At 71.7% G+C, this 57421-nt stretch carries 46 protein-coding genes and 2 pseudogenes (2 of these 48 running past the window's edge); 33 read left to right on the top strand and 15 right to left on the bottom strand.

Going from position 1 to position 57421, the window contains the following annotated elements; genetic code table 11:
* From AB5L52_RS13645 to AB5L52_RS13620, 6 genes are all read left to right on the top strand, one after another.
* Positions 1-682: the 3' end of an MMPL family transporter gene (locus AB5L52_RS13645; RefSeq protein WP_369364199.1), read on the top strand. It extends 1550 nt beyond the left edge of the window; the window shows 682 of its 2232 coding nt (coding positions 1551-2232); its start codon lies off the left edge, out of view; the stop codon is at positions 680-682.
* Complete coding sequence (locus AB5L52_RS13640) at positions 660-1235, top strand: GNAT family protein (RefSeq protein ID WP_351029907.1); 576 nt, start codon at positions 660-662, stop codon at positions 1233-1235. Before AB5L52_RS13645 ends, AB5L52_RS13640 begins: the two co-directional genes overlap by 23 nt.
* Before the next feature lie 35 nt (positions 1236-1270).
* Positions 1271-1855: a hypothetical protein gene (locus AB5L52_RS13635; protein WP_351565004.1), complete on the top strand. Its 585-nt coding sequence runs from the start codon at positions 1271-1273 to the stop codon at positions 1853-1855.
* Positions 1856-2051: 196 nt separating this feature from the next.
* Positions 2052-2243, top strand: a complete 192-nt coding sequence (locus AB5L52_RS13630) for a hypothetical protein (RefSeq protein WP_351029904.1) — start codon at positions 2052-2054, stop codon at positions 2241-2243.
* Positions 2244-2482: 239 nt separating this feature from the next.
* A complete protein-coding gene (locus tag AB5L52_RS13625; protein WP_369368867.1) occupies positions 2483-5530 on the top strand; it encodes an AAA family ATPase in 3048 nt (1015 codons plus the stop codon).
* A gap of 57 nt (positions 5531-5587) precedes the next feature.
* Positions 5588-5860, top strand: a complete 273-nt coding sequence (locus AB5L52_RS13620) for a DUF6191 domain-containing protein (RefSeq protein WP_369364196.1) — start codon at positions 5588-5590, stop codon at positions 5858-5860.
* 51 nt (positions 5861-5911) lie between these two features.
* Here AB5L52_RS13620 and AB5L52_RS13615 read toward each other — a convergent pair whose 3' ends face one another.
* Both AB5L52_RS13615 and AB5L52_RS13610 read right to left on the bottom strand, forming a co-directional pair.
* A complete protein-coding gene (locus AB5L52_RS13615; RefSeq protein WP_369364195.1) occupies positions 5912-7060 on the bottom strand; it encodes a sorbosone dehydrogenase family protein in 1149 nt (382 codons plus the stop codon).
* 234 nt (positions 7061-7294) lie between these two features.
* Positions 7295-8293: an aldo/keto reductase gene (locus tag AB5L52_RS13610; protein ID WP_369364194.1), complete on the bottom strand. Its 999-nt coding sequence runs from the start codon at positions 8291-8293 to the stop codon at positions 7295-7297.
* Between the two features lie 226 nt (positions 8294-8519).
* Between AB5L52_RS13610 and AB5L52_RS13605 the strand changes: the two genes are divergently transcribed.
* The 6 genes from AB5L52_RS13605 to serA all read left to right on the top strand — a co-directional run bounded on the left by AB5L52_RS13605 (position 8520) and on the right by serA (position 18607).
* Entirely contained in the window at positions 8520-9473 is a 954-nt protein-coding gene (locus AB5L52_RS13605) for a 2-hydroxyacid dehydrogenase (RefSeq protein WP_351029897.1), read from the top strand.
* A gap of 411 nt (positions 9474-9884) precedes the next feature.
* Entirely contained in the window at positions 9885-12977 is a 3093-nt protein-coding gene (locus AB5L52_RS13600) for an EAL domain-containing protein (protein WP_351564992.1), read from the top strand.
* A 273-nt stretch (positions 12978-13250) separates the two neighbouring features.
* Positions 13251-15098, top strand: coding sequence for an acetolactate synthase large subunit (locus tag AB5L52_RS13595; RefSeq protein ID WP_369364191.1), 1848 nt, complete (start codon positions 13251-13253; stop codon positions 15096-15098).
* A gap of 22 nt (positions 15099-15120) precedes the next feature.
* Entirely contained in the window at positions 15121-15645 is a 525-nt protein-coding gene (gene ilvN, locus AB5L52_RS13590; RefSeq protein ID WP_351024241.1) for an acetolactate synthase small subunit, read from the top strand.
* Positions 15646-15776: 131 nt separating this feature from the next.
* The gene (gene ilvC, locus AB5L52_RS13585; RefSeq protein WP_351024244.1) at positions 15777-16775 is read left to right on the top strand and encodes a ketol-acid reductoisomerase; all 999 of its coding nucleotides are present in this window, start codon (positions 15777-15779) and stop codon (positions 16773-16775) included.
* 242 nt (positions 16776-17017) lie between these two features.
* Positions 17018-18607 carry a phosphoglycerate dehydrogenase gene (serA, locus tag AB5L52_RS13580; protein WP_351024247.1) on the top strand — a complete coding sequence of 530 codons (1590 nt, stop codon included), beginning with the start codon at positions 17018-17020 and terminating at the stop codon, positions 18605-18607.
* Positions 18608-18668: 61 nt separating this feature from the next.
* Here the strand turns inward: serA and AB5L52_RS13575 are convergent, their stop codons facing one another.
* On the bottom strand, positions 18669-20210 hold the full coding sequence (locus AB5L52_RS13575) for an MFS transporter (RefSeq protein WP_351024250.1): 1542 nt from the start codon (positions 20208-20210) through the stop codon (positions 18669-18671).
* Positions 20211-20320: 110 nt separating this feature from the next.
* Between AB5L52_RS13575 and AB5L52_RS13570 the strand changes: the two genes are divergently transcribed.
* Positions 20321-20905 (top strand): TetR/AcrR family transcriptional regulator, encoded by a 585-nt coding sequence (locus tag AB5L52_RS13570; RefSeq protein WP_351024253.1) that lies wholly within the window; start codon positions 20321-20323, stop codon positions 20903-20905.
* Between the two features lie 63 nt (positions 20906-20968).
* Here the strand turns inward: AB5L52_RS13570 and AB5L52_RS13565 are convergent, their stop codons facing one another.
* Positions 20969-22171 (bottom strand): MFS transporter, encoded by a 1203-nt coding sequence (locus AB5L52_RS13565; protein ID WP_369364188.1) that lies wholly within the window; start codon positions 22169-22171, stop codon positions 20969-20971.
* 47 nt (positions 22172-22218) lie between these two features.
* Here AB5L52_RS13565 and AB5L52_RS13560 point away from each other — a divergent pair, with 47 nt between their 5' ends.
* Complete coding sequence (locus AB5L52_RS13560) at positions 22219-23631, top strand: PLP-dependent aminotransferase family protein (RefSeq protein WP_369364186.1); 1413 nt, start codon at positions 22219-22221, stop codon at positions 23629-23631.
* A gap of 244 nt (positions 23632-23875) precedes the next feature.
* Here the strand turns inward: AB5L52_RS13560 and AB5L52_RS13555 are convergent, their stop codons facing one another.
* The gene (locus AB5L52_RS13555) at positions 23876-25108 is read right to left on the bottom strand and encodes a helix-turn-helix domain-containing protein (protein WP_351024263.1); all 1233 of its coding nucleotides are present in this window, start codon (positions 25106-25108) and stop codon (positions 23876-23878) included.
* A gap of 165 nt (positions 25109-25273) precedes the next feature.
* Here AB5L52_RS13555 and AB5L52_RS13550 point away from each other — a divergent pair, with 165 nt between their 5' ends.
* The 3 genes from AB5L52_RS13550 to AB5L52_RS13540 all read left to right on the top strand — a co-directional run bounded on the left by AB5L52_RS13550 (position 25274) and on the right by AB5L52_RS13540 (position 28508).
* The gene (locus AB5L52_RS13550; RefSeq protein ID WP_351024265.1) at positions 25274-26200 is read left to right on the top strand and encodes a proline dehydrogenase family protein; all 927 of its coding nucleotides are present in this window, start codon (positions 25274-25276) and stop codon (positions 26198-26200) included.
* A gap of 39 nt (positions 26201-26239) precedes the next feature.
* Positions 26240-27871, top strand: a complete 1632-nt coding sequence (gene pruA / locus AB5L52_RS13545; protein WP_351024267.1) for an L-glutamate gamma-semialdehyde dehydrogenase — start codon at positions 26240-26242, stop codon at positions 27869-27871.
* A gap of 97 nt (positions 27872-27968) precedes the next feature.
* Positions 27969-28508, top strand: a complete 540-nt coding sequence (locus AB5L52_RS13540; RefSeq protein ID WP_351024270.1) for a GNAT family N-acetyltransferase — start codon at positions 27969-27971, stop codon at positions 28506-28508.
* 16 nt (positions 28509-28524) lie between these two features.
* Here the strand turns inward: AB5L52_RS13540 and AB5L52_RS13535 are convergent.
* Positions 28525-28846, bottom strand: a pseudogene (locus tag AB5L52_RS13535) (NADP-dependent oxidoreductase); the annotation flags it as partial.
* Between the two features lie 362 nt (positions 28847-29208).
* Between AB5L52_RS13535 and AB5L52_RS13530 the strand changes: the two are divergent.
* The 3 genes from AB5L52_RS13530 to AB5L52_RS13520 all read left to right on the top strand — a co-directional run bounded on the left by AB5L52_RS13530 (position 29209) and on the right by AB5L52_RS13520 (position 31803).
* Positions 29209-29340: a hypothetical protein gene (locus AB5L52_RS13530; RefSeq protein ID WP_351024273.1), complete on the top strand. Its 132-nt coding sequence runs from the start codon at positions 29209-29211 to the stop codon at positions 29338-29340.
* Positions 29341-29423: 83 nt separating this feature from the next.
* Entirely contained in the window at positions 29424-30467 is a 1044-nt protein-coding gene (locus AB5L52_RS13525) for a 3-isopropylmalate dehydrogenase (RefSeq protein ID WP_351024276.1), read from the top strand.
* A gap of 247 nt (positions 30468-30714) precedes the next feature.
* Entirely contained in the window at positions 30715-31803 is a 1089-nt protein-coding gene (locus AB5L52_RS13520) for a branched-chain amino acid aminotransferase (protein ID WP_351024279.1), read from the top strand.
* Here AB5L52_RS13520 and AB5L52_RS13515 read toward each other — a convergent pair.
* Positions 31800-33269: a cytosine permease gene (locus AB5L52_RS13515; RefSeq protein ID WP_351024281.1), complete on the bottom strand. Its 1470-nt coding sequence runs from the start codon at positions 33267-33269 to the stop codon at positions 31800-31802. The genes AB5L52_RS13520 and AB5L52_RS13515 overlap by 4 nt on opposite strands.
* A 144-nt stretch (positions 33270-33413) precedes the next feature.
* On the opposite strand from AB5L52_RS13515, the gene ureA reads away from it, so the two are divergent.
* From ureA to AB5L52_RS13480, 7 genes are all read left to right on the top strand, one after another.
* Positions 33414-34112 (top strand): urease subunit gamma, encoded by a 699-nt coding sequence (ureA, locus tag AB5L52_RS13510; RefSeq protein WP_369364182.1) that lies wholly within the window; start codon positions 33414-33416, stop codon positions 34110-34112.
* Positions 34109-35833 (top strand): urease subunit alpha, encoded by a 1725-nt coding sequence (locus AB5L52_RS13505; RefSeq protein WP_369364180.1) that lies wholly within the window; start codon positions 34109-34111, stop codon positions 35831-35833. The genes ureA and AB5L52_RS13505 overlap by 4 nt, the downstream gene beginning before the upstream one ends.
* A gap of 16 nt (positions 35834-35849) precedes the next feature.
* Positions 35850-36890 carry an agmatine/peptidylarginine deiminase gene (locus AB5L52_RS13500; protein ID WP_369364179.1) on the top strand — a complete coding sequence of 347 codons (1041 nt, stop codon included), beginning with the start codon at positions 35850-35852 and terminating at the stop codon, positions 36888-36890.
* 19 nt (positions 36891-36909) lie between these two features.
* Positions 36910-37518, top strand: coding sequence for a TetR/AcrR family transcriptional regulator (locus AB5L52_RS13495; protein ID WP_351024292.1), 609 nt, complete (start codon positions 36910-36912; stop codon positions 37516-37518).
* 54 nt (positions 37519-37572) lie between these two features.
* Complete coding sequence (locus AB5L52_RS13490; protein ID WP_369364177.1) at positions 37573-38895, top strand: MFS transporter; 1323 nt, start codon at positions 37573-37575, stop codon at positions 38893-38895.
* 286 nt (positions 38896-39181) lie between these two features.
* Entirely contained in the window at positions 39182-40792 is a 1611-nt protein-coding gene (cimA, locus tag AB5L52_RS13485; RefSeq protein ID WP_351024298.1) for a citramalate synthase, read from the top strand.
* 13 nt (positions 40793-40805) lie between these two features.
* Complete coding sequence (locus AB5L52_RS13480) at positions 40806-41258, top strand: VOC family protein (protein ID WP_351564947.1); 453 nt, start codon at positions 40806-40808, stop codon at positions 41256-41258.
* 27 nt (positions 41259-41285) lie between these two features.
* On the opposite strand, the gene AB5L52_RS13475 is transcribed toward AB5L52_RS13480, so the two are convergent.
* The gene (locus AB5L52_RS13475; protein WP_369364175.1) at positions 41286-41885 is read right to left on the bottom strand and encodes a GPP34 family phosphoprotein; all 600 of its coding nucleotides are present in this window, start codon (positions 41883-41885) and stop codon (positions 41286-41288) included.
* A 131-nt stretch (positions 41886-42016) separates the two neighbouring features.
* A pseudogene (locus tag AB5L52_RS13470) lies at positions 42017-43516 on the bottom strand (glycoside hydrolase family 30 beta sandwich domain-containing protein); the annotation flags it as partial.
* A gap of 149 nt (positions 43517-43665) precedes the next feature.
* On the opposite strand from AB5L52_RS13470, the gene AB5L52_RS13465 reads away from it, so the two are divergent.
* On the top strand, positions 43666-46698 hold the full coding sequence (locus AB5L52_RS13465; protein WP_369364173.1) for a glycoside hydrolase family 3 N-terminal domain-containing protein: 3033 nt from the start codon (positions 43666-43668) through the stop codon (positions 46696-46698).
* 49 nt (positions 46699-46747) lie between these two features.
* A complete protein-coding gene (locus tag AB5L52_RS13460) occupies positions 46748-48103 on the top strand; it encodes a hypothetical protein (protein ID WP_369364171.1) in 1356 nt (451 codons plus the stop codon).
* Between the two features lie 49 nt (positions 48104-48152).
* Here the strand turns inward: AB5L52_RS13460 and AB5L52_RS13455 are convergent, their stop codons facing one another.
* Positions 48153-48599, bottom strand: a complete 447-nt coding sequence (locus AB5L52_RS13455; RefSeq protein WP_369364169.1) for a MarR family winged helix-turn-helix transcriptional regulator — start codon at positions 48597-48599, stop codon at positions 48153-48155.
* A 71-nt stretch (positions 48600-48670) separates the two neighbouring features.
* Between AB5L52_RS13455 and AB5L52_RS13450 the strand changes: the two genes are divergently transcribed.
* Entirely contained in the window at positions 48671-49762 is a 1092-nt protein-coding gene (locus tag AB5L52_RS13450; protein ID WP_369364167.1) for an FUSC family protein, read from the top strand.
* Between the two features lie 12 nt (positions 49763-49774).
* Here the strand turns inward: AB5L52_RS13450 and AB5L52_RS13445 are convergent, their stop codons facing one another.
* Positions 49775-50377, bottom strand: a complete 603-nt coding sequence (locus AB5L52_RS13445) for a YceI family protein (RefSeq protein ID WP_351024317.1) — start codon at positions 50375-50377, stop codon at positions 49775-49777.
* A gap of 214 nt (positions 50378-50591) precedes the next feature.
* On the opposite strand from AB5L52_RS13445, the gene AB5L52_RS13440 reads away from it, so the two are divergent.
* The 3 genes from AB5L52_RS13440 (at position 50592) to AB5L52_RS13430 (ending at position 54906) form a co-directional block, all read left to right on the top strand.
* Positions 50592-52901 carry a polysaccharide lyase 8 family protein gene (locus AB5L52_RS13440; RefSeq protein ID WP_369368866.1) on the top strand — a complete coding sequence of 770 codons (2310 nt, stop codon included), beginning with the start codon at positions 50592-50594 and terminating at the stop codon, positions 52899-52901.
* A 154-nt stretch (positions 52902-53055) separates the two neighbouring features.
* On the top strand, positions 53056-54651 hold the full coding sequence (locus AB5L52_RS13435) for an acyl-CoA carboxylase subunit beta (protein WP_351024319.1): 1596 nt from the start codon (positions 53056-53058) through the stop codon (positions 54649-54651).
* Between the two features lie 57 nt (positions 54652-54708).
* The gene (locus AB5L52_RS13430; RefSeq protein ID WP_351024322.1) at positions 54709-54906 is read left to right on the top strand and encodes an acyl-CoA carboxylase subunit epsilon; all 198 of its coding nucleotides are present in this window, start codon (positions 54709-54711) and stop codon (positions 54904-54906) included.
* A gap of 180 nt (positions 54907-55086) precedes the next feature.
* Here the strand turns inward: AB5L52_RS13430 and AB5L52_RS13425 are convergent, their stop codons facing one another.
* The 4 genes from AB5L52_RS13425 to AB5L52_RS13410 form a co-directional block, all read right to left on the bottom strand.
* Complete coding sequence (locus AB5L52_RS13425) at positions 55087-55668, bottom strand: ATP/GTP-binding protein (RefSeq protein WP_270081481.1); 582 nt, start codon at positions 55666-55668, stop codon at positions 55087-55089.
* Positions 55649-56218 carry a DUF742 domain-containing protein gene (locus tag AB5L52_RS13420; RefSeq protein ID WP_369364164.1) on the bottom strand — a complete coding sequence of 190 codons (570 nt, stop codon included), beginning with the start codon at positions 56216-56218 and terminating at the stop codon, positions 55649-55651. The genes AB5L52_RS13425 and AB5L52_RS13420 overlap by 20 nt, the downstream gene beginning before the upstream one ends.
* Positions 56219-56312: 94 nt before the next feature.
* A complete protein-coding gene (locus tag AB5L52_RS13415; protein ID WP_004983065.1) occupies positions 56313-56726 on the bottom strand; it encodes a roadblock/LC7 domain-containing protein in 414 nt (137 codons plus the stop codon).
* 10 nt (positions 56727-56736) lie between these two features.
* Positions 56737-57421, bottom strand: the final stretch of a protein-coding gene (locus AB5L52_RS13410; protein ID WP_369364162.1) for a nitrate- and nitrite sensing domain-containing protein. 2546 nt of this gene lie beyond the right edge of the window; the window shows 685 of its 3231 coding nt (coding positions 2547-3231); its start codon lies off the right edge, out of view; its stop codon occupies positions 56737-56739.

Here is a 57421-nt window from a genome sequence, read left to right as displayed (position 1 = left end):
GATCGTCGGCAAACTGCCCCTGTTCGTCGGCGCGGTCATCTCGCTCGGCTGCCTTCTGCTGCTCGTCGCGTTCCGCTCGCTCGGCATCCCGCTGAAGGCCGCCGCGATGAACATCGCCGCCGTGGCCGCCGCGTTCGGCGTCGTCGTCGCCGTCTTCCAGTGGGGCTGGGGCAGCGAACTGCTGGGACTGGGCCGGGCCGGACCCATCGAGCCGTTCCTGCCGGTCATCATGGTCTCGGTGCTCTTCGGCCTCTCCATGGACTACCAGGTCTTCCTGGTCAGCCGGATGTACGAGGAGTGGCTGGAGACCGGCGACAACCGGCGCGCCGTCCGCGTGGGCCTCGCCGAGACCAGCCGGGTCATCAACTCCGCCGCGGTCATCATGATCTCGGTCTTCCTCGCCTTCGTGCTCAGCGGCGACCGGGTCATCGCCATGTTCGGCATCGCGCTGGCCGCCGCCGTCGCCCTGGACGCCTTCGTGCTGCGCACCCTGCTCGTGCCCGCGCTGATGCATCTCCTCGGCGCCGCCAACTGGTGGCTGCCCGCCTGGCTGGAGCGCCGGCTGCCCCGCGTCAGCATCGAGCCGCCCGAGTGCCGCGCCGCGCATGAGAGGCTCGGCAGCGTGTCGGTGGAGGAACTGCGGGAGGAAGGGCACCCCGATGTACGCGATATCCCTGGGTGACGACGGCGCCGAGCTGCGGCCCCTGGAGGTCTGGCACGCCGAGGAGGTGCTCGCCAACATCGACCGGGGACGGGAGTTCATCGGCCGGCACATCGGGCTGCCGGACGTGGTGTCCGACCTGGCGGGCGCCCGTTCCTGGGTGAAGTCGTACGCCGACAAGCGCGCCGTCGACGCGGGCAGCCTGCACGGCATCTGGCTCGACGGGAAGCTGGTCGGCGGTCTGCTGTTCCGGGTCTGGGACACCCAGAGCGGCGTGTGCGAGGCCGGCTGCTGGCTGGAGCCCGCGGCGGCCGGGCGCGGGCTGGTCACGCGGGGCATGCGGGTGCTGCTGGACTGGGCCTTCGAGGAGCGCGGCATGCACCGCGTGGAGTGGTATGCGTCCTCCGCCAACGACCCCAGCAACAACGTGGCTCGGCGGCTCGGCATGACCCGCGAGGGCGTCCTCCGCGAGAACTACCCGCACCGGGGCGTGCGGGCCAGCACCGAGATCTGGTCCGTGCTCGCCCCGGAGTGGCGGGCAGCACGCGCGCGTAGCGGGCAGAACGATCATTAAGAGACTTCTCAGACAGCGTCCGTACGGTGCCGGGCATGGGAACGAAGACAGAGGCAGGCGCTGAGGCGCGCAAGGACGACGAGACGGTGGTGGAGGCCGCCACCGAGGACGAGGCCGCGCGGGCGGAGGCTCTTGAGGACGCCGAGCAGGAGGAGCCCGGCGAGGAGAAGGCCGCCGAAGAGGACGCCGTCGAAGAGGACGCCGTCGAGCCGGAGGCCAAGGAGCCCTCCGGGGTGGGCCAGGGCGCCGGCGCCGTCGTCTCCGCCGCACTGGGACTCGTCTCGCTCAGCGGCGGCTGGATCGGCACCGTGGCGGGCGCCCGCGAGCAGCTCGTCGGCCAGCTGCGGACCTCCTCCACGGCGAGCGTCGCCACCCAGATCAAGGCGGTCTACGGCAACGCCTGGCACAGCACCGCCCTGTGGGCCGGCCTGTTCGCGCTGGCGGCGCTGCTGACCGGAGCGGTGGTGCTCGCCCGGCCCGCCTTCGGCGCGCCCGGCCGCCCGCAGGCCCCCTGGATCAAGTCGGTCGCCTGGGCGGGCGTCTCGCTCGGTGTCATCGGCCTGCTGCTGGCCGTCCTGAAGTACTCGGACGCCCTGCTCGGCCTGCCCTCGACCGGCTGAGAACCCCCAGGCCACCGGGGCCTTAGGGAATCCATGAGCACCTTATGGACTCCCTGAGGCCCCTTACGCGCGCGTGCGGCCCGTACGCCGCCCGAAGATGCGGAACTCTCCCGATGTGGCGCACCCCCCGGGGAGACGAAGGTGGAGGCATCGCAGAACGCGACGCACCACACCGACCCTCCCAGAAGGACCCGCCATGATCGAGATCGAGTACCACAAGATGCGCTCCGCCGAGCTGATCCGCGAGGCCGAGCAGCAGCGCCTGGTCCGCGAGTTGGCCCGGGCCCGGCGCGCCGCCCGCCACGAGGCCGCGGCCGGCCACGACAACGCGGCCGCCGAGTCCCATAGCGACCGCCCCCGCCGGCGCCGGATCCCGCGCACCGCGTGAACCCCGGACCGCCGGACCGGGGCGGCCCCGGCCCGGAAGAGAGCCGTTCGGAAGAGAGCCGTTCGGAAGGTGGCCGCACGGGGGTCGGCCGCCTTCCGGGCCTTCCCGGCCAGGGTCGTACGACCGCCCGGCGCGGCCGTACGACTGTCCCGTCTGTGGACACGACCCTCCCGGCCGCCGGTACGACGATCACACCAGAGCTGTGGAAAACGAGTCCCCCGCTGTCCGGACCTCGTGCGATGCTCGGGCCCGTGGAGACCAGGTCCGTCAGTCCCGTGTTCGTCGGCCGCACCGACGAGCTGGACACGTTGAACGACAAGCTCGCCCGCGCCCGCGCCGGCGAGCCGCAGGCGCTGCTGCTCGGCGGCGAGGCGGGGGTCGGCAAGACCCGCCTCGTCGAGGAGTTCGCCACGGCCGCGACCCGGCACGCGGTCGTCGCCGTCGGCGGCTGTGTGGAGATCGGCGCCGACGGGCTGCCGTTCGCCCCGTTCTCCACCGCGCTGCGCGCCCTGCGCGACGCCCTGCCCGAGGAGTTCGCCGCCGCCGCGCGGGGACAGGAGGAGGAACTGGCCCGCCTCCTGCCCGACCTGGGCGAGGCCGGCGCCGGCCGCCACGACGAGCAGGGCATGGCCCGCCTGTTCGAACTCACCGCCCGCCTGCTGGAACAGGTCGCCGCCGCACAGCCGGTCGTGCTGGTCCTGGAGGACCTGCACTGGGCCGACGCCTCCACCCGCCACCTCCTCGCCTACCTCTTCCGCACCCTGCGCACCGGCCGGCTTCTGGTCCTCGCCAGCTACCGCTCCGACGACATCCACCGCCGGCACCCGCTGCGCCCCCTGCTCGCCGAACTCGACCGGCTGCGCACCGTCCGCCGTATCGAACTCGCCCGGTTCACCCGCGAGGAGGTCGGCCGTCAGATCGCCGGCATCCTCGCCGCCGAACCCGACCCCGCGCGCGTGGACGAGATCTTCGAACGCTCCGACGGCAACGCCTTCTTCGTCGAGGAACTCGCCGTCGCCGCCTCGGAGGGCTGCCGCACCGGCCTGACCGACTCCCTGCGCGACCTGCTGCTGGTCCGGGTCGAGGCGCTGCCCGAGAGCGCCCAGCGGGTCGCCCGCATCGTCGCCGAGGGCGGCTCCACCGTGGAGTACCGGCTGATCGAGGCCGTCGCCGGGCTCACCGAGGACGACCTCATCGAGGCTTTGCGAGCCGCCGTCGGCGCCAACCTCCTCACCGCCACCCGGGCCGGCGACGGCTACCGCTTCCGGCACTCCCTGGTCCGTGAGGCCGTCGCCGACGACCTGCTGCCCGGCGAACGCTCCCGGCTCAACCGGCGCTACGCCGAGGCCCTGGAGGCCGACCCCACGCTCGTCCCGGCCGACGCGCGCGTGATGCGGCTGGCCAGCTACTGGTACCACGCCCACGACGCCGCCAAGGCCCTGCCCGCCGTCCTGGACGCCTCCGTCGTCGCCCGCCGCCGGCACGCCTACACCGAGCAACTCGGGCTCCTGGAGCGGGCGATGGAGCTGTGGGACAGCGTCCCGGAGGAGGTGCGCTCCGCCCTGCGCCCGGTCGACTACACCGAGGTCTATCCTCCGTGCGGCTGCGACCCGGCCACCACCCCACTGCGCTACCTGGACCTGATGGCCGAGGCCGCCGTCGCGGGCCGCTTCGGCGGCGAACGCGAACGCGCCCTGAAGATCACCAAGCGGGCACTGCGCCTCCTTGAGGACGACCCGGACCCCTTGCGCGCCGCCTGGTTCTGGGTACAGCGCTCCCGGCTCGTCCAGGCCCAGGCCCGCGGCGACGGCTGGCAGGAACTGGGCACCGCGCAGGACCTGGTGCGTGGCCTGCCCCCGTCCGAGGTGCACGCCGAGGTGCTGGCCCTCGCCGCCGGCTGGTCCATGCTGCACCGGCCCGGACCCGAGGCCTTCGCCGCCGCCGAGCGCGCCGTGGAGTACGCGCGCATGGTCGGCGCCCGCGACATCGAACTGCACGCCCGCCTCACTTTGGGCGGCCTCATGGTGGACGCCGGCGACTTCGACGGCGGGCTCGCGGAGATGCGGCAGGTCCTGACGGACACCCTCGCCGAGGGCGTGCACGATGTCGCGGGCCGCGCCTATGTGAACCTGCCGTCGGAGCTGCAGAGCGTCGGCCGGGACCGGGAGGCGGTGGCCCTGCTGCGCGAGGGCATCGCCTTCGCCGGCACGTACGGACAGCTGGACTCCGAGGCGTGGATGTGGAGCAACCTGTCCGACGGGCTGTACTCGCTCGGTCAGTGGCAGGAGGCCGTCGAGGCCGCGGCGCACGCCACCCGGGTCGGCCACAGCGCCAAGCCCCGGGGCGCGGGCGCCCTGAAGCTGGCCCACCTCGCGCTGGCCCGTGGCGACCTCGCCGAGGCCGGCCGGCACCTCGCCGCCGCCCGCGCCCACTACGGCACGCACGACCCCATGCCCCAGCAGTCCTTGCCGCTGGCCCGCATCACCATCGGCGTCGCCGCGGCGGAGGGCCGTATCGCCGACGCCCGCGCCGAACTGCTCCAGGTCCTGGAGGCCGGATTCCCGCCGGGCACCCACCGCTACGGCTGGCCCGTGCTGCTGGCCGCCGCCACCGCCGAGGCCGACGCCCGCGCCCTGCCCGACGCCGAGCCCGGCCGCGAAGAGATCCTCGACCGCCTCCTCGAAACGGCCCGGAGGCTCACCACCCGCGCCCCGCTGTGGCAGGCCTACGAACGGTGGACGCGCGCCGAGTTGCTCCGCGCGCAGGACCGGGACACCGCCGACACCTGGACGCCGGTGGTCACCGCCTTCGAGTGCCTGGACCGCCCCTACGACCTCGCCAGAGTCCGCCACCGCCTCGCCGGAGCCCTCCTCGCCGAAGCCGACGGCGGCGACGACGAGCGCGACCGCGCGCTGGAACTGCTCCGGCTGGCCGCGGCGGTCGCCGCCCACCTCGGCGCCCGCCCGCTCGCCGACGCCGTCGCCCGGCTCGCCCAGCGCGCCCGCCTCACCCTGACCCGCGCCTCCCGCGACAGCCTCGCCCCTGTCGACCCGGCCGCGGCCCTCGGCCTCACCAGCCGGGAGCGGGACGTGCTGCGCCTGGTCTCGGCCGGCCGCAGCAACCGCCGGATCGCCGAGGAGCTGTTCATCTCCCCGAAGACCGCGAGCGTCCACGTCTCCAACATCCTGAGCAAGCTCGGCGTCTCGGGTCGGGGCGAGGCGGCGGCGCTGGCACACCGGCTGGGCCTCTTCCCGGCCGAGACCCTCGGTGCCGGAACGACGGGCTGAGACCTACGCTGGGGACAAGCCGTAAGGCCGCAAAGGGGAGAAAGCGGGGGAGCAGCCGTGTTCAACGCCTTCGAGGAACTGTTCGCGCCCGGCCGCAAACACACCCGGGACGAGCAGAACCGTCTGGAACTGACCCGAGAGGACGTGGGCGACGCCGACCCAGGGCGCGGCCCCATCGACCTGACGTCCGGGAAGGCGGTCATACGTCTTCCCGACCCGTCGCCTGACGAGGAGGAGCAGGAGCAGGAGGAGGAGCAGGAGGAGGAGCAGGAGGAGGAGCAGGAGGAGGAGCAGGCGGAGAGCCGCCAAGAGGCCGCCGAAGGGGCGTGAGGCGTGAGGTGGGAGGCGTCTGGCAGGGAGACGTGAGGCGTCCGGTGGGCGTTACCTCACCTGCGCCTCCAGCACCCGGTCGTCCCCTTGCTTCGGATGTCCCCGGCCGTCCGTGTTGCTCGTCACCAGCCACACCCGGTCGCCGCCCGCCGCGACCACCGTGCGCAGCCGGCCGTACGTGCCGGTGAGGAAGGGCTGCGGTGCCGCCGAGGTCTCCGTGCCGCGCAGCGGGATGCGCCACAGGCGCTGCCCCTTCAGACCGGCCATCCAGATCACGCCCTTCACGTAGGCGATGCCGCTGGGGGAGGCGTCGTCGGTGTGCCACTGGGCCATCGGGTTCTGCAACGCGGCGTCGGAGGACCTGCCCTCGGCCTGCGGCCAGCCGTAGTTGCCGCCCGGCTTGATCGCGTTCAGCTCGTCCCAGGTGTCCTGGCCGAACTCCGAGGCGAACAGGCGCTGTCGGTCGTCCCAGGCGAGGCCCTGGACGTTGCGGTGGCCGTACGAGTACACCGGCGAGCCGGGGAAGGGGTTGCCCGGAGCCGGTTCGCCCTCCGGGGTCAGGCGCAGGATCTTGCCACCCAGGGACTTCTTGTCCTGGGCCAGGCCACGTGTGCCGCTCTCGCCGGTGCCCGCGTACAGCATCCCGTCCGGACCGAAGGCGATCCGGCCGCCGTTGTGGACGGTGCCCTTGGGGATGCCCTTGAACACCGTGTCCGGAGCGCCCAGTTGCTCACCGGCGGGCTTGCGCTCGTCGTACAGCATGCGGGCGATGCGGTTGTCCGAGGCGGAGGTGAAGTAGGCGTAGACCATGTGGTCCGCGGCGTAGTCGGGGGAGAGGGCGATGCCCAGCAGACCGCCCTCACCGGCCGGGGCGACCCCGGAGACCTTGCCCAGCACGGTCGTGCGGCCCGTCTTCTCGTCGATCCGGACGATCGTCCCGTCGTCACGCGAGGACACCAGCAGACCGCCGCCGGGCAGCGGGGCCAGTCCCCACGGCGTCCTCAGGCCCTCGGCGACGGTGCGCAGCACCTTCACCGAGCCCTTGGCCGGCGGGGCGGGATCGGCGACCCGGCCGGAGGGGGACGCGCCCGCCGCCGTACCCGGGGACGCCGTCCGCCCGGGGGCGAGGGGGAAGTGCCCTCCGCCGGAGGAGCACCCGGCCGCGAGCAGGAGGGCAGCCACGGCCAACACGGCAGGCACAGCTCGACGTTGCACGATCAGGGTCCCTTCGAGGCGGCGGTCCGGCGACGGATTTACGAGTACCACTTCTCATACACCGGCCGGGTGGGGTCCAGGGCCTGCCCGGTGGGGCCGGGGTCCCAATCCCCGGGCCCCGAATCCAGGAACCTGGCCCTCGATCCCAGCCCGCGGCCCCCGGACACCGGCCCCTGGCCCCTGGCCCCCGGCCCCCACACCCCCTCAGTCCCACGCCCCTCAGTCCCAAGACCCCCGTGCCGCAGGCAGCCCCGATATCTCCGTCAAGTCCTGCTCGGTCAGGTGTACCTCGGTCGCCGCCGCGTTCTCCGTCGCCCAGCGTTCCTGTTTCGTGCCCGGGAGGGCGATCACATGGCGGCCCTGGGACAGGACCCAGGCCAGGGCCACCTGGGCCGGGGTGACGTGGTCGCCGTGGCGGCGCGCGATGCGGCGCAGGCCCGCGACGATCGGCTGGTTGGCTGCCATCATCTCGGCGGTGAAGCGGGGATGGCGGGCCCGGACGTCGTCCGGTTCGAAGCCCTCGCCGGGCGTCAGCGTGCCGCTCAGGAAGCCGTTGCCCAGCGGCATCGCCGCGAGGAGGCCCACGCCCCGCGCCTCGCACCACGGCAGCAGCGCCTGCAGGGCCTCCGGCGACCACACCGACAGCTCCGCCTCCACCGCGGCCACCGGGAACACCTGCTGCACCCGCTGCAGTTGCCGCAAGGTGGCGTCGTGCAGCCCGCCCCCGGAGCGGCGGCCGCCGCGCGCGCCCACCGCGCACAGGCCCAGCGCCCGCACCTTGCCGGCCCGCACCAGCTCGGCCATCGCGCCCCAGGTCTCCTCGACGGGGACCTCGGGGTCGGCGCGGTGCAGCTGGTAGAGGTCGATCACGTCGGTCTGCAGCCGCCGCAGCGAGGCGTCGCAGGCCCGCTTCACATACCCGGGGCGGCCGTTGGCCACGATGTGCTGCTCGCCCACCAGCAGCCCCACCTTCGTGGAGACGAAGGCGTCCGCGCGCCGCTCCTTCAGCACCCGGCCGAGGAGCAGTTCGTTGGTGAACGGGCCGTACATGTCCGCCGTGTCGAGGAGGGTCGAGCCCAGGTCCAGCGCCCGGTGCACGGCCTTGACCGATGTGTCGCCCCGCTGCCGTGACCCGCTGTACGCCCAGCTCATCGGCATGCACCCGAGTCCGATGGCCCCCACCGCGAGCGCCCCCGCGCCGATCGTCCTGCGCTCCACCTGCTCGTGACCCTCCCTCTGCCCGGACCCCAACCTAACCTCTGCACGCGCGCGTACCCGACGTAGGGCCTGCTCGGACCCCCCGGCCGAAGACGCGCGCGGGGGGCACCGTGCCTGACGCGCGCGGCGGACCCCGTGGCCCTCGTTCACCCGTGCCGACCGGCTGCCGCGGATTTTCTCCGGCCGGTCCGACCGGACGCGCCGGGCAGGACATAGCCTCCATGCCATGACTGCAGACGTATGGCTGCCCATAGCGCCGGAGGAGATCGAGGGGCTTCCCGAGGGGCCCCGGTACCTGTTCTGGGACGGAGGCGAGGACGGGAACCAGCCCTTTCCCGGCGACCCTGCGGACTGCGTCGTGTACGTGGTGCCGTACATGAAGCGGCTGTCGGTCAGAGTGCGTCCGCTGGAGCGGCTGGCCAACGTCCGGGTCATCCAGACGCTGACGGCCGGCGTCGACGACGTCACCACGCAGCTGTCGGTCATCCGGCCGGGCGTCCAGCTGTGCAACGCGCGCGGGGTGCACGAGGCGAGCACCGCCGAACTCGCCCTCACCCTGACCCTCGCCTCCCTGCGCGGCATCCCCGGATTCGTCCGTGCCCAGCAACAGGAGCGCTGGGAGAGCGCGGTCCATCCCGCCCTCGCCGACAAGAGCGTCCTCATCGTCGGCTACGGCGCGATCGGCGCCGCCATCGAAGACCGGCTCGCGCCCTTTGAGCTCGCGCGGGTGGCGCGCGTCGCGCGCTCTGAGCGCACCACGGCGCGCGGTCCGGTGCACCCGCTCACCGATTTGCCCTCCCTGCTTCCACACGCCGACGTCGTGATCCTTTCCACGCCCTTGACGGAGGAGACGAGGGGGCTGGTGGACGCCGAATTCCTGGCGCGGATGAAGGACGGGGCGCTGCTGGTGAACGTGGCGCGCGGGCCCGTCGTCGACACCAAGGCGCTGCTCACGGAGCTGGAGAGCGGCCGGATCGGCGCGGCCCTCGACGTCACCGACCCCGAGCCGCTGCCGCCCGGACACCCGCTCTGGCAGGCCCCGGGCGTGCTCATCAGCCCGCATGTGGGCGGGCCCTCCTCGGCCTTCCTGCCGCGCGCCAAGCGGCTCCTCGCCGACCAGCTGACCCGGTTCGTGCGCCACGAGCCCCTGCGCAACGTGGTCTTGACGACAGGGCCGTAATCGCTTCGCTCGCGGCCTCGTTAGAGCGGAAGGACCCCTCGTCCAGCACCCTCCGCAACCCCTCGGACGCGGGCCGTACCCGCATCCCCGCTGGTCGTCACGGAGCGTAGAGAAGCTATGTCCCTGAGTGACGATCCTGGTGTATCGTCCCGACAGGGGCTGCGCCGTCGACGTACGGCGCCGGGGATGGACATTTCAGATTTTGTGAGGGGGGCGACGGGCGATGCACGGCCTATGGACGAACGATCCGACGCGGCGGAGCCGCCGACGGCGGCCCTGGCGCACGGCCACGCGCAGACGCGGCCACCACACCAGCCATCACCAGCGGAGGCACAGCGCCCGCAGGAGGCACACGCACCCAGCGCACCGGGACCGTCGGGACCCGGGAGCGGCGCTCACCGGGAGGCCCCGGTGAGCGCGCCGCCCTCGATGACGACCGCCCTCGACGGAGCGGTGCGCGCACCGCTTCCACAGCAGGCGCCGCCGCACCGCCGGCCGGGCGTCGGCGAGGGCCCCCGCACGCTGGAGCAACTCGTCCTCGCCCTGGTCTGCGCGGCCTACGCCGTCGGGGCCGCGTTCGACTGGGGTGCGGGCGAAATGGCGCTGATCATGGGCGACTTCGGGCTGAGCGCCGCCGCGGGCACCGCCGCCGTCTCCTGCTTCCTGTACGCCCGCAATCCGCGCATTCGTTTCCGCTCGGCCTGGCTGCTGTTCGCCCTCTCCTCGGCGATGGCGGCCCTCGGCAACGCCGTCTGGGGGTGGTACGAGGTGGTCCTAGGACGGCCCGTGCCCAGCCCCTCCTACGCCGATCTGTTCTTCCTGTGCTTCGCGCCGCCCGCCATCGTGGGCCTGCTGGTGCTCGCCAAACGGCCGGTGACCAAGGCCGGCTGGATCTGCCTGGGGCTCGACGCCTGGCTGATCGGCGGCTCGCTGCTCACGCTGTCGTGGAGCCTCGCGCTCGCCCAGGCGGCCCGCTTCGACGGACCGAGCGTGGCGCACACCGCGCTGTCGCTGGCGTACCCGCTGCTCGACATCGCGCTCGTCAGCATGGTGCTCGCGCTGCACTTCCGCCGTGCCCCGGGCAACCGCACCGCGGTGAACACCGCGATCGGCGCGCTCGCGCTGACCGTGATGTGCGACGCGCTGTTCACCTCGCCGCTGCTGCACAGCAGCTACCGCTCCGGACAGCTGCTGGACGCCGGCTGGTTCGCCGGTTCGCTGCTGCTCGCCTACGCCCCCTGGGCCGCACCGCGCGCCACGGGCGCGCAGGAGGCGCACGTACCGGACGGGCACACCCGCGTGGTCCACGAGCACCTGCCCGGACAGCGCGGCACGGGTCACCAGCACGTGTCCGTGCCCGCACCGGGAGGTGAGCACAGCCGGTATCCGGCCGGCCGGCCGCTCACCGGCTCCATCGCCGCACTCACCCCGTACCTCGCCGCCGCCGTGTGCACCCTGGGCATCCTGTACAACGTCCTCAACGGCCGCCGGCCCGACCACGTGGTCCTGATCACCGCGGGCGCCGTCGTGCTCGCACTCGTCATCCGCCAGGGCATCATGCTGCTGGACAACATCACCCTCACCCAGGAACTGGCGCAGAAGGAGAACCACTTCCGCTCCCTGGTGCAGGGCTCCAGCGACGTGATCATGATCGCCGCACCCAACGGCATCCTGCGCTACGTCTCCCCGGCCGCCGCCGGGGTCTACGGCCGGCCCGCCGAGGAACTGGTCGGCAGCGAGCTGGCCAGTCTGATCCACCCGGAGGACCTGGGCTGCGTGGTGCACGAGGTGCGCCGCTTCCTCGCCGCCAGCCCACTGGAGGAACCGACCACCCGCATCGAGTGCCGCTTCCGGTTCGGCGGTGGGGGCACCTCCCGCTCTGGGGGCACCTCCCGGCCGGAGGCTGGGGGAGAAGCCGAGAGCGGGGGAGGCTGGCTCAATGTGGAGTCGACCGTCAACCGCCACCACGGCGGCCTGATCTTCAACAGCCGGGACGTGACCGAACGCGTGCGCCTGCAGGCGCAGTTGCAGCACAACGCCGAGCACGACCCGCTGACCGACCTGCCCAACCGCGCGCTGTTCACCCGGCGCGTGCAGCAGGCCCTGTCCGGCCGCCGGGCCACCGACCGGGGCGCGGCGCTGCGCAACACGGCCGTGCTCTTCATCGACCTGGACGGCTTCAAGGCCGTCAACGACACGATCGGGCACCAGGCCGGGGACGAGCTGCTCGTCCAGGCCGCCCGCAGACTGCAGGACGCGGTCCGGCAGGGGGACACCGCCTCCCGGCTGGGCGGCGACGAGTTCGCGGCCCTGATCGTCGGAGACGGCACCCGGGACCGTGCCGCCCGGGAGCGGAACATCCTGGAGCTGGCCGAACGCCTGCGGGTGACCCTCTCCCAGCCGTACCCGATCGACGGCAACGATGTCCGGGTCAACGCTTCCATCGGCGTCGCCTTCGCCGAGCCGGGCCTCGGCGCGGGCGAGCTGCTGCGCAACGCCGACCTGGCGATGTACCGCGCGAAATCGGCCGGAAAGGGCCGGGTCGAGCTGTACAAGCCGCAGATGCAGCAGGACGTCGTACGCAAGGCGGAGTTGGCCACCCGGCTGCGCGCCGCGCTGCACGACGGCGAGTTCGCGCTGCTGCACCAGCCGGTGGTGTGCCTGACGGGTGGCCGGATCGCGGCGGTCTCGGCGCAGGCGCGCTGGCGCTCCTCGCAGGGGGTGCTGTTCACCCCGGCGGAGTTCCTGCGGGTGGCCGAGGACGGTGACAAGACCGCCGAACTGGACCGCTGGATCCTGCAGGAGGCCGTCGAGCAGGCCGCCGAGCGGGCGGCCATCGGGGTCGTCGCCCCGGTGACCGTACGGATGAGCGCCCGGCGGCTGCTGGACCGCTCCATGCCGCTGGGCTCGGTGGAGGCGCTGCTGACCCGGCACGGGCTGCCGCCCGGCGCGCTGGTCGTCGAACTGTCCGACACCGATCCGCGGATCTCCCTGGACGAGCTGGAGCGCCGGCTGACCGCGCTCAGCCGGCTCGGGGTGCGGATCGCGCTGGACGGCTTCGGCAGCGGCCACGCGGCCATCACGGCCCTCAGAAGGCTGCCCGTCGACATCCTGAAGCTCGACCGCAGTCTGGTCGAGGGTGTCGTGGAGTCCGCGCGGCTGCACAAGATCACCAGTGGTCTGCTGCGGATCGCCGGGGATCTCGGGCTGCAGTCCATGGCCGAGGGTGTGGATCTGCCGGAGCAGGTGGTCGCGCTGCGCGCGATGGGCTGCACGCACGGGCAGGGCATGGCGTTCGCCGGGCCGCTGGACGAGTACCGGCTGCGCCGGGCGCTGGGTACCGGCCACTATCCGGTGCCGCACGCACCGGCGGAACCGGCCTTCGCCGGCAGTCTCAGGGAGCCACAGGGGCGTGCGGGGGTGTACACAGGGGGTGTACCCGCTGTCCTGGGAGGCGGCAGTGCCCTGCGTTCACATTCTGAGACTCCTGTCCCACCCACTTGACACCTGGTGCGCGTCGGGGGGAGGGTCAGTGCCATGCGCACCCGAATTCTCGTACTTGGACAGCGCGTCGGCTGAGCTGGGAATCGACCGGACCACGATCCGGAATCCCCAGCGACCTCACCGGCGCGCTCCCCTCGCTTGCCCTAGGGCACGAGGGGTTTTTTGTTGCACGGGCACCAGCCGAACTCCGGCCGAGCCCGAGCCGCACGTCGTAGAAACCTCGCAAAAACCCTCAGCGTCGAAAAAACCCTCAGCATCGAGAAGAGAATGCCGATGACCGAGCAGGCCACCGGGGCCCATCCGCAGCCGCGGCCCCGATCCGGAGGACAGCAGTCCGCCCCCGTCGAGCACGTCACGGGCGCGCAGTCCCTCATCCGCTCCCTCGAGGAGGTCGGCGCTGAGACGGTATTCGGTATCCCCGGCGGCGCGATCCTGCCGGCGTACGACCCGCTGATGGACTCCACCCGGGTGCGCCACGTCCTGGTCCGCCACGAGCAGGGCGCCGGCCATGCGGCCACCGGCTACGCTCAGGCCACCGGCAAGGTCGGCGTGTGCATGGCGACGTCCGGTCCGGGTGCCACCAACCTGGTCACGCCGATCGCCGACGCGCACATGGACTCGGTGCCGCTGGTCGCGATCACCGGTCAGGTCGCCTCGAAGTCGATCGGCACGGACGCCTTCCAGGAGGCGGACATCGTCGGCATCACCATGCCGATCACCAAGCACAACTTCCTCGTCACCAAGGCCGAGGACATCCCCCGGGTCATCGCGCAGGCGTTCCACATCGCCTCCACCGGCCGCCCGGGCCCGGTCCTGGTCGACATCGCCAAGGACGCCCTCCAGGCGAAGACCACCTTCTTCTGGCCGCCCACCATGGACCTGCCCGGCTACCGCCCGGTGACCAAGCCGCACGCCAAGCAGATCCGCGAGGCGGCCAAGCTGATCACCTCCGCCAAGCGGCCCGTCCTCTACGTCGGCGGCGGTGTCCTCAAGGCACACGCCACCGCCGAGCTGAAGGTCCTCGCCGAACTCACCGGAGCGCCCGTCACCACCACGCTGATGGCGCTCGGCGCATTCCCCGACAGCCACCCGCTGCACGTGGGAATGCCGGGCATGCACGGTGCGGTCACCGCCGTCACCGCGCTGCAGAAGGCCGACCTGATCGTCGCCCTCGGCGCCCGCTTCGACGACCGCGTCACCGGCAAGCTGGACAGCTTCGCCCCGTACGCCAAGATCGTCCACGCCGACATCGACCCGGCCGAGATCGGCAAGAACCGCGCCGCCGACGTGCCGATCGTCGGTGACGCCCGTGAGGTCATCGCCGACCTGGTCCAGGCCGTGCAGAAGGAGCACAGCGAGGGCCACAAGGGTGACTACACCGCATGGTGGAGCGACCTCAGCCGCTGGCGCGAGACCTACCCGCTCGGCTACGACCAGCCCGAGGACGGCTCGCTCTCCCCGCAGCAGGTCATCGAGCGCATCGGGCAGCTCGCCCCCGAGGGCACGATCTTCGCGGCGGGCGTCGGCCAGCACCAGATGTGGTCCGCGCACTTCATCCAGTACGAGAAGCCCGCCACCTGGCTCAACTCCGGCGGCGCCGGCACGATGGGCTACGCGGTCCCGGCCGCCATGGGTGCCAAGGCCGGACAGCCGGACCGGACGGTCTGGGCGATCGACGGCGACGGCTGCTTCCAGATGACCAACCAGGAACTGACCACCTGCGCCCTGAACAACATCCCGATCAAGGTCGCCATCATCAACAACGGCGCCCTCGGGATGGTCCGCCAGTGGCAGACCCTGTTCTACAACCAGCGGTACTCCAACACCGTGCTGCACAGCGGTCCGGAGGACATCAACCCGGAGGCCAAGGGCACGCGCGTGCCGGACTTCGTGAAGCTGTCCGAGGCGATGGGCTGTGTGGGCCTGCGGTGCGAGCGCCCGGAGGACCTGGACAAGGTCATCGAAGAGGCGAACTCCATCAACGACCGCCCGGTGGTCATCGACTTCATCGTCCACGAGGACGCGATGGTGTGGCCGATGGTCGCCGCCGGCACCTCCAACGACGAGATCATGGCCGCCCGGGACGTCCGCCCCGACTTCGGCGACAACGAAGACGACTGAGCGAGAGAGACGTAAAACGACCATGTCCAAGCACACGCTCTCCGTCCTGGTGGAGAACACGCCGGGCATCCTCGCCCGGATCGCCGCCCTGTTCTCGCGGCGCGGCTTCAACATCGACTCGCTCGCGGTCGGCGTCACCGAGCACCCCGACATCTCCCGCATCACCATCGTGGTCGGCGTCGAGGACCTGCCGCTGGAGCAGGTGACCAAGCAGCTCAACAAGCTCGTCAACGTGCTGAAGATCGTCGAGCTGGAGCCCGGTCAGGCCGTGCAGCGCGAACTCGTCCTGGTGAAGGTCCGCGCCGACAACGAGACCCGCTCCCAGATCGTCGAGATCGTCCAGCTGTTCCGCGCCAAGACCGTCGACGTCTCCCCGGAGGCCGTCACGATCGAGGCCACCGGATCGGGCGACAAGCTGTCCGCCATGCTCAAGATGCTGGAGCCGTTCGGCATCAAGGAGCTCGTGCAGTCCGGCACGATCGCCATCGGCCGCGGCGCCCGCTCGATCACCGACCGCTCGCTGCGCGCGCTCGACCGGACCGCGTGACCCCGAGGCACGGCTGAATCCGGGGGGTCGGCGACACTCCGTCCGCCCGGATTCCGAGATCCCGAAGCTTCCCTTCCCCTCACCGGCATACGGTGGGACGCACAACCTGCACACCAAGGAGAGAACCCAAAGTGGCCGAGCTGTTCTACGACGCTGACGCCGACCTGTCCATCATCCAGGGCCGCAAGGTCGCGGTCATCGGCTACGGCAGCCAGGGCCACGCCCACGCGCTGTCGCTGCGTGACTCCGGTGTCGACGTCCGCGTCGGTCTGCACGAGGGCTCCAAGTCCAAGGCCAAGGCCGAGGAGCAGGGCCTGCGCGTGGTGACCCCGGCCGAGGCGGCCGCCGAGGCCGACGTCATCATGATCCTGGTCCCGGACCCGATCCAGGCCCAGGTCTACGAGAAGGACATCGCCCCGCACCTGAACGACGGCGACGCGCTGTTCTTCGGCCACGGCTTCAACATCCGCTTCGGCTTCATCAAGCCCCCGGCCGGCGTGGACGTCTGCATGGTCGCCCCGAAGGGCCCGGGCCACCTGGTCCGCCGTCAGTACGAGGAGGGCCGCGGCGTTCCGTGCATCGCCGCCGTCGAGCAGGACGCCTCCGGCGACGCCTTCAAGCTGGCCCTGTCGTACGCGAAGGGCATCGGCGGCACCCGCGCCGGCGTCATCAAGACGACCTTCACCGAGGAGACCGAGACCGACCTCTTCGGCGAGCAGGCCGTGCTGTGCGGTGGCACGGCCGCGCTGGTCAAGGCGGGCTTCGAGACCCTGACCGAGGCCGGCTACCAGCCGGAGATCGCCTACTTCGAGTGCCTGCACGAGCTGAAGCTGATCGTGGACCTCATGTACGAGGGCGGCCTGGAGAAGATGCGCTGGTCGGTCTCCGAGACCGCCGAGTGGGGCGACTACGTCACCGGCCCGCGGATCATCACCGACGCCACCAAGGCCGAGATGAAGAAGGTCCTCGCCGAGATCAAGGACGGCACCTTCGCCAAGAACTGGATGGACGAGTACCACGGCGGTCTGAAGAAGTACAACGAGTACAAGCAGCAGGACTCCGAGCACCTGCTGGAGACCACCGGCAAGCAGCTGCGCAAGCTGATGAGCTGGGTGAACGAAGAGGCGTAAGCCTCACGTCAGGGGGTCGGGGCAGACTGCTCCGGCCCCCGTCGTCCGTTTGTTGTCCACCCCGTCCAGCACCGGACGGGTGATCCTTCCGCAGAGGCGCAGGACGAGCACTGTCGCGCCACTACACTGCTGCACAACACGCGTCAGGCCCACAGCGTCGTGCGTCTTCCGCGGCTTGCCCCTCCTCCGCCTGCGGCCGTCGGGACGGCCGTCCGCATGCATTGGACTTGTGAGGACCTCACGTGAGCTCGAAACCTGTCGTACTCATCGCTGAAGAGCTGTCGCCCGCGACCGTGGACGCACTCGGCCCGGACTTCGAGATCCGGCACACCAACGGAGCGGATCGAGCCGAACTGCTCCCCGCCATCGCCGATGTCGACGCGATCCTGATCCGCTCCGCCACCAAGGTCGACGCCGAAGCCGTCGCCGCGGCGAAGAAGCTCAAGGTCGTCGCCCGCGCCGGCGTCGGCCTGGACAATGTCGACGTCTCCGCCGCCACCAAGGCCGGCGTGATGGTCGTCAACGCCCCGACCTCCAACATCGTGACCGCCGCCGAGCTGGCCTGCGGTCTGCTCCTCGCCACCGCCCGCAACATCCCGCAGGCCAACGCCGCGCTGAAGAACGGCGAGTGGAAGCGCAGCAAGTACACGGGCGTCGAGCTGGCCGAGAAGACCCTCGGTGTCGTCGGCCTCGGCCGCATCGGCGCCCTGGTCGCCCAGCGGATGTCCGCCTTCGGCATGAAGGTCGTCGCCTACGACCCCTATGTGCAGCCCGCGCGGGCCGCGCAGATGGGCGTCAAGGTGCTCTCCCTGGACGAGCTGCTCGAGGTCTCCGACTTCATCACCGTCCACCTGCCGAAGACCCCCGAGACCCTCGGCCTGATCGGCGACGAGGCGCTGCGCAAGGTCAAGCCGAGCGTGCGCATCGTCAACGCCGCGCGCGGCGGCATCGTCGACGAGGAGGCGCTGTACGCGGCGCTGAAGGAGGGCCGGGTCGCCGGCGCCGGCCTCGACGTGTACGCCAAGGAGCCCTGCACGGACTCCCCGCTCTTCGAGCTCGACCAGGTGGTCTGCACCCCGCACCTCGGCGCCTCCACCGACGAGGCCCAGGAGAAGGCGGGCATCGCGGTCGCCAAGTCCGTCCGTCTCGCCCTCGCCGGCGAGCTGGTGCCGGACGCGGTCAACGTCCAGGGCGGTGTCATCGCCGAGGACGTCAAGCCCGGTCTGCCGCTCGCCGAGCGCCTCGGCCGTATCTTCACCGCGCTCGCCGGCGAGGTCGCCCACCGCCTCGACGTCGAGGTCTACGGCGAGATCACCCAGCACGACGTGAAGGTGCTGGAGCTGTCCGCGCTCAAGGGTGTCTTCGAGGACGTCGTCGACGAGACGGTGTCGTACGTCAACGCGCCGCTGTTCGCGCAGGAGCGCGGCGTCGAGGTACGGCTGACCACCAGCTCCGAGGCGAACGAGCACCGCAACGTCGTCACCGTGCGCGGCACCCTCGCCAGCGGCGAGGAGGTGTCGGTCTCCGGCACGCTGGCCGGCCCGAAGCACCTCCAGAAGATCGTCGCGGTCGGCGACTACGACGTCGACCTCGCGCTCGCCGACCACATGGTCGTCCTGCGCTACGAGGACCGTCCCGGTGTCGTCGGCACCGTCGGCCGCATCCTCGGCGAGGCGGGCATCAACATCGCCGGCATGCAAGTTGCTCGCGCAGCGGTGGGCGGCGAAGCGTTGGCTGTGCTTACTGTCGATGACACGGTGGCCGCCGGTGTGCTGGCCGAAGTTGCCGCGGAGATCGGTGCTGCGTCGGCCCGGTCGGTGAACCTGGCCTGAAACATCCTCAAAACGCCGGACGGGCCGAGAGCGATCTCGGCCCGTCCGGCTTTCTCGTGCCCTACTTCTCGTCCCGCACCTCGATCCTGCGCAGCGTCACCGCCGCACCCACCGCCGCCAGCGTCACCACCACCGCCCCGGCGATCGCCGCGCCCTGGAAGCCGTCGGTGAACGCCTGCCGGGCCGTGGCGAGGAGGGACGCGCCGGCTCCGCCGGGGAGATGTGCGGCCGTGTAGAGGGCGTCGCCCAGGGATTCGCGGGCCCCGGCCGGAGCGGAGGTCGGCATCTCGTGGCGGTAGACCGCCGTACCGATGGAGCCGAGGACGGCCATGCCGAGCGCGCCGCCGAACTCGGTGCCGGTCTCCAGCAGTGAGGAGGCCGTGCCCGCCTGCTCCACCGGGGCGCTGCTCATGGCCAGATCGACCAGCTGGGACGTGATCGCGACCATCCCGCAGGCGAGGACGCCCGCCCCGGTCAGCACCAGCCACAGCGAGTCGGTGCCGAGGGAAGCCAGCATCGAGAAGCCGCCCGCCATGGCAGCGAAGCCGCCGGCGACGACGTACCCCCGGCTGACGCCCCGCTGGACGAGCTGGGCGGTGACCGGACCGGCCAAGCCGATGAACACCGAGGGCAGCAGGCTCCACAGGGCCGCGGCCAGCGGGCCCTTGCCGAGGACCGACTGCAGGTACTGCGTGGTGAAGATGGCCGAGCCCAGCATGGCGAGGGCGGCGACGAGGTTCAGGACCAGCGCCGGGGCGAAGCCGCGGCCCTTCAGCAGGGCCGGCGGGATCAGCGGGGAGGCGCTGGTGCGCTGCCGGCGGACGAACAGTGCGGTGAAGAGCAGGCCGACGGTGATCGAGACGATGTACAGCGGGTGCCAGCCCTCCGAGGGGATCTCCTTGAGGCCGTAGATCACGGGGAGCACGGCGGCCATCGACAGCGGCACGCTCAGCCAGTCGAAGCGGCCCGGGTCCGGGTTCTTCGACTCCGGCAGCAGCACCGGGCCGAGGAGCAGAAGCAGGACCATCGCGGGCAGGTTGACGAGGAAGACCGAGCCCCACCAGAAGTGCTCGACGAGCAGGCCGCTCATCACCGAGCCGAGCGCGATACCGCCGGTCATCACGCCGGACCACAGGCCGATCGCCTTCGCCCGCTGGCCGGGGTCGGTGAACATCGTGCGCAGCAGTGCCATCGTGGACGGCATCAGGGTCGCGCCGCCGATGCCGAGGACCGCGCGGGCCGCGATCAGGGTCTCGGCGCTGTTCGCGTAGGCCGCGAGGAGCGAGGCGGCGCCGAAGGCGGCGGCCCCCATGAGGAGGAGCTTGCGGCGGCCGATGCGGTCGCCGAGCGAGCCCATCGTCATCAGCAGGCCGGCCAGGACGAAGCCGTAGATGTCGTAGATCCACAGCTGCTGGGTGCCGCTCGGGTGCAGGTCCGCGCTGATCGCGGGGGTCGCGAAGTACAGGACCGAGACGTCCATGGAGACCAGCAGCAGCGGCAGCATCAGCACGCCGAGAGCGGTCCACTCGCGCCGTCCGGCGCGGGCGTGGGCGGCGCTGTCGGCGCCGACGGAGGGCGTGGTGCCCGTCGAGTTCGTCGTCATGCCAGCGACTGTACGGACGTCTTAAACGTTTGTCTAGAACGAATGTATAAGTCAGTCGTATAGGTCATCTGTCTAGGACGGCTGTATGGATCGGCGGTAGGGTGGTGCGCATGGGACACCGTGAGGATCTGCTCGAAGGCGCCAAGCGCTGCCTGCTGGAGAAGGGGTTTCTGCGTACGACCGCGCGGGACATCGTCAAGGAGTCGGGCACCAACCTGGCGTCGATCGGCTACCACTACGGGTCGAAGGCCGAGTTGCTGGTGCAGGCCTACATCTCGCTGATCGAGGGTGTGGGGGAGCGGTTCGACCCGGAGCCCGGCGGGAAGGTGACGCAGCCCCCGGGGACGCTGGAGCGCTTCCAGGAGGTGTGGGCGAGCATCATCCGCACGGTGCCCGAGTCGCGGGCGATCTGGCTGCTCAGCTTCGAGCTGATGTTCCAGGACGAGCGGCTGGAGGAAGTGCGCAAGCTCCTGGCCGAGGCGCAGAAGGAGGGCCGCTCGGGGCTCGCGGCCATGTTCAGCGGTGTCCCGGAGGCCGACCTCGACAAGGAGGCGGTCGAGACCGAGGGCCGCCTCTACCAGACGCTCCTCAACGGCCTCATGGTCCAGTGGCTCTTCGACCCGGACTCGGCGACCACGGCCGAGCAGCTCACGGAGGGGCTGCGGCGGGTGATCGACGGCGTCAGCGAGAGCTGACCAGCTGACCGCCCGTCATGCTGACGAGTATGGGTGCGTAGCTGTAGGCATGCAGCCCGCCGGTCACCCCAGGGCCCGTCCCGCCCGCCGGTCACGCAGCGCCGGGGCCAGTGCGCCCAGCATCAGCAGCCCGGTCAGCGTGAACGCCCACGCGTATCCCGTGTGTCCCGCGACGAAGCCGAAGCCCGCGGCGCCCACGCCCATGCCGCCGTCGTAGGCGAGGTTCCACAGCGCGGAGACCGTGCCGTACGAGGCGCGGGGGACGCGGCTGTACATGAGTGTGAGGGTCGCGTTCTGGGCGGCGCCGAAACCGGTTCCGAAGACCAGCGCACCCCCGAGTACGGCGACCGGACTGGAGACCGCCGCCATGACCGACATCCCGGTGGCCGACAGCAGCAGCCCCGGGATGACCAGCTGCCCGGAGCCGCGCCGGTCGCCGTACCGCCCCGCCGCCCAGCGGGCCGCGGTCGAGGCGACGCTCTGCACCAGCAGGGCCGCCGTCGCCGTACCGGCCGACGTGCGCGGGACGGCCAGCGGCAGGAACGTGACCAGGATCCCGGCGGCGAGCGCGGTGGCGGCGAAGACCACCGCGGGACGCCGCAGTCCGGCGAGACGCACGGCCCCCACCATGCCGAGCGGCTTCGGCATGCCGCCCGGTGGCCGCGTGTCCGGCGTCGGCTCGCCCTCCCGCAGCCCCGGCACCGAGGGGACGGCCGCCAGCGCCGCCACGCCCGCGGCCACGGTGACCGGCCCGTAGCCGACGTTCCCGGCCAGCCACACGCCCAGTGGCAGAGCGACGAGCGACGGGACGCCCCCGACCAGGCCGACGAGCGCGAGTCCCTCGCCCCTGCGCTGCGCCGGGATCAGCGCCGCGGTCAGGGCGCCGCCCGCGACCATGGTGAGGGCGAACCCCAGGCCTCGCACCAGGCAGACCGTCACGATCCCGGCCGGGCCGTCGGCGGCGGGCAGCGCCAGCGCGGGCGCGCCGAGCAGGACCAGCCCGGCCATCAGCGGTCCCCGGTTGCCGCACCGGGCGACGATCCAGGGCCCGGCCAGCTCGCCGAGCACCGTGGACAGCATCATCGAGCCGGTGGCGAGACCCGCCCCGCCGCGGCCGGCCTGCGCGGGCACCGCCGACAGCAGCAGAAAGAAGCTCACCAAGGCGCCGACCATGCTCACGAACCGCAGCAGCAGGGGACGGGTCAGCAACGGTGGCTGAGGGCAGGAAATCGCCTTGCTGGCAGGCGAGTTGGCGGGCGTTGTCATGCCGTCGACGCTAGGCGGCGACCGGACCCCCGGTAAGCTCCGATTCCATGCCTGTGCAGTGGGCCGGTCTGTCCCCCGAGTTGCTGCTGACCGTCGACCGGAGCAGCGGCGAACAGCTGCGCGTGCAATTGGAACGGCAGTTGCGCGACGCGATCCGCACGGGACGGCTGCGGGAGGACGAACGCCTGCCCTCCTCCCGCGGACTCGCCCGCACCCTGGGCCTGTCCCGCGGCCTCGTCCAGGACTGCTACGCCCAGCTGCAGGCCGAGGGTTACCTCGTCACCCGCGTCGGCTCGGCCACCCGCGTCGCTCCCTGTGCGCAACCCCCCGCACCGCCCGCCCCCACACCGGACCCCGAACCCCCGCGCCTCATCGCCGACTTCCGGCACGGCGTCCCCGACCTGGCCTCCTTCCCGCGCGCCGACTGGCTGTGGGCGATCAGGGAGGCGGCCCGCCGTATGCCCACGGCCGACCTCGACTACGGCGACCCGCGCGGCAGCCAGGCCCTGCGGACGGTCCTCGCCGCCTACCTCCGCCGGGTCCGCGCAGCCGCCGCCGATCCCGGCCACACTCTCGTCTGCTCCGGCTACGCCCAGGGCCTCGGCCTCACCCTCCAGGTTCTGGCCCGCACCGGTGTCCGCGCCGTCGCCTACGAGGACCCCGGCAGCCCCGCCACCGTGACGGCCTGCGCACGGGCGGCCGGCCTCACCCCGGTTCCGGTCCCGGTCGACGCGCACGGCATCGACGTACGGGCCCTGGACGCGACCGGAGCGCGCGCGGTGATCGTCACCCCCGCCCACCAGTGGCCGACCGGAGTCGTCCTCGCACCGGAACGCCGCCAAGCACTCCTTGCCTGGGCGCGGCGGCGCGACGCCTACGTCATCGAGGACGACTACGACGCCGAGTTCCGTTACGACAGGGAGCCGGTCGGCGCCCTCCAGGGCCTTGCGACCGACCGGGTGATCTCGATCGGCACGGTCAGCAAGTCCCTCGCGCCCGCCCTGCGCATCGGCTGGCTGCTGTGCCCGCCCGCGCTCAGCGCACCGCTCACCGAGCTGAAGCACATCGCCGACCGCGGTACCCCCACCCTCGACCAGCTGGCCCTCGCCCTGCTCATCGAGTCCGGCCGCTACGACCGCCATCTGCGCCGCATGCGCGCGACGTACACGGCCCGCCGCACCGCCCTGGTCGCGGCCCTCGCCACACACGCGCCGCGGGTACGGCTGACGGGGCTGGCCGCCGGTTTCCACGCGGTGGCCCACCTGCCGGACGGGACCGGGGAAGGACGGGTGCTCACCGAGTCCCTGTCCCGCCGTGTCGGCCTGTACGGCATGAGCGCCTGCCGGGCCTCACGGGCGCCCGATCCGCCCCAACTGGTCCTGGGCTTCGGCGATGTTCCGGAGCGGGCGATCACGGAGGGCATCGCGACGGTGGCCGACCTGCTCGACGGACGGAGGTGAGACCGGGCAAGCCGTACCCAGCCGGGCCCGAACCGTCTTGCCGACCTCGGCCCTCAGGAACCAGTCCAGCTCCTCCGCGAGTTGAGCGACGACCAGCAGTCCCCGACCACGTTCGCCTCCGGCGTGCGCGCGGCCCGGTTCGGGGAACGCCCGTACCGGGCCGGACACGTCCACGAGCAACCCGCCGCCCTCCAACTCTGCGAGCCGCAGCCACAGTTCATGTCGGCCAGTCGTGGGTGAGAAGTCAGAGCCGCGCCCGCTTCAGTGCCATGTGCAGCAGCAGTCGGTCCTCGCCGTCGTCCAGGTCGAGGCCGGTCAGCTGCTCCACGCGGGACAGGCGGTAGTACAGCGTCTGCCGGTGGATGCCCAGCGCAGCGGCCGCGCGGCCGGCCTGGCCCGCGCAGTCGAGGTAGACCTCGGCGGTGCGGGCCAGCTCCCGATGGGCGGGGGAGAGGAGCGCGCCGACGACGGGATCGTGCGCGGCCTGCGGCGGCAGCGCGGTCAGCAGCCGGTACGGCCCGATGCGCGCCCACTCCGCGACCGGCCCGAACCGCGGCTCGGCCAGCGCGGCGCGCGCCGCGGCGGTCGCCTCCTGCCACACCGTCCCCAGCTCGGCGAGACCGACGCGGGGATCTCCGATGCCGGCCGCGCATGCGGCACCCGCGGCCGTCCGGGCCCCGGCCCCGCGCGCCCCCTCGGCCTCCTTCAGCAACCGCGCGGCCGCCGTCTGCGCGGGAGTGCCCACCTCCGTGGTCCGCAGCCGCAGCAGTAGCGCGAGGCTCTGCTCCGAGGCTCCCCAAGGCAGTGTGCACAGCGCCGCGGCATGGGGGATCGTACGGGCGGCCGGGGCGTCGTCCGGGTCGGCCGACGGCCAGGGGGCGACGCAGACCAGGGTGAGGGGGCCGTCGGCGCGGGAGCCGAGCGCGGTGCGGAGTTCGGCCACCGCCATGTCCTGCTGCCAGCCGCGTTCCGCGGTGAGCACCGCCCGCAGCTCCCGGCTCAGCCCGGCCCCGGCCTGAGCCTCGTCCGCGAGCAGCGCGCCGATCCGGCCGGCCACCTCCATCGCGGCGGCCAGTTGGGCGTCCGTCGGCCCCGGGTCGCCCTCCAGCAGCCAGACGTAGCCGAGCACGACGCCCCGATGGCGTACCGGGAGACAGATCCGGCCGCGGTAGACACCGGCCTCCGTGCTCGGCGGGATCCGCACCGGGCCGGTCGCGCGGGTGATGCCGAAGCCCTCGAACCACGCCCGGACGGCCGCCGTGGAGCGCCGGGTCAGGATCGAGCGGGTACGCACCGGGTCCAGCGCGCTGGGATCCAGCTCGTCGTCACTGTCGTACGCGCCGAAGGCGATCAGCTCGAAGTCGCGGTTCTCCAGGGTCGCCGGGACGCCCAGCAGCTCCGAGATCTCGTCGACGAGCTCCTGGTAGTCACCCTTGAAAGCCTTGAAATCCGCCGCCACTCGGGCATTCTCCCTCATTTCTCGGCGGCCTTCATACAGCTGTCTGAGATCCAGGGCACGGATGCGTGACAGCTGTCGATGGCTCACGATCGGAGAGATCCTTAGGTTTCACGGTGGTTCTCCGTGCCGTACCCGAATCGTCGGGTGACGGCCGTATTTGGTGCTTGTCTGTGGAGGTGCCCCGTGCTGGGTCCCGTGATTCTCGCCGCGTCGCGCAGCGACCGGATGCGACGCCTGATCTCGGCGGCCCCGGTGACCAAGCAGGTCGTCGACCGCTTCATCCCCGGCGAGACCGTCGGCGACATCGTGCCGATCATCAAGGACCTCACGGCCAAGGGCCTGGAGCTGACGATGGACGTCGTCGGCGAGGACATCACCACCCCGGAGCAGGCCGGCGCCGCCCGCGACGCCTATCTGGCGCTGATCGACCACCTCAAGGAGCTGGAGCTCGGCGAGCGCGTCGAGATGTCCGTCAAACTGTCGATGTTCGGCCAGGCGCTCCCCGGCGGCCACGAGCTCGCCCTCGCCAACGTCCGCCCGGTCGTCGAGGCCGCCGCCGCCATCGGTACGACCGTGACGCTGGACGCCGAGGACCACACCACCCTCGACTCGATGTTCGCCATCCACGAGGAACTGCGGAAGGACTTCCCGCAGACCGGCTGCGTCATCCAGGCCTACCTCTTCCGCACCGAGGCCGACGCCCGCCGCCTCGCCGCCGCCGGCAGCCGCGTCCGCCTGGTGAAGGGTGCCTACAAGGAGCCCGCCGAGGTCGCCTACCAGCAGAAGCACGAGATAGACAAGGCGTACGTCCGGGTCCTGCGCATCCTCATGGAGGGCGAGGGGTACCCGATGATCGGGTCCCACGACCCGCGCCTGATCGCCATCGCCCAGGAGCTGGCCCACAAGGCCGGCCGCAAGCTCGACGAGTACGAGTTCCAGATGCTGTACGGCATCCGCAGCGACGAGCACCTCCGGCTGGCCGCCGAGGGCCACCGCATGCGCGTCTACACCGCCTACGGCACCGACTGGTACGGCTACTTCATGCGCCGTCTGGCGGAGAAGCCCGCGAACCTGCGGTTCTTCCTCCGCAGCATGGTCAGCAAGGGCTGAGCCCGAACACCCGCTCAAGATCAAGGAGTCAAGGATCTCATGGACGCTGTGACCCAGGTCCCCACCCCCGTCAACGAGCCGGTGCACGGCTACGCCCCCGGCTCGCCCGAGCGTGCCCGGCTGGAGGCCAGGCTCAAGGAGCTGGCCGAGAACCCGGTCGACCTGCCGATGACCATCGGCGGCGAGAAGCGGATGGGCGGCGGCGAGCCGTTCCAGGTGGTCCAGCCGCACAACCACAAGGCCGTCATCGGCACCCTGCGCAACGCCACCCAGCAGGACGCGCAGGACGCCATCGACGCGGCCCTGGCCGCCGCGCCGGCCTGGCGTGCGATGGCCTTCGACGACCGCGCCGCGATCATCCTGCGCGCCGCCGAGCTGCTCGCCGGCCCGTGGCGCGAGACGATCGCCGCCTCCACCATGCTCGGCCAGTCGAAGACCGCCCAGCAGGCGGAGATCGACACCCCCTGTGAGCTGGTCGACTTCTGGCGCTTCAACGTCCACTACGCCCGCCAGATCCTCGCCGAGCAGCCCCCGGCGAACTCCCCGGGCGTCTGGAACCGCCTCGACCACCGCCCGCTGGAGGGCTTCGTCTACGCGATCACGCCGTTCAACTTCAGCGCGATCGCGGGCAACCTGCCGACGGCTCCGGCTCTCATGGGCAACGTCGTCGTGTGGAAGCCGTCCCCGACCCAGACGCACGCCGCCGTGCTGCTGATGCAGCTGCTGGAGGAGGCGGGCCTGCCCAAGGGCGTCATCAACCTCGTCACCGGCGACGGCATCGAGGTCTCCAAGGTCGCCCTGGAGCACCGCGATCTCGCGGGCATCCACTTCACCGGTTCGACCAAGACCTTCCAGTACCTGTGGAAGACGGTCGGCAACAACATCGACAAGTACCGCTCGTACCCGCGGCTGGTCGGTGAGACCGGCGGCAAGGACTTCCTGGTCGCCCACCCGAGCGCCGACCGCGCCGTTCTGAAGACGGCCCTGACCCGCGGTGCCTTCGAGTACCAGGGCCAGAAGTGCTCCGCCACCTCGCGCGCCTACATCCCGGCCTCCATCTGGAACTCGGGTTTCAAGGAGGAGTTCGCCGCCGAGGTCGACTACCTCACCATGGGTGACGTCACCGACCTGTCGAACTTCATCGGCGCCGTGATCGACGACCGTGCCTTCGCCAAGAACAAGGCCGCGATCGACCGCGCCAAGGAGGACCCGACCTGCGAGATCGTCGCGGGCGGCAGCTACGACGACTCGGTCGGCTACTTCGTCCGTCCGACGGTCGTGGTCTCCACCGACCCGGAGAACGAGATCTTCCGCACGGAGTACTTCGGCCCGTTCCTCGGCGTCTACGTCTACGAGGACGACAAGTACGACGAGATGCTGGAGCAGATGGAGTCGGTCTCCGACTACGCCCTGACCGGGGCGGTCGTCTCCAACGACCGCGCCGCGGCGGCCCACACGATGGAGAAGCTGCGCTTCGCCGCGGGCAACTTCTACATCAACGACAAGTCGACCGGCGCCGTCGTCGGCCAGCAGCCCTTCGGCGGCGGCCGCTCCTCCGGCACCAACGACAAGGCCGGCGCCCCGCAGAACCTCCTGCGCTGGACCCTGACCCGGGCCATCAAGGAGACCCTGGTCCCGCCGACCGACTACACGTACCCGCACATGGGCTGACCCCGGCCTCCCGGACGACGGGCCGGGGAGCCTGCCACGAGCAGGCTCCCCGGCCCGTTTCCCGTCCCGCCGGTCGTCCGTCGGCCACACTGGAGCCATGAGCACCGGACTGCGTCTCGCCCACACCGCCGACCTCGACCGCGCCGAACTCCGCGCCGCCCGCGCCCTGTTGGAAGCGGCGTTCGACGGTGGCTTCTCCGCCGAGGACTGGGAGCACGGGCTCGGCGGGCTGCACGTCCTCGTCCATGACGGCACCGGGCTCGCCGCGCACGGGGCCGTCGTGATGCGGCGCATCCGGCACCGGGGGCGCTGGCTGCGGGCCGGATACGTGGAGGCCGTCGCGGTACGTCCCGATGCGCGGCGCAGGGGGCTCGGCGGGCGGGTGCTGGGGGAGCTGGAGCGGGTGATCGGGCGGGCGTACGACCTCGGCGCGCTCTCGGCGAGCCCGGAGGGGGCCCTGCTCTACACCGCCCGGGGCTGGCAGCAGTGGGGCGGTCGGGTGCACGGCCTGTCCCCGGACGGGATCGTACGGCTGCCGGAGGAGGAAGGGGGCATGTACGTGCGGCCCGCGCTCGCCGGGGCGCTCGACCCCGCCGAGGAGTTCGTCCTCGACTGGCGGGACGGGGACGTGGCCTGACGTCCCTCAGACCGCGCGGACCAGCGAAGTCGTACAGCTCGTCCTGCGCGTCCCGGTGGTCCTTCACCAGGAAGCCCTCGATGCGCAGGCTCTTCTCCACGACGTCCGCGTGGTGGAACAGCACGGGCGGGGCGGCCGGGCTGTTGTACCGGCTGATCGTGCCGACCCGCACCACCCGGCCCCGCTCGCGCAACGCGCCGATGGCCGCGCCGGTGCGGTAGTCGGAGGCCGCGTCGTAACCCACCTGTTCCGTCAGGTACTTGACCCTTCTCCGGGGAGCCCGCGCTGCCGAGCACGCGGCCCGCGCCGAGCAGCCGGGCGAAGCGGCCGGCCGCCGTGCAGAACTGGCCGCCACCACCGCCGTGCGCGCCCTGATCCGCACCCTCCGTTCCCTCGGACAGCCCTCCCTCGAACGCACGAAGGCGCAGCTCAGGGCGGTGTGACGGGAGCCGCCGTCTCAGATAGTAGGAAGTCCGAGTAGTTGTGCAGACAGAAGCAGGCCGCTCCCTTAGCTTTGTAGGAGCCGAACGTCTCGCTCGATCAAGCGAATGACGGTCGTGAGCCGGGCCCCGTGCAGGCAACCCCTGCGGCCGGCGCTCCCCGCCCCTTCTGGGGGCACCTCCCACGCCCATTAGGCAGTGGGGGAGTCTCGTATCCCGTCATTGCGCACTCCGGTGATTGCAAAAAGGAGTCGATCCCCATGGCCGAGACGACCATCCGCCGCCGCGTCCGTCATGTGTCCCGCGCGAGCGAGTCCGACCGCAAGAACGCCGCCGACGCGCTCCAGCGCGCCCTCGACCGCCGGGACAACGGCGGCGAGACCGGCCACTGAGACCGGCCGCCGGGAGTACCGACACGGTGTCCGCATCGCGGACACCGCATGTCATCACCTGGGACGAGGAGTAGGGTGCCCGCATGTCTCGCAGCATCAATCTCGCAGTGATCCCCGGTGACGGCATCGGCCAGGAGGTCGTGTCCGAGGGTCTGAAGGTCCTCTCCGCCGTGCTCCCGCAGGATGTGAAGCTGGAGACCAAGGAGTACGACTTCGGCGCCCAGCGCTACCACGCCACCGGTGAGACCCTCACCGACGCCGACATCGCCGCGCTGAAGCAGCACGACGCCATCCTGCTCGGCGCCATCGGGGACCCGAGCGTCCCGTCCGGCGTCCTGGAGCGCGGCTTCCTGCTCAAGCTCCGCTTCGCCCTCGACCACCACGTCAACCTGCGGCCGAGCAAGCTGCTCCCCGGTGTGGCGACCCCGCTCGCCGGCCAGCCGGAGATCGACTTCGTGGTCGTCCGTGAGGGCACCGAGGGCCCGTACACCGGCAACGGCGGCACCATCCGCAAGGGCACCGAGCACGAGGTCGCCACCGAGGTCTCCGTCAACACGGCCTACGGTGTCGAGCGCGTGGTCCGCGACGCCTTCGCCCGCGCCCAGGCCCGCCCGCGCAAGAAGCTCACGCTGGTCCACAAGAACAACGTGCTGACCTTCGCCGGGCATCTGTGGACGGACGTCTTCAACCGGGTGGCCAAGGAGTTCCCCGAGGTCACCACCGACTACATCCACGTCGACGCGGCGACGATCTACCTCGTCACCGACCCGGCCCGCTTCGACGTGATCGTCACCGACAACCTCTTCGGTGACATCATCACCGACCTCGCCGCGGCCATCTCCGGCGGCATCGGCGTGGCCGCGAGCGGGAACATCAACCCCTCCCGCGAGTTCCCCTCGATGTTCGAGCCGGTCCACGGTTCCGCGCCCGACATCGCCGGACAGGGCAAGGCCGACCCGACCGCCACCGTCCTGTCCGTCGCCCTGCTGCTGCGCCATCTCGGCTACGCCGGCCAGGCCGACCGCATCGACGCGGCCGTCGCCGCCGACCTCACCGAGCGCGCCGCGCTGGGGACCCGCAGCACCTCGCAGATCGGCGACGCGCTCGCCGCCCGAGTAGCCGGCTGACCCGGCGCTCCCGTACGAGAAGCCGCCGGGTCGGACGACCACCCGGCGGCTTTCGCATGTCCCCGCCGGGTGCCACCATCGACCCCTGGGCCGCTGTCACCCCCATTCCGTCCGCCGCAGCCCCCGCGCGATAATCGAACGCGGAGCCGCGGTATGAGGGAAAGCTCGGACGTCCTAACACTGGTGAGTCGCAGTGACGGGGCGTGAGCGCGGCCCGTCACAACGACCGGTGAAGGACACATCACTCATGACGACGCCCATGATCGAGCTCAAGCCCTCCGCCAGCCCCCTCGCCGCCGCCGAGCGCGAGGCGATCCTGGCCAACCCGGGGTTCGGCCGCCACTTCACCGACCACATGGTGACGATCAAGTGGACCGAGGGCCGCGGCTGGCACGACGGCCAGCTCGTCCCGTACGGCCCGATCTCCCTGGACCCCTCCACCCATGTCCTGCACTACGGCCAGGAGATCTTCGAGGGGCTGAAGGCCTACCGCCAGCCCGACGGCTCGATCGCGCTGTTCCGCCCCGAGGCGAACGCCCGTCGCTTCCGGGGCTCCGCCCACCGCATGGCGATGGCCGAGCTGCCCGAGGAACTGTTCATCGCCGCGCTGGACGCGCTGCTCACCCAGGACGCCGCCTGGGTCCCGCCGCACGGCGGCGAGGAGTCTCTGTACCTGCGCCCGTTCATGTTCGCCACCGAGGCAGCGCTCGGTGTCCACCCGGCGAACGAGTACCTGTTCATGCTCATCGCCTCGCCCTCCGGCGCGTACTTCGCCGGGGGCGTCAAGCCGGTCACCATCTGGGTCTCCGAGGACCACGTCCGCGCCGTCCCCGGCGGCACCGGCGACGCCAAGACCGGCGGCAACTACGCCGCGTCCCTGCTGCCGCAGGCCGAGGCCGCCGCGCACGGCTGCGACCAGGTCGTCTACCTCGACGCGGTCACCCGCACCAAGGTCGAGGAGAGCGGCAGCATGAACGTCGCCTTCGTCTACGGCGACCGGATCGTCACCCCGGAGCTGACCGGCTCGATCCTGGAGGGCATCACCCGCGACTCGCTGCTCCAGGTCGCCCGTGACCTCGGCTACACCGCCGAGGAAGGTGTGATCACCCTGGAGCAGTGGCGCGCGGACGCGGCCTCCGGCGCCCTCACCGAGGTCTTCGCCTGCGGCACGGCCGCCGTGGTCACCCCGATCGGTCACGTCAAGACCCGGACCGACGAGTGGACCCACGGCGACGGCGCCCCCGGCGAGGTCACCGTCCGCCTGCGCCAGGCCCTGTTGGACCTCCAGCGGGGGACCGCCGAGGACCGGCACGGCTGGATGCACAAGATCGGTTAAGCGCGCGGTTCGAGGTGCCGCGAAGGGGCGTCGGGCGTCTGCGGGTCGGTCGTGGCCGATCGCGCGGTTCCCCGCGCCCCTTCGGTGCGCTCGGCGAGCGTCAGCAGCACGTACACCGCCCCGCCGACCGCCCCCGACAGCAGGAAGCTGCAGTCCACCCCGCCCGTCAGCGGCAGCAGCGGGCCCTGGTACGTCGGCAGGGACACGGCCAGCAGGCCGACGCCGGCGCCCAGGGCCCAGGAGACGGTGGCCCGGACGTTCCAGCCCGCGCGGTACCAGTAGATCCCGCCCCGTGAGCGGCGGTTGAAGACCTGCAGGGCGTCGGCGTCGTACACCCCGCGGCAGCGGGCGAAGCCGATGAGGGTGATGACGGCCCACGGGGTGCCGATCGCTGTGAGCAGCAGGACGAAGGACGTCATCGCGGACTGCGCGTTCCAGGCGTAGTGGCCGACGAAGACACAAGCCGTGGCGACGACGGCGACCGTGTAAGTGGCCCGCGCCCGGGAGGCCTTGGGCAGGATCGCGTCCAGGTCCAGTCCCATGGAGTACAGCATCAGACCGGCGTTGCCGACCGAGCCCGCGGACGCGGACAGCAGCAGCGGGATCAGGTACCAGGTGGGGGACGCGCTGACCAGCGGGCCCGCGTAGTCGGTGGCCGCGCGGGCCGCGTACGCCGTGAAGGTGCCGAAGAGCTGCGGGACCAGCAGTCCGAGGATCAGGCCCAGCCAGGTGGCGTGCAGCACTCGGCGGTCGGCGTGGCGTGAGGGGGAGATGTAGCGGGTGTAGTCGCCCAGGAGCGTGATGAAGGCGATGGGGCCGGACAGGCCCGCCGCCACGGCCGCCAGGAACCAGGTCGGCCAGAAGGAGCCCAGCAGATAGCCGCCCGTGCCGGACAGCGCCGAGGTCGTGAAGTGCGGGGCGTAGGCGAGGATGCCGAGGACCAGCAGGGCCGTCATGCCGATCGCGAGGACGCGGGACATGGCGAGCAGCACCCGGTAGCCGTAGACCGCGCCCGCGACGGTCGCCGCCGCGAGCACCGCGTAGACCACGGCGTACGACACCCCGTCCGCGGGCAGCCCAGTCATCCGGCCGAGCACGCCGATCATCACGTCCCCGCCGATCCACACGGTCAGCGCCGTGTAGCCGAGGGCGAGGAGCAGGCCGACGACCGAGCCGACCAGCCGGCCCCGGACGCCGAACTGGGCCCCGGAGGACGTGGACAGGTTGGTCGCGGTGCGCAGCGAGACCAGCGCGAGCGGCGCCGTGAACAGGGTGCCGATCACCGTGCCCGCGACGATCGCGCTCACCGACGCCCACCAGCCGAGCCCGAAGGACGGCGGCAGCCAGCCGAAGATGATCACCCCGAGGCAGAGGTTGGAGCCGAGCAGGATCGAGACGAGGTCGCGCGGACCACTGGTCCGCTCCTCGTCCGGGATGGTGTCGACTCCGCGCTGTTCGATCGGCATGGGTGGGTCTCCTTCGACTACCGCCAGAGGGTTAGAGCGACGTTCAATGTCCGTGAAGCGTTGCCTGCAGTCAATGCTTCTGTTTCATGAATTCCGTGTTTAGAGTGATGCTCTAACCTGGGGATGGCAAGGAGGTGCCGCGACATGAGACTGACCCCCACGGAACGTGACCGGCTGCTGCTCTTCGGAGCTGCCGAGCTGGCCCGGGCCCGCCGGGCGCGCGGCCTCAGGCTGAACGTGCCGGAGGCGACCGCGCTGATCGCGGACACCGTGTGCGAGGGCGCCCGGGACGGCAGACGGCTCGCCGAGGCCATCGAGGCGGCCCGGTCCGTGCTCGGCCCCGAGGACGTGCTGCCGGGCGTCGCCGACGTCGTCACCGAGGTGATGGTCGAGGCCGTCTTCGACGACGGCTCCCGGCTCGCCGTGGTCTCCGACCCCATCGGCGGCGGCCTCGGCGAGCGGGCACCGGGCGCGCTGCTGCCCGGACCCCAGCACACCGACCCCGCGCCGGCGCTCCGGCTCACGGTCACCAACACCGCGACCGTGCCGGTCTCCGTCACCTCCCACTTCCACTTCTTCGAGGCCAACCCGCGCCTCGACTTCGACCGCGCCCGCGCCTACGGCATGCGGCTCGCCGTACCCGCCGGATCCTCGGTCCGCTTCGGGCCGGGCGAGAGCGAGGAGGTCGGCCTCGTGCCGATCGGCGGCGAGCGCATCGCGATCGGCTTCGCCGGACTGGTCGACGGGCCGCTGGACGCGCCCGGAGCGAAGGAAGAGGCCCTGCGCCGGGCCGCCGCATGCGGATACCTGGGAACGACGCCGGAAGGAGGCGAGGAGCGATGAGCCGCTCGAAGGGACGCGAGGTGAGCCGGGCGATCCAGGTCGACCCGCATGCCTACGCCGCCACCCACGGCCCCCGCGCCGGCGACCGCATCCGCCTCGGCGACTCCGGGCTCACCGTCCGCGTGGAGTCCGACTCCCAGCGCTGCGGCGACGAGTTCCTGGCCGGCTTCGGGAAGACCGCCCGGGACGGACTGCACCTGAAGGCCGCCGCCGTCCGCGAGACCTGTGACGTGGTCATCAGCAACGTGGTCGTGATCGACGCCGTGCAGGGCATCCGGAAGGTCTCCATCGGCATCCGGGAGGGGCGGATCCGCGCCATCGGGCGCGCCGGGAACCCCGACACCCTCGACGGCGTGGACGTCGTCGTCGGCACCGGCACCTCGATCGTCTCCGGTGAGGGGCTGATCGCCACCGCCGGGGCCGTCGACACCCACGTCCATCTGCTGTCGCCGCGCATCATGGAGGCCTCCCTCGCCTCCGGTGTCACCACGATCATCGGGCAGGAGTTCGGCCCGGTGTGGGGCGTCGGCGTCAACTCGCCCTGGGCGCTCAGGCACGCCTTCAACGCCTTCGACGCCTGGCCGGTCAACATCGGCTTCCTGGGCCGGGGTTCGTCCTCGTCCGACGCCCCGCTCGTCGAGGCGCTGGCCGAGGGCGGGGCGAGCGGCTTCAAGGTGCACGAGGACATGGGCGCCCATACCCGGGCCCTGGACACGGCCCTGCGGGTCGCCGAGGAGCACGACGTCCAAGTGGCCCTGCACAGCGACGGGTTGAACGAGTGCCTGTCGGTCGAGGACACCCTGCGCGTCCTCGAAGGCCGGACGATCCACGCCTTCCACATCGAGGGCTGCGGCGGCGGGCACGTGCCCAACGTGCTGAAGATGGCCGGCGTCCCGAACGTCATCGGCTCCTCCACCAACCCCACCCTGCCCTTCGGCCGGGACGCGGTCGCCGAGCACTACGGCATGATCGTCTCCGTCCACGACCTCAAGCCCGACCTGCCCGGCGACGCCGCCATGGCCCGCGACCGCATCCGCGCCGGCACCATGGGCGCCGAGGACGTGCTGCACGACCTGGGCGCGATCGGCATCACCTCCTCCGACGCCCAGGGCATGGGCCGCGCCGGTGAGACCGTCCGCCGTACGTTCGCCATGGCCGGCAAGATGAAGGCCGAGGCCGGGCCCCTGGAGGGCGACGGCGAGGGCGACGACAACGCCCGCGTCCTGCGCTACATGGCCAAGCTGACCATCAACCCGGCCATCGCGCACGGCCTCGCCCACGAGGTCGGCTCGATCGAGGCCGGCAAGCTCGCCGACATCGTGCTGTGGCGCCCGGAGTACTTCGGCGCCAAGCCGCAGCTCGTCCTCAAGTCCGGCTTCCCGGCGTACGGCGTCGTCGGTGACCCGAACGCGGCCACCGACACCTGCGAACCCCTCGTCCTGGGACCGCAGTTCGGCTCGTACGGCGCCACGGCCGCCGACATCTCCGTGGCGTTCGTCGCCCAGGCCGCCCTCGACCAGGGGGGCGACCAGATGCCCACCCGGCGCAGGAGGGTCGCCGTGCGCGGCACCCGGGGCATCGGCCCCGCCGATCTGCGGCTGAACGCCCGTGTCGGCGCGGTCGACGTCGACCAGCGCACCGGTCTGGTCACCCTCGACGGCGACCCGCTGCGCTCCGCGCCCGCCGACTCCGTCTCCCTCAACCGCCTCTACTTCCTCTAAGGATCCGGGAATTCACATGACCACCCCCGCCGCCGACGGCTTCCGTATGCCCGCCGAGTGGACCCCGCACGAGCGCACCTGGATGGCGTGGCCGGGCCCCAACCCCACCTTCGAGGACCCCGAGGACCTCGCCGCCTCCCGTGCCGCCTGGGCGTCGGTCGCCCGCGCGATCACGCGCTTCGAACCGGTGACGGTGGTGTGTGGCCCCGGCCAGTCGGCCGAGGCGCAGGCCCTCCTCGGCCCCGCCGTCGCCACCGTGGAGCGCGAGCTGGACGACGCCTGGATGCGCGACATCGGCCCCACCTTCCTTACCAACGGCCAGGGCGAACTGGCCGCCGTGGACTGGACGTTCAACGGCTGGGGCGCCCAGGACTGGGCTCGCTGGGAGCACGACTCGAAGATCGCCGCGTATGTCTCCGACCTCGCGGGCGCGAAGACGTACGCCTCGCAGCTGGTCAACGAGGGCGGCGCGATCCACGTCGACAGCGAGGGCACCGTGCTGCTGACGGAGACGGTCCAGCTGGGCCCGGAGCGCAACCCGCACTGGTCGCGCGCGGAGGTCGAGGCCGAGATCCACGCCCACCTCGGCACCCGGAAGGCGATCTGGCTGCCGCGCGGCCTCACCGGCGACTACCCTCCGCACGGCTTCGGCACCCTCGGCCACGTCGACATCGTCGCCGCGTTCGCCCGCCCCGGCGTGGTCGTCGCCCACCACCAGCCGGACCCCGCGCACCCCGACTTCGAGGTCACCCGGGAGGTCATCGGCCTGCTGAAGTCGGCGACCGACGCGCGCGGCCGCAGGCTGGAGGTCGTCGAGGTGCCCGCGCCGACCGTCCTGGAGGCCGACGGCCACTGGGCCGACTACTCCTACATCAACCACTACCTCTGCAACGGCGGCGTGGTGCTGTGCGGCTTCGACGACCCGCGCGACGAGATCGCCGCCGGCATCTTCCGCCGGCTGTTCCCCGAGCGGACGGTGACCCTGGTGGACGCGCGTACGATCTTTGCGGGTGGGGGCGGCATCCACTGCATCACCCAGCAGCAGCCGAAGGCATGAACATGTAGGAGAGTCACAGATGGCCGGTGCGGCACGGGCGCGGAAGAACGCGCCGCCGCGCGAGGAGGTACTCGCCGCCGCCATGGACATGATCGCCGAGCGCGGTCTGGAGAAGCTCACCATGGCGGCGCTCGGCCGTGAGGTGGGGATGAGCAGCGGCCATCTCCTCTACTACTTCCACTCCAAGGACGAGCTGCTGCTGCAGACCCTGGAGTGGAGCGAGGGCCGGCTGGGCATGGAGCGCGGCCGGCTGCTCGCCCGTCCCGGGACGGCCCGGGAGCGCCTGTCCGCGTACGTCGACCTGTACGTGCCCGACGGTCACCGCGATCCGCACTGGACGCTGTGGCTGGAGGTGTGGAACCGCTCGCAGAACGCGGACGACGAGGCGCGAGCCCGCCAGGCCGCGATCGAGGGGGCCTGGCATCGCGACCTGGTCGCGCTGATCGCCGAGGGGATTTCGCGGGGGGAGTTCCGCAGGGTGGACGCCGATCGCTTCGCGGCGCGGACGCGTGCGCTGCTGGACGGTTTCTCCATCCATGTCGCCATTGGGCTGCGCGGTACGGATCGTGGCCAAGTACTCGCGCATGTGCGGGAGTTCATCGCGGACGGACTCCTCGCCGGCACCTGAGACCCGGACCGGGCAAAGGAATCCTTTCCTCCGGCGCCGGGCAGGTTACGCGGCATGGGACGACAACAGTGGAAGAAGATCTGGGTCGGGTCCGCGGGGAACATGGTCGAGTGGTTCGACTGGTTCGTGTACGCGAGCTTCGCCACCTACTTCGCCGGGGCGTTCTTCCCGAGCGGGAACCCCACCGCCCAGCTGATGAACACCGCCGGCATCTTCGCCGTCGGCTTCTTCATGCGCCCGGTGGGCGGCTGGCTGCTGGGCCGGGTCGGTGACCGCAAGGGCCGCAAGGCGGCGCTGACACTGACCGTCTCGCTGATGTCGGCCTCGGCGATCCTCATCGCCGCCGCCCCGACCTACGCGGTCGCCGGCTACGGCGGCGCGCTCGTGCTGCTCGTCGCCCGGCTGCTGCAGGGCCTGTCGGTGGGCGGCGAGTACGCGGCCAGCGCCACCTATCTCACCGAGGCCTCGGACCCGAAGCGGCGCGGATTCGCCTCCAGCTTCCAGTACGTCTCCATGACCGCAGGCCAGATCGTCGGGCTCGGACTGCAGATCGTCCTCCAGCGCACCATGTCCGACAGCGCGCTGCACAGCTACGGCTGGCGCATCCCGTTCATCGTGGGCGCGCTCGGCGCGGCGATCATCTTCTATCTGCGCCGCGCCATGCTGGAGACGGAGGTGTACGAGGAGGACACCTCGCACGCCGAGGAGCGCGGCACCCTGCGCGCGCTGTGGCAGCACAGGCGGGAGGCGTTCCTGGTCATCGCCCTCACCATGGGCGGCACGGTGGCGTACTACACGTACACCACCTATCTGACGAAGTACCTGTCCAACTCGGCCGGCCTGTCCAAGCAGACCGCGACGCTCGTCTCCTTCACCGCGCTGATCGTCTTCGCCTGTCTGCAGCCGCTCGCCGGCGCGCTGTCGGACCGGATCGGCCGCCGTCCGCTGCTCATCACCTTCGCGGTCGGCTCCACCTTCCTCACCGTGCCGATCATGACCCTGCTCCAGCACGCGGGCGGCTTCTGGCCGGCGCTCGGGCTCGCCCTGCTCGCGCTGGTCGTCGTCACCGGCTACACCTCCATCAACGCCTGTGTGAAGGCCGAGCTGTTCCCGACCGGCGTGCGCGCGCTCGGCGTGGCCCTGCCGTACGCCCTCGGCAACGCCCTGTTCGGCGGCACCGCGGAGTACATCGCCCTGTGGTTCAAGAAGGCCGGGATCGAGTCCGGCTACTACTGGTACGTGGCGGGCTGCGCCGCGGTGTCCCTGGTGGTGTACGTCAGCATGCGGGAGACGAAGGACCTGGACCTGGCCCGGGTGAGGGCCGGTCAGGAAGCCGGGGCGGGGTCCGGGGAGTCCAGCCTGACGCCCGCATCCTGAGACGGCCGGTGAGCCGGGGGCCGGGCTGTGCCAGACTGCCCCCGTGCTCTCGTTCGCCATGATTATCGGCAGCAGGCGCGCCGGTCCGCAGTGACCACACGTACGACCAGGTACGGGTGGCCATCGTCGTCCTCGACCCGCGCGCAGACCTCTCGCACCCGCGAGGGGTTTTTTCGTTTTCCGGCCCACCATCAGCCGGGGAGCGCAGCGCGAGGGACCATTGGGGGGACGGTGGAGCCGGTCATTCCGGTAAGACCGAAGATCCACATTCAGGAGCCTTGAGACCATGACCGAGACGGCAACCAGCGAGCTCGACGACTCGTTCCACGTCTTCGACACCACGCTGCGCGACGGCGCGCAGCGCGAGGGCATCAACCTCACCGTCGCGGACAAGCTCGCCATCGCCCGGCACCTGGACGACTTCGGCGTCGGTTTCATCGAGGGCGGCTGGCCCGGCGCGAACCCCCGGGACACCGAGTTCTTCGCCCGCGCGCAGGCCGAGATCGACTTCCGGCACGCCCAGCTGGTCGCCTTCGGCGCGACCCGCCGCGCCGGCGCCAAGGCCGCCGAGGACCCCCAGGTCAAGGCCCTGCTCGACTCGGGCGCCCCGGTGATCACGCTGGTCGCCAAGTCGCACGACCGGCATGTGGAGCTGGCGCTGCGCACCACGCTGGACGAGAACCTGGAGATGGTCCGGGACACCGTCTCCTACCTGCGGGAGCAGGGCCGTCGCGTGTTCGTCGACTGCGAGCACTTCTTCGACGGCTACCGCGCCAACGCGGAGTACGCGAAGGCGGTCGTCCGTACGGCGTCGGAGGCCGGCGCGGACGTGGTGGTGCTCTGCGACACCAACGGCGGCATGCTCCCCGCCCAGATCCACGCGGTCGTCGCCACGGTCCTGGCCGACACCGGCGCCCGGCTCGGCATCCACGCCCAGGACGACACCGGCTGCGCCGTCGCGAACACCCTGGCCGCGGTGGACGCGGGCGCGACCCACGTGCAGTGCACGGCGAACGGCTACGGCGAGCGCGTCGGCAACGCCAACCTCTTCCCGGTCGTCGCGGCCCTGGAACTGAAGTACGGCAAGAAGGTGCTGCCCGACGGCAGGCTCCGCGAGACGACGCGGATCTCGCACGCGATCGCCGAGGTGGTCAACCTGACTCCCTCCACCCACCAGCCGTACGTGGGGGTGTCCGCCTTCGCCCACAAGGCCGGCCTGCACGCCTCCGCGATCAAGGTCGACCCGGACCTGTACCAGCACATCGATCCCGAGCTGGTCGGCAACACCATGCGCATGCTGGTCTCCGACATGGCGGGCCGGGCCTCGATCGAGCTGAAGGGCAAGGAGCTGGGCATCGACCTGGGCGGCGACCGCGCACTGGTCGGCCGGGTGGTCGAGCGGGTCAAGGAACGCGAGCTGAAGGGCTACACGTACGAGGCGGCGGACGCGAGCTTCGAGCTGCTGCTGCGGACCGAGGTCGAAGGCAGGCCCCTGAAGTACTTCGACGTGGAGTCCTGGCGGGCCATCGTCGAGGACCGCCCCGACGGCACCCACGCCAACGAGGCCACGGTGAAGCTGTGGGCCAAGAGCGAGCGGATCGTCGCCACGGCGGAGGGCAACGGCCCGGTCAACGCCCTCGACCGCGCCCTGCGGGTGGCGCTCGAAAAGATCTACCCGCAGCTCGCCAAGCTGGAGCTGGTCGACTACAAGGTCCGCATCCTGGAGGGCAAGCACGGCACGTCCTCCACCACCCGGGTCCTGATCTCCACCTCCGACGGCACGGGCGAGTGGTCCACCGTCGGCGTGGCGGAGAACGTCATCGCCGCCTCCTGGCAGGCCCTGGAGGACGCGTACACGTACGGACTGCTGCGGGCGGGCGTGGAGCCGGCCGAGTAGCCACAGTGGAGGGATGAGCGACGACGCGCACGACCTCCTGTCCCGGGCCCGCGTGGCGACCCGGCTGCCCGCCGGGGACCTGGAGCGGGCCCGGCGCTTCTACGCCGAAAAGCTCGGCCTGGAACCCGTGGACGAACGCCCCGGCGGGCTGCTGTACCGGTGCGGCGGGATCGACTTCGTGGTGTTCCGCTCGACCGGCGTCTCACCGGGCACCTTCACCCAGATGGCCTTCGAGGTGGACGACCTCGACGCCGTCGTGGCGGAGCTGCGGCGCCGGGGCGTGGTCTTCGAGGAGGTCGACGTGCCCGGCATGCGCACCGTGGACGGCATCGCCGAGATCGAGGGCAACTACCTGAGCAAGGGCGCGCGCGGGGAGCGAGGCGCCTGGTTCCGGGACAGCGAGGGCAACCTGCTGGGGGTGGGCCAGCCGGTCCACAGGTCCCCGGAGCCCTTCTTCAGGCCCTAGACGTGCTGTCCACGTGCTGTCCCGGGCTCAGGGTGCCCGCCAGATGTTGTCGAAGGCCACGTTCTCGATGCGGCGCCGCTCGCGCACGGCCCCCAGCTCGGTCACCGCGTCGCCGACCGCCACCAGGACGGTGACGACCGCCTCGTCGCCGGGCTCCTCCTCGGGCGGCCGCTCGCCCTGGATGCCCAGGGCGGCGGCGAGCCCGGCGAGCACCGGCTCACGGGACCACCAGCGGTCGGCGGCATGGCGCCGGGCCGGGGTGTCGGCCGCCGTGGCCTTGCCGGCCCGGTGCGGCCAGCGGGGCCGCTTCCCGGAGAGCTGCCCCGCGGCGTCCAGGGCGTCGTAGTAGGCCACGGCCAGCCCCTCCCCCCGGCGCCACAGCCAGTCCTCGACCGTCTCGTACGGCTCCCCCCGCACGAGCGCCGCCCCGGCCTGGTCCAGCATCCGGTCGCCCGTGGTCAGCACGGGACCGGGCACGATGCGCTCGCCGTCCAAGGTGAGCGCCCGCGCCCCGAGAAGGTCGATCAGCTCGGCCCCCGCGAGCGCCAGCGAGAGATCACCCTGCTCGACGGGGTGCTCACCGGGCACATCGAGGCTGACGAGGAACAGATCCTGCGGTGTGGTCATACCCATACCATGTGCCGCCGGGCACCGAACCGCAGCACGGCGACACACATCCGGCCGGCTGTCCACATAGTCGCGTGGGTGGGCACAGGGCGGAGCCCGCTGGTGCGGGACTGTTACCGCAAGTGCCCGGCAAAGGCCCCGCTGCGACCGCCGCCGTCCGACTGCGTACCGGACCAGGTGAAGGTCGCCGAGGTCTTCCCGGGCAGCGCGTAAGTGGCGTGCTGCGCGCCCCAGTCGATGGTGATGGTCTGGGCGGAGGAGGAGCCGTTGTAGGCGATCAGCGCCTTGCTGCCGTCCGGGTTCCGCCAGGCCACGTTCGGCACGGCGGCCGACGCCGTCGAGGCGATCCGCTGGGCGCCCGGCCGTACGAACTTCGTCAGGTGCCCCATGTCGTAGTACTCGACCGTGTAGTCCACCGTCCCGCTCGCACCGTCCCCGTTGTGCACGGTGATCAGCCCGGTGCAGGTGCCGCACCCCCCGTTGTGCGGGCCCATGTCCTGGTCCACGGCCAGCGACCACTTGGTCACCGACTTCGCCCAGTTGCGGGTGTAGTCGATGATGTTGGACATGTCCTCGCGCTGCTGGTCGGCGATCCAGGTGCCGCCGGAGTGCTCGGTGCCGAACGCGTCCAGCGAGGGGTACCGGTCGTGCACGGCCGACTGCTTGCCGACGTCACCGCCGTACCCGTGCCAGGCGATCCCGCCGAAGTTGGGGTGGTTGCGGATCGCCGCGTCGTCGACGGCCTGGGCCGCGTAGGAGTCGTAGGTGTCCCAGTTCCAGTCGTGGGCCAGGACCTTCGTCGACAGGCCCGCCGACTGCAGCCGCGGCAGCAGGTCGTTCTTGAGGAAGTAGTCGATCCCGCTGGCGTTCCAGCTCATGGACGGGTAGCCGGAGCAGCAGGTCGGCTCGTTCTGCGGGGTCACGTACGAGACGTCGACCCCCTGGTCCTTGTAGGCCTGGAGGTACTTCACGAAGTAGCCGGCGTACGCCCCGTAGTCCTCGGCCTTCAGCCAGCCGCCGTCGAGCGAGCCGCTGTCCTTCATCCAGGCCGGCGCCGTCCACGGCGAGGCCATCACCGTCAGCGAGGGATTCAGCTGAAGCGCCTGCCTGGTGAGTGGCACCACGTCCGCCAGGTCGTGCGCGATCGAGAACCGGGACAGGGACGGGTCCGTCTGCCCGGACGCCACGTCGTCGTACGTGTAGCCGTACCGTGCGAGGTCCGACGCGCCCATCGGATTGCGCAGGAACGACAGCCCGATGCCGTCCGCCGGCGAGAACAGCTTGCGCATGGTCGCGTCCCGCGTGGCCGGGGACAGCGCGCCGCTGCTGTTCATCAGCCAGGCCGCGGTGTCCGTGAACGACGCGCCGCCGCCGGTGAAGGCCTGGTACCGGGTGTTCTCGTCCACGGTGATGTTCGTGCCGTCGCCGCCCGTGCCGGACTGGAAGGCGACCGGCGCCTGCGCCTGCAGACCGCGTACGACATGCCGGCCGCCGGCGTCGTCGGTCGTGGTCAGCCAGGGGGTGACCGGCTCACCGGCCGCGTGCGCGGCGGGGGGTACGGCGGCGGTGAAGCCGGCGGCGGAGAGCAGCCCGGCCAGCAGCAGCCGGGCCGTGCGGGGGATTCTCCTCATGGTGCGTCGCCCTTCCTCTCGGGTCGACAGAGCGGGGAATGACAGAGACCGGCACAACTGACGTGCCGTCTTGACGGGTTGGGAATCCGTCAGTTAACTCACGGCGTGATCTAAGCCATGAGTGAACCATGAGAGCCGAGGGAAGGTCCATGCCAAGAACCGCCCTGCTCGTCTCCGGGGCCTTGCTCGCCGCCCTGTTGCCCCTGTCCGCCGTCTCCGGCGCCGCCCGTGCCGCCGACGCCGCCGACGACCCAGCCCCGGTCCCCGTGGACCGCTTCGAGGGCGAGGTCCCCTTCGCCGCCCAGCCCGCCGACGGCATCTTCACCTGGGGCGGCGACGCCGACGATCCGCCCGCCCTGCACCTCGCCGACCGCGCCGACGCTCCCGAGGGCGCCAAGGTCCTCACCGGCAGCTACGACATCAGCGGCTACGGTGGCTTCACCCACGACTTCGCCGCCGGCGGGCCCGCCCACGACTGGTCCGCCCACCGGGGCATCCGCTTCTGGTGGGAGGGCCGGAACAACGGCCGGAAGATCGCCTTCGAGATCAAGGACGGCGGCGCGAACGGCGAGGCCTCCGAGCTGTGGACGACCTCCTTCACGGACGACTTCACCGGCTGGAAGCGGATCGAGATCCCCTTCACCGACTTCGCCTACCGCACCGACTACCAGCCGGTCGGCGGCATCGACCATGTCCTGGGCCTCACGCGGATGTGGGGATACGCGGTCACCCTCCCGGCCGGCACCAAGGGCGACTTCGCCATGGACGACGTCGAGTTGTACGGCAGGGCCGACCAGTCGCTGCGTGCCGCCGTCACCACCGACGCGCCCGTCCGTCCGGTCAGGGCGGGCGGCACCGTCCGGGTGAAGGTCACCCTGGCCACGACCGGCGACCGGCCCGTCGACGACCCGGTGACGGTCACGTACGCGACCGAGGGCGGCACCGCGACCGCCGGCCGGGACTACACCCCGGCCGAAGGCACCCTCACCTTCCCGGCCGGCACCGCCTCGGGCGCGACGCGGACGATCGAGGTGCCGACCCGCGAGAGCAAGGCCGCCGCGGCCGCGAAGACCATCCCGCTCAAGCTCGCGGTCACCGGAGCCAAGGCTCCCGCCGAGACCCCGCAGATCGTCATCGACGCCCACGGACTGCCGTATCTGAACGCCGAGTTGCCGGTACGGAAGCGCGTCGCGGATCTGCTGTCCCGCATGTCGCTTCAGGAGAAGGCCGGGCAGATGACCCAGGCCGAGCGGGGCGCCGTCGGAGGCGGCGGCGACATCGCGACGTACGCGCTCGGCTCCCTGCTGTCCGGCGGCGGCTCCACACCCACGCCCAACACCCCCGGGGCCTGGGCCCGGATGATCGACGGCTTCCAGCTCCGCACCCGGGCGAACCGCCTCCAGATCCCGCTGATCTACGGCGTCGACGCGGTCCACGGCCACAACAACCTGAGCGGCGCCACGATCATGCCGCACAACATCGGCATCGGCGCGAGCCGTGACCCCCGACTCGCCTACGCGACAGGGTCGGTGACGGCCGCCGAGGTCCGCGCCACCGGAATCCCGTGGGACTTCGCGCCCTGTCTGTGCGTGAGCCGCGACGAACGCTGGGGCCGCTCGTACGAGTCCTTCGGCGAGGACCCCGCCCTCGTGCAGTCCATGGAGACCATGATCCAGGGCCTCCAGGGCCGGGCCGACGGCCGGGACCTGAGCCGGAACGACAAGGTGCTGGCCACCGCCAAGCACTTCGCCGGCGACGGCGGCACCGCCTACGGCTCCTCCACCACCGGCACCTACACCATCGACCAGGGCGTCACCACGGTCACCCGGCAGCAGCTGGAGGACATCCACCTGGCGCCGTACAAGACCGCCGTCCGGCGGGGCATCGGCTCGGTCATGCCGTCGTACTCCTCCCTCGACATCGCCGGCGACGGCAAGGGCGCGGTGAAGATGCACGCGCGCGGCGACATGATCAACGGGGTGCTGAAGGGCCGCATGGGCTTCGGCGGCTTCGTCATCAGTGACTGGAACGCCATCGACCAGCTCCCCGGCGACTACCCGGCCCACGTCCGCACGGCGGTGAACGCGGGCGTCGACATGATGATGGTGCCCTACGGCTACAAGGACTTCGGCGCCACGCTCGTCGGCGAGGTGAAGGCGGGCCGGATCAGCGAGAAGCGGATCGACGACGCCGTATCCCGCATCCTCACCCAGAAGTTCAGGCTGGGCCTCTTCGAGCATCCCTACGCCGACACCAGCGGTGCCGCCGCCATCGGCTCTCCGGCCCACCGGGCGGTCGCCCGCCAGGCCGCCGCCGAGTCGCAGGTGCTGCTGAAGAACTCCGGCGGACTGCTCCCGCTGAAGAAGAGCCAGAAGGTGTACGTCGCCGGGTCCAACGCCGACGACCTCGGCAACCAGACCGGTGGCTGGACCCTCACCTGGCAGGGCGCCTCCGGCACCCACACCCGGGGCACGACCATCCTCCAGGGCATGCGCGAGGCCGGCGGGAACGTCACCTACTCCAAGGACGCCTCCGCCCCGACCGGCGGCTACGACGTCGGGGTGGTCGTCGTCGGCGAGACCCCGTACGCCGAGGGCGTCGGCGACGTCGGCAACGGCCACAGCCTGCGGCTGTCCGCCGCCGACCAGGCGGCCGTGGACAAGGTGTGCGCGGCCATGAAGTGCGCGGTGCTGATCGTCTCCGGCCGCCCGCAGCTCGTCGGCGACCGGCTCGGCAAGATCGACGCACTGGTGGCGTCCTGGCTGCCCGGCACCGAGGGCGAGGGCGTCGCCGACGTCCTCTACGGCGCGCGCCCCTTCACCGGACAGCTCCCCGTCACCTGGCCGAAGTCCGAGTCCCAGCTCCCGATCAACGTGGGCGACCCGTCGTACGATCCGCAGTTCCCCTATGGCTGGGGCCTGACCACGCTCACAGACGTGCCGCGCGGCGGCACGGCCACCCTGCGGGCGCTGGGCGCGGCGGCGACGGTGGCCGAGCGGAGGGGCGACGACCGGGCAGGGCGTGCGCTGGTGGCCGAGGCGCGGCTGCTCGTCCAGCAGCAGGCCGGCGAGCGGATGACCCAGGCGGTGGCGAAGCCCTTCGCCGACGCCGGCCATCTGCTGCTGACCGGCCGGTACGGAAAGGCGGTGGAGAAGCTGACGGAGGCGTACCGGGCCGCGTAGCCCCAGCCCGTATGTCGAATTATGGGAGGCTTCGGGTAGTTTCGGGGATATGAAGGCCCTGCGGATCCGAAGCCTCCCAGCCCTGCTGCTGGCCGTCCTCGCCCTGGTCCTGGCGACCCCGTTCACGCCCGGGGCGAGCGCGGACACGAGCATCTCCGCCCTCGCCCAGGCCCTCCGCAAGAGCCCGGTCTACGTGGACCCGGCCGCCTCGGCCCAGCTGTCGACGGCGGATGCCGACGCCCTCGCCAAACGCATCAAGGACGCGAACAAACCCCTGTTCATCGCGGTCCTCCCGGCCGGCTACCCGACCGCGAACCTCTTCTCCGGCCTGCGTGCGGCGACCGGCGTCACCGGCCTGTACGGCATCCGCCTCGGCGACCGCTTCGACGCCCGCGCCGACTCCTCCGTCATGTCGGCGACGGCCCGGCAGAACCTGGTCACGAGCGTCCGGGGCGAGCCGGCCAAGACCCAGCTCACCGACTTCACCGACCGCGCGCTGGCGCACATGGGCGGCCACGCCCCGAAGAGCTGGGGCGGCGCCGGCGGTTCCGGCGGCGGGACGCCCACCGCTGCCCTGATCGCGCTCGGCGCGCTGCTGGTGGCCGCCGGCGCGGGCGCGTACGCGCTGGTCAAGCGCAACCGCCGGCGCCACGAGGAGGAGCGGCGGGCCGCCCTGGACCGGCTGCGGGTGGTCGTGGACGAGGACATCACCGCCTTCGGCGAGGAACTGGACCGCCTCGACTTCCAGCCGGGGGAGCCCGGCGCCGACGACGCGATGCGCGCCGACTACGAGCACGCCCTCGACGCCTACGAGACCGCCAAGCAGCGCATGGCCGCCGCGGCCCGGCCGGAGGACGTCCGCACGGTCACCGAGGCGCTGGAGGACGGCCGCTTCTCGCTGGCCCGGCTGGCCGCCCGCCGCGAGGGCCGCCCGCTGCCCGAACGCCGCCCGCCCTGCTTCTTCGACCCGCGGCACGGCCCCTCGGTGAGCGACGCCACCTGGACCCCGCCCGGCGGCGCCCCGCGCCAGGTCCCCGTCTGCGCGGCCGACGCCACCCGGCTGGCCGACGGCCGCGATCCGGTGATCCGCGAGGTCGACACGGACCAGGGCCGCCGCCCCTACTGGGACGCGGGCCCCGCCTACGGCCCCTGGGCCGGCGGCTACTTCGGCGGCGGCATTCTGCCCGGCCTGCTCGTCGGCACCCTCCTCGGCAGCATGATGGCGACCCCGTCGTACGCGGCCGACTACGGCGCCGGTTACGGCGACTTCGGGGCCGACTACCAGGGCGGCGACGTGTCCGGCACGGACTTCGACCCCGGCGACTTCGGGGGCGGGTTCGGGGACGGCGGAGGGTTCGACGGGGGAGGAGGCGACGGCGGCGGCGACTTCGGCGGAGGCTTCTGACCGCCGGACCCGCTGTTCCGTCAGTAGTCGCGTTCGTCGGCGGTGTCCGTCAGGGGCGCTCGCCCTCGTCCGCCGTCTCCAGTGCCCCCAGCCGCTCCAGCAGCCCGGCCGCCAGCGCCAGCACCCCGCGCTCCGTCTGGCCGAGCGACCGGAGCGCCCCGGCGAGCCAGGCGTCCCGCTCGGCCATCTCCCGCTCCAGTGCCTGCCGCCCGGCCTCGGTGAGGGAGAGCACGGACTGCCGCCGGTCGTCCGTCCCCCGCTCCCGCGCGATCAGCCCCTCGGCCTCCAGCTCGGCGTAGACCCGGGTGAGCGACTGCGGCCGCTGCCGCTCCTCCGCGGCGATCTCACCGGGCGTCGCCGACCCGTGTCGATGCAGATGGCCGAGCACGGCGAGCTGGTTGGAACTGAGCCCGCCGTCCCCGTGTTCCTGCCGCAGCCGCCGGTTGAGCCGGACGACGGCGCGCCGGAGGGCGGCGGCTTCGTCGAGGTGATCCATAAAAGAGATCGTACGCATTCGCTTACGATACTTCATGGAGTTCTGGCAGTTTCCGGCTCTATACTTACCGAGTGCGCTCGAAACTGATACGCAATGCGTATGAATCTCTGCTGACGATGGCGGCGGTGCTGTTGTGCTGGGGAGCCGCCCTGTGGCTGGAGGGTGCGGCCGGACTGCACACCGATGTGCCCGTCCTCGCGGTGGCCCTGGCCCTCACCCTGTCCTCCAGCCAGCGCACCGCGTCCACCCGGCGCAGACTCGCGGCGCTCGTGCTGCTGCCCGTGGCGGCCGCCGGTGCCCAGTTCCTGGGCCGCCTGATCATGCACCACTACGCGGCGGGCGCCGCCGTCTTCACGCTCGGCATCTCCCTGGGCATCTGGATCCGCCGCTTCGGCCCGACGGCGACCCGGGCGGGCACGCTGATGACCCTGCCGTTCGTGGCCCTGCTGGTCGTCCCCGGCCCGGCGCTGCCGCCCGCGGCCGAGCGGGGGCTGATGAGCTGGTTCTGGGCGGCGGCGATCGGCGTCCTGGCCTGTGCCGGCGTCTGGCTGGTCCAGGGCCTCGGCGACCGGTACGGCCCCGGGCGTCCGGATCCCGTGCGGCCCGCGCCGCGCAGGGTCTCCCTGTCCCGCCCGCGGCCCAGCACCCGCATGGCCCTGCAGATGGCGGCCGCCGTGGCCGCGGCGTTCCTCTGCGGCCGGCTCCTCTTCGGCGACCACTGGCCCTGGGCGGTCCTCACGGCGTACGTCGTGGCCAGTGGCAACCGGGGGCGAACGGACGTGTCGCGCAAGGGAGTCGAACGCTTCCTCGGTGCGACCGTGGGCACGCTGCTGGCCACCGGTGTGGCGGCCGCGGGCATCACCGGGGCCGCGTCGGTGGCGGTGATGTTCGCGATCCTCACCGTCGCCCTGTGGCTGCGCCCGCTCAACTACGCCTACTGGGCGGCCGGCATCACCACGGCCCTGTCCCTGCTCCTCGGCTACTTCGGCCAGAACGCGACCGGCCTCCTCCCGACCCGGCTGGCCGCGATAGCCCTGGGCGCGGCCCTGTCCATCACGGCGGCGTGGTGCCTCCTGCCGGTCGACGCGCCTGCGCCCGCCCTCCCGTTCCGGGGGAGTGGAGGTCGGGCGCAGGCGGAGGGCGGACGGCTCGGAGCCGGCTGAACCCCCGGACGGTCAGGCGTTCTTGATGGCCGAGATGTCGAAGTTCAGCTTGATCTTGTCGGAGACCAGGACGCCGCCGGTCTCCAGCGCCGCGTTCCAGGTCAGCCCCCACTCGGAGCGCAGGATCTCGGCCCTGCCCTCGAAACCCACGCGCTCGTTGCCGAACGGGTCCGTCGCGGCGCCGTTGAACTCCAGGTCGATGCTGATCGGCTTGGTCACGCCGAGCAGGGAGAGGTCGCCGGTGATGCGGTACGCGTCGCCGCCCAGGGCTTCCGCCTTGGTGGAGCGGAAGGTCATGGCCGGAAACTCGTCGGTCTTGAAGAAGTCGGACGACTTCAGGTGACCGTCCCGGTCGCCGTTGCCCGTGTCGATGCTCTCCATCTTGACGTCCAGCGTGGCGGTGGACCGGCTCGGGTCGGCTCCGTCCAGGTGCAGCGTGCCGGTGAAGTCGTGGAAGCCGCCCTTGACGTTGGTGACCATCGCGTGCCGGGCGGTGAAACCGATCGTGGTGTGCGCCGGGTCGATCGTGTAGTCACCGGTCAGCGCGGTCAGATCGGCGCCGGCCGGCGCCGCGGTGGTCTCGGGGGTGCTGTCCTTGCGGCCGAAGATGCCCATGGTGTGCTCCAGGAAAGTGTCTGTTGAACGTTAAACGAATCCGTGGTGTCGACGGTAGACCGATTCGGTTCAGTTTTCAACAGAATCCACAGCGTGTCCTCGCCGCCGCACGGAGTGACGCCGTATGCCCTTTGCCGCGACCGCGCCCTCTGCTACAACTGCGGCGGCTGCCGTACCGGAGGGAGCGAAGAGAGTGGTGACCGGTCCTCTGCGGATGTCCCGGCGAGCGTTGCTGCTGGCCGCCGCCCTCGCCCCGGCCCTGGCCTCCGTCCCGGCCCGGGCCGACGCCGACCCCTACGACACCCTGCGCCGCCGCTGGCTCGGCATCGCCCTCGGCACGGGCTACGACCCCGCCGCCGAGCCGTACGCCTCCCGGCTCGCCCAACTCGGCACCCGCGCACGCGACTTCACGGCCACCATGACCCCGGCCGCCGGCTCCCTCTGGCCCGGGCACCCCTTCGACCCGCCGTCCGGCATCACCTTCAGCTACGACCGCCTGTGGACCATGACCCAGGCCTGCGTCCAGCCCGCCACCGGCGCCACCGGTGACCCCGCCCTCCTCGCCGCCGTACTGCGCGGCCTCGACCATCTCTCCGCCACCGTCTACAACCCCTCGACCAGCCGCTACGGCAACTGGTGGGAGTGGCAGATCGGCAGCCCGCGCCTGCTCCTGGACATCACCGCCGCCCTGTACGAGCGGCTCGGTGCGGACCGTGTCGCCGCCGCGTGCGCGGCCGTGGACCACTTCATCCCGGACGCCCTGCTCACCGACTACTCCGGCACCTCCACCGGCGCCAACCGCGTCGACCTGTGCCGCTCCGTCGCGCTGCGCGGCGTCCTCGGCCGGGACGCCGGCCGTGTCTCGCTCGCCCGGGACGCGCTCTCGCCGGTCTTCCCGTACGTCACCGGGGGTGACGGGCTCTACGCCGACGGCTCCTTCGTCCAGCACACCTGGGTCGCCTACTCGGGGACGTACGGCCAGGTCCTGCTCGACGGCCTCGGGCGGCTGTTCGCCCTGCTCGCCGGATCGCCGTGGGAGGTCACCGACCCTGCCCGGGGGCACATCCTCGACGCCGTCGAGCACGCCTACGCGCCCCTGATCCATGACGGCCTGGTGGCGGACTGCGTCAACGGCCGGGCCATCAGCCGGGGTTGCCTGCGCGGCGACGACCCGCACCTCATGCGCAGCGACCACTTCCACGGGCAGGCGCTCATCGCCGCGATCACGCTGCTCGCGGGCGGGGCGGGGGAGGAGCGGCGGGAGCGGTGGCACGGACTCGTGAAGGGGTGGATCCAACGGGACACCGTGACACCGATACTGACGGCAGGTCAGTTCGGTGTGGCCGAGCTCGCACGACTCCGGGCCATCGCCGACTCGCCCGTACCGCCCGCCCCGGAACCCCTCGGCCACCGGCTCTTCCCGGCCATGGACCGCGCCGTCCACCGCGGGCCCCGTTTCACCGCCGCCCTCTCCATGGCCAGCGACCGCATCGCCCACTACGAGTGCGGCAACGGCGAGAACCCGCGCGGCTGGCACATGGGTTCCGGAATGCTCTACTGGTGGCCGAAAGGGCGTAGTGGCCGGTCCGACCAGTACACGGACTGGTTCTGGCCGACCGTCGACTGGTACCGGCTGCCCGGCACCACCGTCTCCACCAAGCGGCTCGCCGACCGCGCCGGCGGCGAGTGGGGCGCACCCAAGCCGGACGTGCGCTGGGTGGGCGGGGTCACCGACGGCCGGTACGCGGCCGTCGGACAGCACCTGAAGGGCCTCGGCTCCACCCTGCGGGCCCGCAAGTCCTGGTTCTTCCTCGACGACGCCGTGATCTGCCTCGGCGCCGGGATCACCTGCGCCGACGGCGTACCGGTCGAGACGGTCGTGGACAACCGTGCTCTGGGCGAGAGCGGCACCCTGGCCTTCGTGCGCGGCCCGAACTGGGCGCACCTGGCCGAGCACGGTGGCTGGATCCTGCCGTGCGGAGGCGAACTGCACACCCTGCGCGAGGACCGCACCGGCGCCTGGTCCGACATCAACAGCGGGGGGACGGCCGAGCGGCGCACCCGGCGCTGGCAGACCCTGTGGCTCGACCACGGCACCGACCCGGCCGACGCCGGCTACGCCTACGTCCTGCTGCCCGGCGCCTCTTGCGCACAGACCGCGGCCCGAGCCGCGCTCCACTCCTGGCTGTCCGTCCTCGCCAACGACACCGGGAGCCAGGCGGTGGCCGTGCCCCGGCGGGGACTGATGGCGGCGAACTTCTGGCGGGCCGGTACGGTGGGGGATCTGGCCGTCTCGGCGGGCGCGAGCGTGCTCGTCGTGCACCGGGGCCGTACGGCCACCCTCCGGGTGAGCGAGCCGCCCCGAACGGGTGAGCCGCTGGAGATCGTCTGGGACCGTCCGGTGCGGGCGGTGATCCGGGCCGGCGAAGGCGTGGCGGTCCTGTCCGCGGGTCCCCGTCTGAGGCTCCGTGTCACTCCGGGGATGGCATGTGCCAGCCACGAATGTGAGGTGGCTCTCAGGTGACACCTTTGTGGCCCCCCTACAACGCCAATGCCCTGTGAGCAGTCGGAAAGGCTGCACACGGCCAGGGTTCTGTTCACTGGCACCAGGAAAACGGGCCGGAGACTGTACGGAGTCGACGGCTCGCTTTCCTTGGTGTCCTTCGTAAGGTCGCTACATGACCGTTTTGGAAGAAACGACGGGTGAGCCGACCGGCGAGCCGACGGACGCGCGCGGACGGGTCGCCGAGCTGCACGACATTCGTGCGCGGGCCGTGGCAGGCCCCAGCGAGAAGGCGACCGAGGCGCAGCACGCCAAGGGCAAGCTGACGGCGCGGGAGCGGATCGAGCTGCTCCTGGACCCGGGGTCCTTCCAGGAGGTCGAGCAGCTGCGCCGGCACCGCGCCGTCGGCTTCGGCCTGGAGGCCAAGAAGCCGTACACCGACGGTGTCATCACCGGCTGGGGCACGGTCGAGGGCCGGACGGTCTTCGTGTACGCCCATGACTTCCGGATCTTCGGCGGGGCGCTGGGCGAGGCCCACGCCACCAAGATCCACAAGATCATGGACATGGCCATCGCGGCCGGCGCGCCCCTGGTCTCCCTGAACGACGGCGCGGGCGCCCGTATCCAGGAGGGCGTCTCGGCGCTCGCCGGTTACGGCGGCATCTTCCAGCGCAACACCAAGGCGTCCGGTGTCATCCCGCAGATCAGCGTGATGCTCGGCCCGTGCGCCGGCGGCGCCGCGTACTCGCCCGCCCTCACGGACTTCGTCTTCATGGTCCGCGAGACCTCCCAGATGTTCATCACCGGCCCGGACGTGGTCAAGGCGGTGACCGGCGAGGAGATCACCCAGAACGGGCTCGGCGGCGCGGACGTGCACGCCGAGACCTCCGGCGTCTGCCACTTCGCGTACGACGACGAGGAGACCTGCATCGCCGAGGTGCGCTACCTCCTCTCGCTGCTCCCGCAGAACAACCGCGAGAACCCCCCGCGGGTGGAGTGCTCCGACCCGGCCGACCGCCGCGGCGAGGTGCTGCTGGACCTGGTCCCGGCGGACGGCAACCGCCCGTACGACATGGTCAAGGTCATCGAGGAGATCGTCGACGACGGCGACTACCTGGAGGTCCATGAGCGCTGGGCGCGGAACATCATCTGCGCGCTGGCCCGCCTCGACGGCCAGGTGGTCGGCATCATCGCCAACCAGCCGCAGGTGCTGGCGGGTGTCCTGGACATCGAGGCCTCGGAAAAAGCTGCGCGCTTTGTCCAGATGTGTGACGCTTTCAATGTCCCGATCGTCACCTTCCTGGACGTACCGGGATTCCTCCCCGGTGTCGACCAGGAGCACGGCGGAATCATCCGCCACGGCGCGAAGCTGCTGTACGCCTACTGCAACGCGACCGTGCCGAGGATCTCGCTCATCCTGCGCAAGGCGTACGGAGGTGCGTACATCGTGATGGACTCCCAGTCGATCGGCGCCGACCTCACCTACGCCTGGCCGACGAACGAGATCGCCGTGATGGGCGCGGAAGGTGCCGCGAACGTCATCTTCCGGCGCCAGATCGCCGGCGCCGAGGACCCCGAGGCCATGCGGGCGCGGATGGTCAAGGAGTACAAGTCCGAGCTGATGCACCCGTACTACGCGGCCGAGCGCGGTCTGGTGGACGACGTCATCGACCCCGCCGAGACCCGCGAGGTCCTGGTGAAGTCCCTGGCGATGCTCCAGTCCAAGCACGCCGACCTGCCCTCCCGCAAGCACGGCAACCCGCCGCAGTAACCGAGCGGACCCTCCGCGGCAACCCTGCGGACCTCTCTCTCACGGAGACTGACACCCATGAGCACTCCTGACATCCGCGTCGAGAAGGGCCACGCCGAGCCCGAGGAAGTCGCCGCCATCACGGCCGTCCTCCTGGCCCGCGCGGCCGCCCGCACCGAGCCCTCGACCCAGACCCACCGCGGCCGCCCCAAAGCCGGCTGGCGCCGGCTGGAGCGCGAGGGCGGCTTCCGGGCGCCGCACAGCTGGCACGGCTAGGCTGCGCCGCTCAGCAGGACATAGAAGGACACAGAAGAAGGGCCCCTCTGGGGCCCTTCTTCGTGCGCCCCGAAGGGGCGCGGGGCTGCGTCCGGTATGCGGCTCCGCCGCGTGGGCGCGACAAGCCGAAGGCTGCCCGCAGGCGGCGTACATCCGCAAGGGGCAGCCCAGTGGCCGAGTTCAGCGAAGCCGTGCCATCAGGGCGTGCTCCACGAGAGTGATCAGCGTCGACTTGGCGTCCGCGCGGTGGCGGGCGTCGGTCGTGATGATCGGGGTGTCCGGCCCGATCTGCAGCGCCTCGCGCACCTCTTCGGGGTTGTACGGCTGGTTGCCGTCGAAGCCGTTGAGGGCGATGACGAAGGGGAGGCCGCTGTTCTCGAAGTAGTCGACGGCCGGGAAGCAGTCGGCGAGGCGCCGGGTGTCCACGAGCACCACCGCGCCGATCGCGCCGCGTACCAGGTCGTCCCACATGAACCAGAAGCGGTCCTGGCCGGGGGTGCCGAACAGGTACAGGATCAGGTCCTGGTCCAGAGTGATGCGGCCGAAGTCCATGGCGACCGTGGTGGTCGTCTTGTCCCCGGTGTGGGTGAGGTCGTCGATGCCCGCGCTGGCGGACGTCATGACGGCCTCGGTGCGCAGCGGGTTGATCTCCGAGACGGCACCCACGAACGTGGTCTTGCCCACGCCGAAGCCGCCCGCCACCACGATCTTCGCGGAGGTGGTGGAGCGGGAAGGACCGCCGCTAGAGCTTGCGAAGTCCACTGAGCACCCTTTCGAGCAGTGTCACGTCTGGCTGGCCACCGGCGTTCTCGTCGCCGCCGGGCTGATGGATGGCGACCAGGCCCGCCTCCGCCAAGTCGGCGACGAGAATCCTGGCCACGCCGAGGGGGATCGTCAGCAGGGCCGAGATCTCGGCCACGGACTTGATCTCCCGGCACAGGTTGCAGATCCGCTGATGCTCGGGCAGCTGGCCCTGCATCTGGTGCGGAGCGGCGGTGGTGTGCACCAGTGCCTCGATGGCGAGCTGGTAGCGCGGGCGGGTCCGGCCGCCGGTCATGGCGTACGGACGCACCAAGGGATTGTTCGATGCGGTCGCGGGCGCCGGCTCGGGGCGGCGCTGCGGTTGCACCGGCTGGATCCGCGGGGCCGGCGGCTGCTCGTACGGCGAGGGACCGGGGCCCTGCGGTGCGTACGGGTGCCGGTGGCTCGGGGCGGAGGGGAAGTTGTACCGGTTCGCGGAACCGTCGCCCTGGCCCTGACCAGGGCCGTACGACCAGTTGCCCGAATGCGAACCACCTGGGGGTGTTGCCACTTTCTCCTCCTCCGACTGTGCCGGGCACCCATCGCTGTGGCGCCGCGTCCCGAAACCTTACGGCCCCGGGACACGAAAACGCACCGTCCGATTACTAGTTGAGAAGGCTGCCCTGGAGCTCCGCACGGAGATCCGGGGTCAGGACCGTGCCCGCGCGGTCCACCAGAAGGGCCATCTCGTACCCGATGAGGCCGATGTCCGCTTCCGGGTGGGCCAGGACCGCGAGTGAGGAACCGTCGGAGATGGACATGATGAAGAGGAATCCCCGCTCCATCTCCACAACCGTCTGATTCACGCTGCCTCCCTCGAAGATCCGGGAGGCGCCTGCCGTCAGAGACGTCAGACCGGAGGCGACGGCCGCGAGCTGGTCGGCGCGGTCGCGGGGGAAGCCTTCGGACATCGCCAGAAGGAGTCCGTCGGCGGAGACCACCACCGTGTGGGACACCCCCGGGGTGTTGTCCACGAAGTTGGTGATCAACCAGTTCAGGTTCTGTGCCGCCTGGCTCATCGGGCTCACACTAACGCTCCTGGTTGTAGGTGCTGTCAGGACCGAAGCCCTGGCCGTTCGTTTCACTGCCTGCGCTGCGTCCGCGCTGGACGCCCCGACGCAGGTTGCTCAGCCTGCCCCGGACGTCCTCCGGGGCGCGGGAGACCTGGGGGCCTCCCTGAGGGGTGCTTTCGGCGGCGCCTTCGACCAGGTTGGCCTTGGGCACCCGCCGCGGCAGACCGGAGGCGGTGACCCCGCCCGCCTTCGGCTTCCGGAGCTGCGACGCCTGCTGCCACCGCGCGTCGTTCGCCGAGCGCCAGCCGCTGTCGCCGTTCGGCTCCGGAGCGGACTGCGGCGCCTCCTGCTGCCCGCGCGCCGCGCCACCCGCGGCGGACGAGCCGTTGGAACCGCTCGCGACGGACCCGCGGCGGGGCAGCCCGGCGTCGGTCAGCGCGTGGGAGGCGGGAGAGGCCGGTCCCGGACGGTCGAAGCCTACGCGGTTCCGCTCACTCGCGTCAGCGGCCTGTGAAGACTCCGTTTCCGGAGCGTACTGGGCCGGATAGCCGTTCTGGTAGGCGTCCTGCTGCGGCCAGTCGTCCTGGTAGGAGTGCGTCTGGGCCGGCTCCGTGTACGCCGGGTCGGGGTAACCGCCGCCGCCCGGGGCCGGGAAGCCGTCGTTCTGCGGATGGCCGCCGTTCGGCGTGAAGAACTGGTCC

It is taken from the genome of Streptomyces sp. CG4 (assembly GCF_041080655.1).
Taxonomy (GTDB): domain Bacteria; phylum Actinomycetota; class Actinomycetes; order Streptomycetales; family Streptomycetaceae; genus Streptomyces.
The sequence above is the reverse complement of the archived record's forward strand: the minus strand, read 5'-3'. Positions and strand labels throughout refer to the sequence as shown.

What these genes read in the sequence shown, in the direction of transcription:
- AB5L52_RS13475 (WP_369364175.1), bottom strand. Translation starts at nt 41,885, where the DNA reads ATGACCACACCGCAGGATCTGTTCCTCGTCAGCCTCGATGTGCCCGGT.
- AB5L52_RS13630 (WP_351029904.1), top strand. Translation starts at nt 2,052, where the DNA reads ATGATCGAGATCGAGTACCACAAGATGCGCTCCGCCGAGCTGATCCGC.
- ilvN (WP_351024241.1), top strand. Translation starts at nt 15,121, where the DNA reads ATGTCCAAGCACACGCTCTCCGTCCTGGTGGAGAACACGCCGGGCATC.
- AB5L52_RS13445 (WP_351024317.1), bottom strand. Translation starts at nt 50,377, where the DNA reads ATGGGCATCTTCGGCCGCAAGGACAGCACCCCCGAGACCACCGCGGCG.
- AB5L52_RS13415 (WP_004983065.1), bottom strand. Translation starts at nt 56,726, where the DNA reads ATGAGCCAGGCGGCACAGAACCTGAACTGGTTGATCACCAACTTCGTG.
- AB5L52_RS13495 (WP_351024292.1), top strand. Translation starts at nt 36,910, where the DNA reads ATGGCCGGTGCGGCACGGGCGCGGAAGAACGCGCCGCCGCGCGAGGAG.
- AB5L52_RS13460 (WP_369364171.1), top strand. Translation starts at nt 46,748, where the DNA reads ATGAAGGCCCTGCGGATCCGAAGCCTCCCAGCCCTGCTGCTGGCCGTC.
- AB5L52_RS13500 (WP_369364179.1), top strand. Translation starts at nt 35,850, where the DNA reads ATGACCACCCCCGCCGCCGACGGCTTCCGTATGCCCGCCGAGTGGACC.
- AB5L52_RS13465 (WP_369364173.1), top strand. Translation starts at nt 43,666, where the DNA reads ATGCCAAGAACCGCCCTGCTCGTCTCCGGGGCCTTGCTCGCCGCCCTG.
- AB5L52_RS13605 (WP_351029897.1), top strand. Translation starts at nt 8,520, where the DNA reads ATGACTGCAGACGTATGGCTGCCCATAGCGCCGGAGGAGATCGAGGGG.
- AB5L52_RS13540 (WP_351024270.1), top strand. Translation starts at nt 27,969, where the DNA reads ATGAGCACCGGACTGCGTCTCGCCCACACCGCCGACCTCGACCGCGCC.
- AB5L52_RS13530 (WP_351024273.1), top strand. Translation starts at nt 29,209, where the DNA reads ATGGCCGAGACGACCATCCGCCGCCGCGTCCGTCATGTGTCCCGCGCG.
- AB5L52_RS13635 (WP_351565004.1), top strand. Translation starts at nt 1,271, where the DNA reads ATGGGAACGAAGACAGAGGCAGGCGCTGAGGCGCGCAAGGACGACGAG.
- AB5L52_RS13565 (WP_369364188.1), bottom strand. Translation starts at nt 22,171, where the DNA reads ATGACAACGCCCGCCAACTCGCCTGCCAGCAAGGCGATTTCCTGCCCT.
- AB5L52_RS13505 (WP_369364180.1), top strand. Translation starts at nt 34,109, where the DNA reads ATGAGCCGCTCGAAGGGACGCGAGGTGAGCCGGGCGATCCAGGTCGAC.
- AB5L52_RS13440 (WP_369368866.1), top strand. Translation starts at nt 50,592, where the DNA reads ATGTCCCGGCGAGCGTTGCTGCTGGCCGCCGCCCTCGCCCCGGCCCTG.
- AB5L52_RS13625 (WP_369368867.1), top strand. Translation starts at nt 2,483, where the DNA reads ATGCTCGGGCCCGTGGAGACCAGGTCCGTCAGTCCCGTGTTCGTCGGC.
- cimA (WP_351024298.1), top strand. Translation starts at nt 39,182, where the DNA reads ATGACCGAGACGGCAACCAGCGAGCTCGACGACTCGTTCCACGTCTTC.
- AB5L52_RS13490 (WP_369364177.1), top strand. Translation starts at nt 37,573, where the DNA reads ATGGGACGACAACAGTGGAAGAAGATCTGGGTCGGGTCCGCGGGGAAC.
- ureA (WP_369364182.1), top strand. Translation starts at nt 33,414, where the DNA reads ATGAGACTGACCCCCACGGAACGTGACCGGCTGCTGCTCTTCGGAGCT.
- pruA (WP_351024267.1), top strand. Translation starts at nt 26,240, where the DNA reads ATGGACGCTGTGACCCAGGTCCCCACCCCCGTCAACGAGCCGGTGCAC.
- AB5L52_RS13480 (WP_351564947.1), top strand. Translation starts at nt 40,806, where the DNA reads ATGAGCGACGACGCGCACGACCTCCTGTCCCGGGCCCGCGTGGCGACC.
- AB5L52_RS13520 (WP_351024279.1), top strand. Translation starts at nt 30,715, where the DNA reads ATGACGACGCCCATGATCGAGCTCAAGCCCTCCGCCAGCCCCCTCGCC.
- AB5L52_RS13560 (WP_369364186.1), top strand. Translation starts at nt 22,219, where the DNA reads ATGCCTGTGCAGTGGGCCGGTCTGTCCCCCGAGTTGCTGCTGACCGTC.
- AB5L52_RS13640 (WP_351029907.1), top strand. Translation starts at nt 660, where the DNA reads ATGTACGCGATATCCCTGGGTGACGACGGCGCCGAGCTGCGGCCCCTG.
- AB5L52_RS13570 (WP_351024253.1), top strand. Translation starts at nt 20,321, where the DNA reads ATGGGACACCGTGAGGATCTGCTCGAAGGCGCCAAGCGCTGCCTGCTG.
- AB5L52_RS13455 (WP_369364169.1), bottom strand. Translation starts at nt 48,599, where the DNA reads ATGGATCACCTCGACGAAGCCGCCGCCCTCCGGCGCGCCGTCGTCCGG.
- AB5L52_RS13515 (WP_351024281.1), bottom strand. Translation starts at nt 33,269, where the DNA reads ATGCCGATCGAACAGCGCGGAGTCGACACCATCCCGGACGAGGAGCGG.
- AB5L52_RS13525 (WP_351024276.1), top strand. Translation starts at nt 29,424, where the DNA reads ATGTCTCGCAGCATCAATCTCGCAGTGATCCCCGGTGACGGCATCGGC.
- AB5L52_RS13555 (WP_351024263.1), bottom strand. Translation starts at nt 25,108, where the DNA reads ATGAGGGAGAATGCCCGAGTGGCGGCGGATTTCAAGGCTTTCAAGGGT.
- AB5L52_RS13575 (WP_351024250.1), bottom strand. Translation starts at nt 20,210, where the DNA reads ATGACGACGAACTCGACGGGCACCACGCCCTCCGTCGGCGCCGACAGC.
- AB5L52_RS13435 (WP_351024319.1), top strand. Translation starts at nt 53,056, where the DNA reads ATGACCGTTTTGGAAGAAACGACGGGTGAGCCGACCGGCGAGCCGACG.
- AB5L52_RS13430 (WP_351024322.1), top strand. Translation starts at nt 54,709, where the DNA reads ATGAGCACTCCTGACATCCGCGTCGAGAAGGGCCACGCCGAGCCCGAG.
- AB5L52_RS13595 (WP_369364191.1), top strand. Translation starts at nt 13,251, where the DNA reads ATGACCGAGCAGGCCACCGGGGCCCATCCGCAGCCGCGGCCCCGATCC.